Origin of the sequence: Nonomuraea sp. AD125B (genome assembly GCF_041402765.1) — a bacterium.
In the GTDB taxonomy this organism is placed as follows: Bacteria; Actinomycetota; Actinomycetes; order Streptosporangiales; family Streptosporangiaceae; genus Nonomuraea; species Nonomuraea bangladeshensis.
The window spans coordinates 54,108-111,778 of the sequence record NZ_JBGLOU010000005.1 but is presented as its reverse complement, the minus strand read 5'-3'; the positions used below and the strand labels follow the sequence as shown (position 1 = coordinate 111,778).

General features: G+C 69.4%; 44 protein-coding genes and 2 pseudogenes (2 of these 46 cut by a window edge). 32 read left to right on the top strand and 14 right to left on the bottom strand.

The genetic code is table 11. The annotated features are described in order from the left end of the window. Both ACBR40_RS15020 and ACBR40_RS15015 read right to left on the bottom strand, forming a co-directional pair. On the bottom strand, nt 1-1,011 hold the 5' portion of the coding sequence (locus tag ACBR40_RS15020) for a pectinesterase family protein (RefSeq protein WP_371249070.1). It extends 405 nt beyond the left edge of the window; 1,011 of the gene's 1,416 nt are visible here — the first part of the coding sequence; the start codon lies at nt 1,009-1,011; its stop codon lies off the left edge, out of view. Nucleotides 1,012-1,115: 104 nt separating this feature from the next. After that, nucleotides 1,116-2,123 (bottom strand): LacI family DNA-binding transcriptional regulator, encoded by a 1,008-nt coding sequence (locus ACBR40_RS15015; protein WP_371249068.1) that lies wholly within the window; start codon nt 2,121-2,123, stop codon nt 1,116-1,118. A gap of 184 nt (nt 2,124-2,307) precedes the next feature. On the opposite strand from ACBR40_RS15015, the gene ACBR40_RS15010 reads away from it, so the two are divergent. From ACBR40_RS15010 to ACBR40_RS14985, 6 genes are read left to right on the top strand one after another with little or no spacing between them, the layout of a single operon-like run. After that, nucleotides 2,308-3,222, top strand: coding sequence for a carbohydrate ABC transporter permease (locus ACBR40_RS15010; protein WP_371249067.1), 915 nt, complete (start codon nt 2,308-2,310; stop codon nt 3,220-3,222). Next, complete coding sequence (locus ACBR40_RS15005; RefSeq protein ID WP_344219600.1) at nt 3,219-4,091, top strand: carbohydrate ABC transporter permease; 873 nt, start codon at nt 3,219-3,221, stop codon at nt 4,089-4,091. The genes ACBR40_RS15010 and ACBR40_RS15005 overlap by 4 nt, the downstream gene beginning before the upstream one ends. After that, nucleotides 4,088-5,506, top strand: a complete 1,419-nt coding sequence (locus ACBR40_RS15000) for a glycoside hydrolase 43 family protein (RefSeq protein ID WP_371249066.1) — start codon at nt 4,088-4,090, stop codon at nt 5,504-5,506. Before ACBR40_RS15005 ends, ACBR40_RS15000 begins: the two co-directional genes overlap by 4 nt. Nucleotides 5,507-5,513: 7 nt before the next feature. Beyond that, the gene (locus ACBR40_RS14995) at nt 5,514-6,803 is read left to right on the top strand and encodes a sugar ABC transporter substrate-binding protein (protein WP_371249065.1); all 1,290 of its coding nucleotides are present in this window, start codon (nt 5,514-5,516) and stop codon (nt 6,801-6,803) included. Then, a complete protein-coding gene (locus ACBR40_RS14990) occupies nt 6,803-7,066 on the top strand; it encodes a hypothetical protein (RefSeq protein WP_371249064.1) in 264 nt (87 codons plus the stop codon). The genes ACBR40_RS14995 and ACBR40_RS14990 overlap by 1 nt, the downstream gene beginning before the upstream one ends. Beyond that, on the top strand, nt 7,063-8,841 hold the full coding sequence (locus tag ACBR40_RS14985; protein WP_371249063.1) for a pectinesterase family protein: 1,779 nt from the start codon (nt 7,063-7,065) through the stop codon (nt 8,839-8,841). Before ACBR40_RS14990 ends, ACBR40_RS14985 begins: the two co-directional genes overlap by 4 nt. Nucleotides 8,842-9,061: 220 nt before the next feature. Here the strand turns inward: ACBR40_RS14985 and ACBR40_RS14980 are convergent, their stop codons facing one another. Then, nucleotides 9,062-9,268: a hypothetical protein gene (locus tag ACBR40_RS14980; protein ID WP_371249062.1), complete on the bottom strand. Its 207-nt coding sequence runs from the start codon at nt 9,266-9,268 to the stop codon at nt 9,062-9,064. Nucleotides 9,269-9,409: 141 nt separating this feature from the next. Between ACBR40_RS14980 and ACBR40_RS14975 the strand changes: the two genes are divergently transcribed. The 4 genes from ACBR40_RS14975 (at nt 9,410) to ACBR40_RS14960 (ending at nt 13,448) form a co-directional block, all read left to right on the top strand. Next, a complete protein-coding gene (locus ACBR40_RS14975; RefSeq protein WP_371249061.1) occupies nt 9,410-10,444 on the top strand; it encodes a hypothetical protein in 1,035 nt (344 codons plus the stop codon). Between the two features lie 849 nt (nt 10,445-11,293). Further along, nucleotides 11,294-11,683, top strand: coding sequence for a group 1 truncated hemoglobin (locus ACBR40_RS14970; protein ID WP_371249060.1), 390 nt, complete (start codon nt 11,294-11,296; stop codon nt 11,681-11,683). Next, a complete protein-coding gene (locus tag ACBR40_RS14965; protein ID WP_371249059.1) occupies nt 11,680-12,801 on the top strand; it encodes a globin domain-containing protein in 1,122 nt (373 codons plus the stop codon). The genes ACBR40_RS14970 and ACBR40_RS14965 overlap by 4 nt, the downstream gene beginning before the upstream one ends. A gap of 8 nt (nt 12,802-12,809) precedes the next feature. Beyond that, entirely contained in the window at nt 12,810-13,448 is a 639-nt protein-coding gene (locus ACBR40_RS14960; RefSeq protein ID WP_371249058.1) for a DivIVA domain-containing protein, read from the top strand. A gap of 1,053 nt (nt 13,449-14,501) precedes the next feature. Here ACBR40_RS14960 and ACBR40_RS14955 read toward each other — a convergent pair. Next, a complete protein-coding gene (locus ACBR40_RS14955; protein WP_371249057.1) occupies nt 14,502-18,059 on the bottom strand; it encodes a tetratricopeptide repeat protein in 3,558 nt (1,185 codons plus the stop codon). Further along, nucleotides 18,056-18,421, bottom strand: coding sequence for a hypothetical protein (locus ACBR40_RS14950; protein WP_371249056.1), 366 nt, complete (start codon nt 18,419-18,421; stop codon nt 18,056-18,058). Before ACBR40_RS14950 ends, ACBR40_RS14955 begins: the two co-directional genes overlap by 4 nt. 137 nt (nt 18,422-18,558) lie before the next feature. Here ACBR40_RS14950 and ACBR40_RS14945 point away from each other — a divergent pair. Then, nucleotides 18,559-18,827, top strand: a pseudogene (locus ACBR40_RS14945) (transposase family protein); the annotation flags it as partial. Nucleotides 18,828-18,931: 104 nt separating this feature from the next. Here the strand turns inward: ACBR40_RS14945 and ACBR40_RS14940 are convergent. Together ACBR40_RS14940 and ACBR40_RS14935 are read right to left on the bottom strand one after the other, a co-directional pair. Beyond that, nucleotides 18,932-22,237 (bottom strand): type ISP restriction/modification enzyme, encoded by a 3,306-nt coding sequence (locus tag ACBR40_RS14940; RefSeq protein WP_371249055.1) that lies wholly within the window; start codon nt 22,235-22,237, stop codon nt 18,932-18,934. Nucleotides 22,238-22,946: 709 nt separating this feature from the next. Further along, nucleotides 22,947-23,468: a hypothetical protein gene (locus tag ACBR40_RS14935; protein WP_371249054.1), complete on the bottom strand. Its 522-nt coding sequence runs from the start codon at nt 23,466-23,468 to the stop codon at nt 22,947-22,949. Nucleotides 23,469-24,539: 1,071 nt separating this feature from the next. Here ACBR40_RS14935 and ACBR40_RS14930 point away from each other — a divergent pair. From ACBR40_RS14930 to ACBR40_RS14920, 3 genes are read left to right on the top strand one after another with little or no spacing between them, the layout of a single operon-like run. After that, nucleotides 24,540-25,670 (top strand): acyl-CoA dehydrogenase family protein, encoded by a 1,131-nt coding sequence (locus ACBR40_RS14930; RefSeq protein WP_371249053.1) that lies wholly within the window; start codon nt 24,540-24,542, stop codon nt 25,668-25,670. Nucleotides 25,671-25,679: 9 nt separating this feature from the next. Then, on the top strand, nt 25,680-26,531 hold the full coding sequence (locus ACBR40_RS14925; protein WP_371249052.1) for a phosphate/phosphite/phosphonate ABC transporter substrate-binding protein: 852 nt from the start codon (nt 25,680-25,682) through the stop codon (nt 26,529-26,531). Beyond that, nucleotides 26,528-27,736 carry a hypothetical protein gene (locus ACBR40_RS14920; RefSeq protein ID WP_371249051.1) on the top strand — a complete coding sequence of 403 codons (1,209 nt, stop codon included), beginning with the start codon at nt 26,528-26,530 and terminating at the stop codon, nt 27,734-27,736. The genes ACBR40_RS14925 and ACBR40_RS14920 overlap by 4 nt, the downstream gene beginning before the upstream one ends. Here ACBR40_RS14920 and ACBR40_RS14915 read toward each other — a convergent pair. The 5 genes from ACBR40_RS14915 to ACBR40_RS14895 all read right to left on the bottom strand — a co-directional run bounded on the left by ACBR40_RS14915 (nt 27,729) and on the right by ACBR40_RS14895 (nt 33,703). Further along, nucleotides 27,729-28,934 (bottom strand): RNA polymerase sigma factor, encoded by a 1,206-nt coding sequence (locus ACBR40_RS14915; protein WP_371249050.1) that lies wholly within the window; start codon nt 28,932-28,934, stop codon nt 27,729-27,731. The genes ACBR40_RS14920 and ACBR40_RS14915 overlap by 8 nt on opposite strands. A 243-nt stretch (nt 28,935-29,177) precedes the next feature. Then, on the bottom strand, nt 29,178-30,290 hold the full coding sequence (locus ACBR40_RS14910; protein WP_371249049.1) for a cysteine desulfurase family protein: 1,113 nt from the start codon (nt 30,288-30,290) through the stop codon (nt 29,178-29,180). Next, nucleotides 30,287-31,513, bottom strand: coding sequence for an MFS transporter (locus ACBR40_RS14905; RefSeq protein WP_371249048.1), 1,227 nt, complete (start codon nt 31,511-31,513; stop codon nt 30,287-30,289). Before ACBR40_RS14905 ends, ACBR40_RS14910 begins: the two co-directional genes overlap by 4 nt. Continuing rightward, entirely contained in the window at nt 31,510-32,829 is a 1,320-nt protein-coding gene (locus ACBR40_RS14900; protein ID WP_371249047.1) for a rhodanese-like domain-containing protein, read from the bottom strand. Before ACBR40_RS14900 ends, ACBR40_RS14905 begins: the two co-directional genes overlap by 4 nt. A gap of 199 nt (nt 32,830-33,028) precedes the next feature. After that, complete coding sequence (locus tag ACBR40_RS14895; protein WP_091088557.1) at nt 33,029-33,703, bottom strand: metalloregulator ArsR/SmtB family transcription factor; 675 nt, start codon at nt 33,701-33,703, stop codon at nt 33,029-33,031. A gap of 190 nt (nt 33,704-33,893) precedes the next feature. On the opposite strand from ACBR40_RS14895, the gene ACBR40_RS14890 reads away from it, so the two are divergent. The 11 genes from ACBR40_RS14890 to ACBR40_RS14840 all read left to right on the top strand — a co-directional run bounded on the left by ACBR40_RS14890 (nt 33,894) and on the right by ACBR40_RS14840 (nt 48,413). Beyond that, complete coding sequence (locus ACBR40_RS14890) at nt 33,894-35,063, top strand: NAD(P)/FAD-dependent oxidoreductase (RefSeq protein WP_091088990.1); 1,170 nt, start codon at nt 33,894-33,896, stop codon at nt 35,061-35,063. 44 nt (nt 35,064-35,107) lie between these two features. Then, nucleotides 35,108-35,836, top strand: a complete 729-nt coding sequence (locus ACBR40_RS14885; protein WP_091088554.1) for a metalloregulator ArsR/SmtB family transcription factor — start codon at nt 35,108-35,110, stop codon at nt 35,834-35,836. A 119-nt stretch (nt 35,837-35,955) separates the two neighbouring features. Further along, on the top strand, nt 35,956-36,294 hold the full coding sequence (locus tag ACBR40_RS14880; protein ID WP_091088552.1) for a helix-turn-helix transcriptional regulator: 339 nt from the start codon (nt 35,956-35,958) through the stop codon (nt 36,292-36,294). A 52-nt stretch (nt 36,295-36,346) separates the two neighbouring features. Further along, entirely contained in the window at nt 36,347-36,808 is a 462-nt protein-coding gene (locus ACBR40_RS14875) for an SRPBCC domain-containing protein (protein ID WP_091088549.1), read from the top strand. A gap of 238 nt (nt 36,809-37,046) precedes the next feature. Continuing rightward, nucleotides 37,047-37,976 carry a DUF1702 family protein gene (locus ACBR40_RS14870; RefSeq protein WP_371249046.1) on the top strand — a complete coding sequence of 310 codons (930 nt, stop codon included), beginning with the start codon at nt 37,047-37,049 and terminating at the stop codon, nt 37,974-37,976. Then, nucleotides 37,973-39,874 carry a CRTAC1 family protein gene (locus ACBR40_RS14865; protein WP_371249045.1) on the top strand — a complete coding sequence of 634 codons (1,902 nt, stop codon included), beginning with the start codon at nt 37,973-37,975 and terminating at the stop codon, nt 39,872-39,874. The genes ACBR40_RS14870 and ACBR40_RS14865 overlap by 4 nt, the downstream gene beginning before the upstream one ends. Next, complete coding sequence (locus ACBR40_RS14860) at nt 39,871-40,803, top strand: enediyne biosynthesis protein UnbU (protein WP_091088542.1); 933 nt, start codon at nt 39,871-39,873, stop codon at nt 40,801-40,803. The genes ACBR40_RS14865 and ACBR40_RS14860 overlap by 4 nt, the downstream gene beginning before the upstream one ends. A gap of 6 nt (nt 40,804-40,809) precedes the next feature. Beyond that, entirely contained in the window at nt 40,810-46,389 is a 5,580-nt protein-coding gene (locus ACBR40_RS14855) for an SDR family NAD(P)-dependent oxidoreductase (RefSeq protein ID WP_371249044.1), read from the top strand. Further along, nucleotides 46,386-46,826 (top strand): thioesterase family protein, encoded by a 441-nt coding sequence (locus ACBR40_RS14850; protein ID WP_091088537.1) that lies wholly within the window; start codon nt 46,386-46,388, stop codon nt 46,824-46,826. The genes ACBR40_RS14855 and ACBR40_RS14850 overlap by 4 nt, the downstream gene beginning before the upstream one ends. A 1-nt stretch (nt 46,827) precedes the next feature. Next, nucleotides 46,828-47,493: an NADPH-dependent F420 reductase gene (locus ACBR40_RS14845; protein WP_371249043.1), complete on the top strand. Its 666-nt coding sequence runs from the start codon at nt 46,828-46,830 to the stop codon at nt 47,491-47,493. Beyond that, complete coding sequence (locus ACBR40_RS14840) at nt 47,490-48,413, top strand: hypothetical protein (protein WP_371249042.1); 924 nt, start codon at nt 47,490-47,492, stop codon at nt 48,411-48,413. The genes ACBR40_RS14845 and ACBR40_RS14840 overlap by 4 nt, the downstream gene beginning before the upstream one ends. Before the next feature lie 157 nt (nt 48,414-48,570). On the opposite strand, the gene ACBR40_RS14835 is transcribed toward ACBR40_RS14840, so the two are convergent. Then, entirely contained in the window at nt 48,571-49,941 is a 1,371-nt protein-coding gene (locus tag ACBR40_RS14835) for an LVIVD repeat-containing protein (protein ID WP_371249041.1), read from the bottom strand. Between the two features lie 147 nt (nt 49,942-50,088). On the opposite strand from ACBR40_RS14835, the gene ACBR40_RS14830 reads away from it, so the two are divergent. From ACBR40_RS14830 to ACBR40_RS14815, 4 genes and pseudogenes are all read left to right on the top strand, one after another. Then, nucleotides 50,089-51,531 carry a DHA2 family efflux MFS transporter permease subunit gene (locus ACBR40_RS14830; protein WP_371249040.1) on the top strand — a complete coding sequence of 481 codons (1,443 nt, stop codon included), beginning with the start codon at nt 50,089-50,091 and terminating at the stop codon, nt 51,529-51,531. Nucleotides 51,532-51,649: 118 nt separating this feature from the next. Beyond that, on the top strand, nt 51,650-51,991 hold the full coding sequence (locus ACBR40_RS14825; RefSeq protein WP_091088525.1) for a VOC family protein: 342 nt from the start codon (nt 51,650-51,652) through the stop codon (nt 51,989-51,991). A gap of 12 nt (nt 51,992-52,003) precedes the next feature. Further along, a pseudogene (locus tag ACBR40_RS14820) lies at nt 52,004-52,255 on the top strand (ArsR/SmtB family transcription factor); the annotation flags it as partial. 230 nt (nt 52,256-52,485) lie between these two features. Continuing rightward, on the top strand, nt 52,486-54,708 hold the full coding sequence (locus ACBR40_RS14815; protein ID WP_371249039.1) for an AAA family ATPase: 2,223 nt from the start codon (nt 52,486-52,488) through the stop codon (nt 54,706-54,708). A 27-nt stretch (nt 54,709-54,735) separates the two neighbouring features. Here the strand turns inward: ACBR40_RS14815 and ACBR40_RS14810 are convergent, their stop codons facing one another. After that, nucleotides 54,736-55,323 carry a carboxymuconolactone decarboxylase family protein gene (locus tag ACBR40_RS14810; protein WP_371249038.1) on the bottom strand — a complete coding sequence of 196 codons (588 nt, stop codon included), beginning with the start codon at nt 55,321-55,323 and terminating at the stop codon, nt 54,736-54,738. A gap of 78 nt (nt 55,324-55,401) precedes the next feature. On the opposite strand from ACBR40_RS14810, the gene ACBR40_RS14805 reads away from it, so the two are divergent. From ACBR40_RS14805 to selD, 3 genes are all read left to right on the top strand, one after another. Further along, nucleotides 55,402-56,067 (top strand): helix-turn-helix domain-containing protein, encoded by a 666-nt coding sequence (locus ACBR40_RS14805; protein WP_364446175.1) that lies wholly within the window; start codon nt 55,402-55,404, stop codon nt 56,065-56,067. A 149-nt stretch (nt 56,068-56,216) separates the two neighbouring features. Beyond that, nucleotides 56,217-56,768, top strand: a complete 552-nt coding sequence (locus tag ACBR40_RS14800) for a carboxymuconolactone decarboxylase family protein (protein WP_091088988.1) — start codon at nt 56,217-56,219, stop codon at nt 56,766-56,768. Between the two features lie 86 nt (nt 56,769-56,854). Beyond that, nucleotides 56,855-57,671, top strand: partial view of a selenide, water dikinase SelD gene (selD, locus tag ACBR40_RS14795; protein ID WP_371249037.1) — the 5' portion only. The gene runs 254 nt beyond the window's last position; the window shows 817 of its 1,071 coding nt (coding positions 1-817); the start codon lies at nt 56,855-56,857; its stop codon lies beyond the right edge, outside the window.

Below are 57,671 nucleotides of genomic sequence, written 5' to 3'. Positions count from 1 at the left end.
GCCGAAGATGAAGTCCACCGTGCCCTCGACGTACGAGCCGGACATGTAGGCCCTGGTCGCGTCGTTGACCAGGAAGGTGTCCTGGTCGCCGAGCAGGCGCACGTTGGTGAAGCGGGCGCGGTCGGCGTTCAGGTTGAGCGCGACCGCCTGGTGGCCGTCGGGGGTCGAGGTCTCGTCGAAGTCGTTGGAGATCGTCAGGTTCGTGGCGGCGAAGTCGTGGCCGTCCACGAACGCGGTGGCGCTGCCCGATGTCCCGTATGCGCCAGCATGGTGGTTGTTAACGATAACAGTCTGGCTCGCCGAAGAACCGAGTCCCTGGAGCGTGACGTACGGCTTGTTGGCGGGCACCCGGACGATCTCCCGGTACGTCCCCGGCGCGATCGTGATCGTCACGCGGCTCGCGTTCCCCGCCGGCACGGCGTCGATCGCGGCCTGCACGGTGCGGTACGTGCCGCTCCCGTCGGCCGCCACCGTGGGCTTGCCCAGAGGCTCGAACGCCCACTGCTTGTTGCTGTTGGCGGTGCAGGTCTCCTGGATGATCGCGGCGCCGGAGGCGGTGGAGGCGCCCTCGTCGCTCATGCACAGGCCGGTGGCGTCGCTGACCACCTGGTACGTCCCGCTGCCCGAGGCCACGAACCGCCAGAGCTGGTTGCTCTTCAGCCCGTCGCCGCAGCCCCACTGCTGCAGCCGCAGCCCGGAGGTGGCCGCGCCGTTCGGCACGTCGAGACAACGGCCGCTGTTGACATTGCGCAGGGTGAAAACCCCCGACGAGTTGGCCGAAACCACGGTGAACTGTTGCCAGGCGTCCCCGGAACAGCTCCACTGCTGCATCAGCGCGCCGTTGTCCTTGGAGCCGCCCACCACGTCCAGGCACTTGCCGCTCTTGGTCACCTTGAGCTGGTACACACCGCCCGCCACCGGCGTAGCGGCTCTGGCCTGCGGCGATGGCGAGAAAACCACTGCCGCGGCGGCCGCGAGCAGGGCGACGCCTGCTGATCTGAGCTTGGGCATCCGCGCTCTCCTTCCTCTCGGGCCAGAGGAAGCACCAGCCTCTTTACGTCTGTCAAGCAAACAAATTCACAGCGGCCGAAAAGCCGTGGTGACGCATGAAACTTTCAGCGCGGCGCGGTGCTGGAGCGCAGCACGAGCGTGGTCGGCAGCTCGACCCGCTGCGGCGCCTCGCCCGACAGCAGCGAGCCCAGCGCGACGGAGCCCAGGTCAGGCCAGGGTTGGCGGACCGTCGTGAGCGCCGGCGCGACGTGCGCGGCGGCCCACGAGTCGTCGAAGCCCACCACGCTCACGTCGTCGGGCACCCGCAGGCCGCGCTCGCTCAGCGCCTGGTAGACCCCGACCGCCATCGCGTCCGAGCAGGTGAAGATCGCCGTGGGCGGTTCGGCGGTGAGCAGTTCGCGGGTGGCCTCCAGGGCGCTCTCCCGCTGGAAGTAGCCGCACACCTCCCAGCGCGGGTCGATCGCCAGCCCGGCCGCGGCCATCGCCTCCCGGTAGCCGGCCAGCCGCTCGATCGCGCACGGCACGCCGGGGCGGCCGGCCACGATCGCGATGCGCTCGTGGCCGAGGGCGATCAGGTGCTCGGTGGCGTCGCGGGCGCCGTCGCGGTTGGCGGCGGCCACGACCGAGAGCCCGGCGGGCGGCTTGCGGCGCGGGTCGACGATCACCGCGGGGATGCCGTGGTCGGTCAGCCAGGCGCGCTGCGTGGCGGTCGGTGACGTACGCACGAGCAGCACGCCGGCGCTGTCCCGCGCGCCGATCCGGTCGAGCCAGGCGGGCGGGGGCTGGCCGTTCTTGGTACGGCCGACCACGGCGGAGACGATCAGGTCCACGCCGAGCCGCCAGGCGGCGTCCTCCACGCCGCCGAGGATGGCCAGCGCGTACGGCGAGTCGAGCCCCTGCAGCATGACGTCCACCATGCTGCCCCGCGTGGGCCGCAGCCGCTGGCGGGGGTAGCCGCGCCGCTCCAGCACCTCGGCGATCAGGCGCCTGGTCTGCTGCGAGACGTCGGATCGGCCGTTCAGCGCCTTGGAAACGGTTGCAACCGAAACCCCTGCCTCACGGGCGATCACCGCCAGTTTCGGTAGCGGGGCGGGGGTGTCGGGGGCCGTCATGCCCCCCACTCTGCTCCGGAGGGCGGGGACAAGGCCAGGCCGAGCCAGCGAAAATTTCGAGATTTCGGCGTTTGCCCTGGTAGTGGCCCTTGGCGGGTACGCATGCCATTGACGTTGCCAGCGTGCTGACGCAACGTTTCCTGCAACCGCTTGCAGGCCGGCACCACGCGAAGGAGTCAGCTACGTGGCCGTCGTCCCGGCGCCCCCGCCCCGCACCAGACCCCGCCGAGCAGGCGCGTCGACCCCGTACTGGCTCATCGCCCCGTCGGTCGTGGCGATGCTGGGGTTCCTCGTCTACCCGATGCTCAGCGTCCTGTACTACAGCCTGCAGCACTACAACGTGACCCAGCCCTGGGACAACGGCTTCGCCGGGCTGGACAACTTCCGCAGGCTGCTGTTCGAGGACCCGATCTTCTGGCAGAGCCTCGGGTTCAGCCTCAAGTGGGTGGCCGTCGAGGTGGTGCTGCAGTTCCTGCTCGGCCTGGCGCTGGCGCTGATCGTCAACGAGAGCTTCATCGGCCGCGCGATCTCGCGGGCGCTGGTCTTCTCGCCGTGGGCGGTCTCCGGCGTGCTGACCACCGCGATCTGGGTGCTGCTCTACAACCCGTTCACCGGCATGTCCCGCTACCTCGCCGACCTCGGCCTGATGGAGTACGGGGCGGCGCCGCTGGCCAACCCGGACACCGTGTTCTGGGCCGCGGTGGTGGCCGAGTTGTGGCGCGGGGTGCCGTTCTTCGCGATCTTGCTGCTGGCCGACCTGCAGTCGGTGTCGAAGGAGTTGTACGAGGCCGCCTCCGTGGACGGCGCCGGCCGGACGCGCCGCTTCGTCCACATCACGCTGCCGCACCTGCGCGACGCGATCATCCTGTCCACGCTGCTGCGCTGCGTGTGGGAGTTCAACAACGTGGATCTGCTCTACACGCTGACCGGCGGCGGCCCCGCCCACCAGACCACCACGCTGCCGCTGTACGTGGCCTCGCTGGCCGCCCAGTCGCACGACTTCGGCTACGCCACCGCGCTGACCACCGTGGCGTTCCTCATCCTGACCTTCTTCTCGATCGCGTACCTGCGCCTGAGCAAGTTCGGAGCGAAGTCATGACCGCGGTCGCCGAACGGCCGGTGGCGGCCCCGCGGCGCCAGAGCCCGCGGACGGCGCCGGGCAACCGGGTGCCGCGCTGGCAGATCTACCTGCCGCTCGCCCTGTACCTGCTGTTCACGCTGGTGCCGTTCTACTGGATGCTGGTCTTCGCCTTCCGCCCGGCCGGTTCGACGGCGATCTTCCCGTGGCCGATCACGCTCCAGCACTTCGACACGGTCTGGAACGGCATGGGGTTCGCCGTCTTCTTCCAGAACAGCCTGATGGTCGGCGTCGCCTCACTGATCGCCACCACGGTGGTGGCGCTGGCCGGCGGCTACGCGCTGGCGCGCTACACCTTCCGCGGCAAGGGCGCGTTCATGGTCGGGATGCTCTGCACGCAGTTCATCCCCGGCGCCCTGATGATCGTCCCGCTGTTCGAGATCTTCCGCACGCTGGACCTGACGAACTCGCTGTGGAGCCTCGTCATCGCCGAGACGGTCTTCCAGCTCCCGCTCTCGCTCATCCTGATCAGCGGCTTCATCCGCAACATCCCGTACGAGCTGGAGCAGGCCGCCTGGGTGGACGGCTGCTCCCGGCTGCGCGGCTTCCTGGCCATCGTGCTGCCCCTGCTGCGGCCCGCGCTGGTCGCGGTCGGCTCGTTCGCCTTCATCCACAGCTGGAACAACTTCCTTTTCGCCCTCATGTTCATCAACGACCAGGAGAAGTTCACCGTGCCCGTGGGCCTGGCCTACAACCTCGGCGAGAACAGCGTCGACTTCGGCGCCCTCGCCGCCGGCGGCGTCGTCGCCGCACTGCCCGTCGTCATCGTCTTCGCCTTCATCCAGCGTTACCTCGTCCAGGGGATGTCCGCCGGGGCGGTGAAGGGATGACCGACCGGACCTACCGCAACCCGGTGCTCAACGCCGACTGGTCCGACCCCGACGTGATCCGCGTCGGCGACGACTTCTACCTGACGGCCTCCACCTTCACCAAGGTGCCCGGGCTGCCGATCCTGCACTCGCGCGACCTGGTCAACTGGACGATCATCGGCCACGCCTACACCCGGGGCCACGACGACGTGCGGCCCGGCTGCGGGGTGTGGGCGCCCTCGCTGCGCCACCACGACGGCCGCTTCTGGATCTTCTGGGGCGACCCCGACGTGGGCGTCTGCTGGGTGAGCGCCGAGGACCCGCGCGGCCCGTGGACCGAGCCGCACATCGTCAAACCGGGCCTCGGGCTCATCGACCCGTGCCCGCTGTGGGACGAGGACGGGCAGGCGTACCTGGTGCACGGCTGGGCCAAGAGCCGCGCCGGCGTCAACAACCGGCTCACCCTGCACCGCATGGCGCCCGACGGCAGCACGGTGCTGGACGAGGGCACGCTGGTCATCGACGCCGACCTGCTGCCGGGCTACCGGACGCTGGAGGGGCCCAAGCTCTACAAGCGCGACGGCATGTACTGGATCTTCGCGCCCGCCGGGGGTGTGGAGCAGGGCTGGCAGTCGGTGTTCAGGGCCGAGTCGATCTTCGGTCCGTACGAGGACCGCATCGTGCTGGAGCAGGGCGGCACCGACGTCAATGGCCCGCACCAGGGCGGCTGGGTGGACACCCCGTCCGGCGAGCACTGGTTCATGCACTTCCAGGACCGCGGTCCCTATGGCCGGGTCGTGCACCTGCAGCCCATGGTCTGGGGCGAGGACGACTGGCCGGTCATGGGCAACGACGGCGAGCCCGTGGCCGAGTACCGGGTTCCGGTGCCCGTCGGTGAGCTGGCCACGCCCGCGACGTCCGACGACTTCGCCGGCCCCGGCCTGGGCCTGCAGTGGAGCTGGCAGGCCAACCCGGACCCCTCCTGGTGGGCGCTGCGGGACGGCACACTGCGGCTGGCCTGCGTGCCGGGGCCCGACGACCTGCGCGCGCGGCCGTCCGTGCTGGGGCAGCGGCTGCCCGGCGTGCCCTGCACGGTCACCGTCACGCTCACGCTGGCGGGCGAGGGCAGGGCGGGGCTGGCCGTGGTCGGCGACACCGCGGCCTTCGTCGGCCTGGAGCGGGGCGCGGAGGGCAAGCTGACCCTGGTCCGCGGCGACACGCAGCCGGTCCCGGTCGAGCAGGACGGCGCCGTCACGATCGGCGCGCGGATCGGCGCGGGCGCCCTGGTCACGTTCCTGGCCGACGGCAGGGAAGTGGGCGCGCCCTTCCAGGCCACCCAGGGCCGCTGGGTGGGGGCGGTGCTCGGCCTGTTCGCCGCGGGGGACGGCACCGGCGAAGCGATCTTCGAGGCGTTCACCGTGGACATCGAAAGGTAGAGGGCACATGAGACGACACGCGCCGCTGGCCGCCATCGTGCTGGCGGCCGTCCTGGCCGGTTGCGGCTCGGGCGGCGGCTCCGAGGACGGCACCACCGAGATCACCTTCTGGGACACCAACGCCGGGCCCGCCCGCACGCCGGTCTGGCAGCACGCCATCGCCCAGTTCGAGAAGGCCAACCCGACCATCAGGGTCAACTATGTGGGCGTGCCGATCGCGCAGGCGTCGCAGAAGCTCGACACGGCCATCGCCGGCGGCGGAACTCCCGACGTGGCCGACATCTCGACCTCCGGGCTCGGCAGCCTGGTGGCACAGAAGGCGCTCGAACCCGTGGACGAGCGCATCGCCAAGAACCCCGCGCTGAACGGCAAGTTCAACGAGGCGCTGCTGACGACGGTCAAGAACGTCGTGCCCGACGGGAAGATGTACATCTACCCGATCTCCACCAACTCCGGCGCGTTCTGGTACCGCAAGGACTGGTTCAAGGAGGCGGGGGTGGAGCCCCCGCGAACCTGGTCGGAGTTCTTCACGGTCGTCGACACGTTCACCGAGCCCGGCAAGAACCGCTTCGGCTTCACCATCCGCGGCGGCGCCGGCTCCGTCGCCCAGATGCTGGAGGTCGTCTACGGCCAGTCGGGCGTCACCGAGTTCTTCGACGCCGCGGGCAAGGCCACGCTGAACGACCCGCGCAACGTGACAGCGCTGGAGAAGTACGCGGGCCTGTACAAGAAGAACACGCCCGAGGGCGACCTGCAGAACGACTACGTCAAGATGGTCGCCCAATTCGACACCGCGGGCAGCATCGCGATCATGCAGCACAACCTGGGCTCCTACCAGGACCACAAGAAGGCACTCGGCGACGAGAAGGTGGGCTCCTTCTCCGTGCCCAAGTCCGACACCGGCCCCCAGACCGTGCTGTCGAACCCGGTCGGCGGCGTCGCCGTCTTCTCCGCCAGTGAGAACAAGGACGCCGCGGCCAAGCTGGCCGAGTTCTTCGCGGCCAAGGAGATGGGCGGCTACCTCGCCGAGCAGACCGGCGTCATCCCGGCCAACACCGACGTGCCGCCCTCGAAGGCCGCGCACATCACCGAGGCGCAGCGGGTGCTGAACGACCCGGCCACCAAGGTCGTGCAGATGCCCTACCACCTGCCGGAGTTCAACCAGATCACCAAGACGTGGGCGGAGCCGCAGTTCCAGAAGGTGCTGCTGGGCCAGACCAGCGCCAAGGCGTTCCTGGACGAGTTCGCCGGCAAGCTGACCGAGGCGCAGGCCGCGTACAAGAAGAGGAACGGCTGATGCACGCTGTCGTCGCACTCGCCGTCGCCGCGGTGACGGCCTCGCACCACGACGGGCTGCTCGACGTCGTCAGGGGCAGCGACCTGGTGACCGTCTCGTGGAGCGTGTTCTCCGAGCACGACGCGGGCCAGCTGCGCGTCACCCTGCACCACAACCTGCTGTCGGGGCTCAACCAGCGGGCGCCGCGCGTACGGCACGGGAAGGTGCACGTCTACAACAACGCGTACGTGGAGGCGCGCGCCGGCGCGGGGAGGATCTCGTGAGGGCGGCGGCGGTCCTGGCCCTGATGGCGGGGCTCCTGCTGGCCCCGGCGCCCGCGCAGGCCGAGCAGCAGCGGGCCGACGGGTTCGCCGGGCTGAGCGCCCTGGGGGTGGACGGCACCACCGGCGGCGCGGCAGGCGAGACCGTGACCGTGGACGACCTGGCCGACCTGGAGCGGTACGCCACGGCCGCCGAGCCGTACGTGATCAAGGTCAGGGGCTCGATCACGATGGAGCCGTACGGCAGGGAGATCGCGGTCGCCTCCGACAAGAGCATCGTCGGCGAGGGCGCGGGCGCCGAGCTGGTGCACGGCGGGTTCTTCCTCAACGGCGTGCACAACGTCATCATCCGCGATCTGACGATCCGCGACAGCTACGTGCCGGGCGACTGGGACGGCAAGACCAAGGACTACGACGGCATCCAGCTGGACGGCGCCCACCACGTCTGGATCGACCACAACCACTTCACCCGCACCGGCGACGGCCTGCTCGACATCCGCAAGGACAGCGACTACGTCACCGTCTCCTGGAACGTCTTCAGCGACCACAACAAGGCCGTCGGCGTCGGCTGGACCCCCAACGTCGTGACCAAGGTGACCTTCCACCACAACTGGATCCGCGGCACCCACCAGCGCAACGCCAGCATCGACAACACCGAGGCCGCGCACTGGTACAACAACTACGTCCAGGACACCGCCATGTACGGGACGATGATCCGCGGCGCCGGCCGGCTGGTCGTGGAGAACAGCTACTACCAGGGCGTCCCCGACCCCGTCGTGGCCAAGGACCCGGCCTCGCAGGTCGTGCAGCGGGGCAACGTGCTGCGCGACTCGCCGGGCCGCTCCGACAGCGCCGGCACCGCGTTCGACCCGTCGGCGTACTACGCCTACACGCTCGACCCCGCCGAGAAGGTGCCCGGCATCGTCAGCCGGGGCGCTGGGCCGGCCGGCGGGGAGCGGCGGGCGCCGCGCCGCATCACGGTGGCGCTCGACGGCACCGGCGACTTCGCCAGCATCCAGGCGGCGGTGGGCGCAGCGCCGCCCGGCGCGGAGATCATCGTCGGGCCCGGCGTCTACCGCGAGATGCCGCGCGTCTGGGCCGGGCGCCGCGACCTGACGATCAGGGGCGCGACCGGCAACGCCGAGGACGTGGTCATCACCTACGACCTGTCCGCCGGGGCGGCGAAGTTCTACGGCGGCACCTGGGGCACCGCCCGGAGCGCCACCCTCGCCGTGCTCGCCGACGGCGTCACCATCCGAGACGTCACGCTCCAGAACGCCACCGACGAGACGGTCAACCCGGGGCCCGCTCCCGCCGCGCGCTCGGCGGGGGACAGGACCGCCTTCGACGGTGCCAGGCTGATCGGCCACGCCGGCGTGCTCCAGGCCGACGGTCGCCGCGCCTACCTGCGCGACTGCTACGCCGAGGGCGACGCGGACATCGTACGCGGCCAGGGCACGACCGTCCTGGACGGCTGCACGATCAGGTCGGCCGGCCCCGGCAACGTGCTGGCCGGCGGCACCGTGCTCGTCAACGGCGGGCGGCTGACCGGCGAGATCGCCCGATCCGTCTCGCTCGGCAGCTCGGGCGCGGCCGTGGTCCGCGACGCCTACCTGGACGCGCACGTCCTGGACGACCCCTGGGCGGGCGAGGGCCGCTTCGCCGAGTACCGCAACACCGGCCCGGGCGCGGCCGTGACGGCCGACCGGCCGCAGCTCACCGACCGGCAGGCGGCCAGGCACACCGTCGAGCGGTATCTGGCGGGCTGGCGCCCCTGAGATGGACGGCCCGGGCCGCGGGAGCCCGCGCCGGTCTTTACCCGCGGCGATCCAGCCTTGTAGCAGTCGTATGATCGTTGGCCCATGGCGGCCTCGGCCGGTATCCCGCCGTCCGCGATCAGAGACCGCGTGGCGGAAGACCGCCGCCCGCATCTCGTCGCGCGGCGTCGGATGGGCCAGGGCGAGCACGTCGGCGAAACGCAGCGGGGCGGCGGGACTGTCATAAGAATGCCGCAGCAAGTAAGAATGACGGCTTCTTGGCGCCTTTCTCGGCAGCGAATATGTACGGTCGAGAACGAGAAATGCCCGGCAGCCGGCGACTGCCGGGCACCTCCACCTGCGGCGAGCGCGACGCCAGCGCGACCGCGATCGACCAGCACCAGCGTGCGCCCATAAGCACCCGCACCTGCGCCAGCGCGTGGCCCATGACCGCTCCACACAGGGTGAAGCGCGCCGGTGACCACACGCACGGTAACTCTATGTTCGGTTTTGAAGACGTTTCCGGCCCTGGCCGATATGGTGGCGCGTTGACGATCGGCCAAGTCCGTAAGCCTTCCGGAGCTTCTCCATGCGTACCGCAGCGGCAATTCTGTCCTTCGTACTCGCCATCACCATCCTGCCCGCACAATCCGCCACGGCGGCCGCGGTTTCCGCCGCGTCGTTGCCGGGCGGCAAGACCACCTTCGTCGTCTCACAGGGTCACCTGAAAGCCGCCTCCCAGCAGAACTGGCTACGCCTGGGCAACTACCGCTTCGCCGCGAACGGCACGGTGAGCGCCTCCATGTACCTGTGGTGGCAGCGTCATCCCCAGGCGAGGCAGCGCACCGGTACCGTCCCCGACTCGAGCTGCAGCACCAAGGCGGGTGGCAAGCAGTCGCGGCCTCGCACCTGCCAGGTGCTGACCGCCGGGGGCTTCACCGGGGCCCCCGACGAGAGCCGCACCGGGACGTACACCATGTCAGGAGACGTGCTCACCATCCGGTGGAAGATCGCCCAGAAGTGGACGGAGCAGTGGTACGTGCGGACCTCGCCTGACGGCAAGCTGGCCCGCCTGGACCTCAAGCAGAGCACCTTGGCCACGAACGGGTACGGCTACGGCAGCAACGCCGCGATCAGCACGCGCCGCGCGATGAGCTCGGTGAAGGCGTTCCCCGGCTCGCTCAGGCAGGACCTGAGGAGCTGGGCGAGCGGTAAGCTCGTCACCTCCGACAACCAGCCGTTCGGCCTGTCCTCCTTCCGCGCCTGCTCCGCCACCACCTCGTGCCTGACCTACCTGCAGCCCTCCTCGAACAGCGCCTGCAAGAAGGAGGGCGGCTGCCCCAAGTACGGTGGCGGAACGAGCGCCGACATCACCTCCATCCAGTACTACCTGACGATGATCTCCAAGTCCGACCGCCGCGACACGCTGTGGCACTGGTGCACCTGCCTGGCGATGGAGCGGGACGAGTTCTGCTACACCGGCAACTCCCATGTCAAACCGCTCATGCAGATCATCGACGACACCGGAGCCTTCCGCGGCTGGGTCGGTGCTGAGGCATCCTTCTCGACCGGCTCCCGAGCGACGGACATGCTGGCGGTCCTGCGCATCTCCGACTTCCGCTGACCGGCCTTGTCCCCGGGTACCAGGGCGATGCCACGTGAAGCGTCCTGGTACACACCTTCGCCCGTGTGGCCCAGCAGGTGGACGAACTGGTCCGTCCACCTCTCCCGGCCGTTGACCGGCTCGCCGGCGTTGTACTCCACCTCCGTGGCGTCGGTGTTGAAGAAGCCGCTCATCGACGGATGCCCGCCCCGGTCCGCGTGGACGAGCTCGCCGTCGCGCAGGACGCTGCACCGGCCCAGATCCGCGCCGTCGTTGTCGATGCTCATGCGGTACACGGCGTCGGGCGCCTGGAAGGCGTACCGGTCGCACAGATCGAGCCGCTGGTCGCCGAGTTGTGGCGCAAGGCTGAGGCCGGTGAAGTGGTTCGACATGTCAGACCCTTCCATCGCTCGCCCGCCGGGTGTTTCTGCAGGTCAAGCGGTGAGTGGGTGCGGGATGGGGGTTCTGTCGCGGTGTGTCGCGGGAGCGGAGTCCGCCAGAGTCGAGATGCCCATCGGCACTTCCATGGTCGGACAGGAGAGGTTGCCTGTTCGTGAGACACATGGGTCAAAAAAGCGTGGGAGGGGGTTCATGGGGCATAGGGGGCATGGTTAGATAGGCGAGGCACCTGAGGCGTGACCGACCGTTACCCTGCGTAACGAAATCCGGCTCGGTGCCTTTGCTCTGGCATGAAGGAAGGGTGACGGCAGGAAACCCACGACCATCACTCACCGCATCTCTCGCGGGCGCCCGGGCTTTCGGCGTCCGGAGCGCCAGGGTGCGTCCATTCGCCATTCCTCGCGTCGTGACCGCGGCGAACCCCGAACACCGTCAGCCGGTCCTGCGACGCATGGCCCACTTGGAGGATTTGTGACAATCTCGCCGTCCCACTATGACCAGGTCGGCGGCGCGCCGGCTGTTCGCGACGTCGTCGACCTTTTCTACGTGCGAGTCCTCGACGACGCCGCCCTCAAGCCCTACTTCGCCGGCATCGACATGCCGAGGCTGAAGCGGCACATGGTGATGCTGCTCTGCTCCGTCCTCGGCGGCCCCGAGCCGTACGAGGGCCGCGACCTGGCAGAGGCGCACCGCGGCATGGGCATCACCGCCGACCACTACGCGAAGGTCGGCGAGATCCTGCTCTCCGTGTTGCAGGGGGCCGGTGTGGGGGACGAGATCCTGCGGCACGTCGAGCTGACCTTGAACAAGGTGGAGTCGTCCATTGTGGCCGGGCCAGTAGAGAGACGGCCGACTGAGTGAACGCGCAAGCTCTCAAGGACAGCTGGCGCCTCGTCGCCCGGTCGGGCGACCAGGTGCCGCTGTTCTTCTACTCAGCCCTGTTCTTGATGAACCCGGAGACGAGGGACCTGTTCCCGGTGGCGATGGCGAGCCAGCGCGACCGGCTCGTCGGCGCGCTCGGGCACATCGTCAGCAACGTCGACCGGGTGGAGGAGCTGGTCCCGTACCTGCAGCAGCTCGGCCGGGACCACCGCAAGTTCGCCGTCGTGACGGAGCACTACCCGGCCGTCGGCAGGGCGCTGCTCGCCACCCTGGAGCACTTCCTGGGCGACCGCTGGACGCCTGCCCTCGCCGAGGACTGGACGAAGGCGTACAGCCTGGTGGCCCAGGTGATGTCGGAAGCGGCCGTGGACGCGTCCAAGACCACCCCGCCCTGGTGGGAAGGCGAGATCATCAGCCACGAGACCCCCGCCCTCGGCATCGCGGTGATCCGGGCCCGGCTGAACTACCAGTACGTCTTCCGTCCCGGCCAGTCGGCGTCGATCTCGCACTCCAGGCGGCCGCGCGTCTGGCGTTTCTACTCCTTCGCCAACGCGCCGCGCCAGGACAACACGATCGACCTGCACGTACGCATGGTCGACGGCGGTGTGCTGAGCGCCGCCCTGGTCATGGGCGCGCGGCGCGGCGACGTACTGCGCGTGGGAGCGCCGGTCGGCGACAAGCTGAAGCTCTCCCCCGACATGCCCGGCGATTTGCTCCTCATCGCGGGCGGCACGGGTCTCGCGCCGCTGAAGGCACTGGTGGAACAGGTGATGTACGAGGGCCCGTCGCGGAAGGTCGACGTCGTCGTCGGCGCCCGGACGTCCCGGGAGCTGTACGACCTCGAGGCGCTGTCCAAGATGGCCGCGGAGCACCCCTGGCTGACCGTCGTCCCAGCCGTCTCCAACGACCCCTACTACCGTGGCGCCCGCGGCAACGCCGTGGACGTCGCGCTGCAGGCATGGCGTGGCCAGCAGGTGTTTGTCTGCGGCTCCACGGAGATGGCTCAGAGCACCGTCGGACGACTGCTGGACGCGGGCGTGCCCTCCGAGCAGATCCACTTCGACGAGTTCACGAGCGACAAAGGCGGGGAGTCATGACGGCAGAGATGTCTTGGGGAGATCACCCGGACCGCGAACGCCAGCCCCTCACCCCGGATCGGATACGCAAGCAGGAGTTCTCGCGCTCACCACTCGGGCGCCGCGGCTACAGCGAGGACGAGGTGCGCTCGTTCCTGTACCGGGTCGCGGAAGACGTGGCGGCCGGCGACAAGGAGAAGGCGGACCTGCGGGCGTACATCGACCGGTTGAAGCAGTGGTACAAGGAGCACGGCATCAGCGCCGAGCCCGCCGCTCCCCAGCAGCAGGCCCTGAGCGTCGATGCGATCAACATCCTCTCCCGCGCCCAGCAGACCGCCGACGTCCAGATCGCGGAGGCTGAGGACTACGCCCGGCGGATCCTCGGGGAGGCCCGCCAGCAGTACGAGATGATCCTGACGGAAGCGCAGCGGCAGGCGGAGGAGGCCGCCGACCAGGCGGTCGGCGCCTACCGCTCGCGCGGCGGCGAGCACGGTGCCGAGGCCGAGGAACTGGAGCGGCAGATCGCCTACCTGCGAACCTTCGCCGACGTCACCCGGGTGCAGCTCCGCGCGGTGCTGGCAGGGCTGGCTGAAGAGGTCGACAAGCTCGGCCATATCCCTGACCAGGACAACCAGGTCCTTCAGAGCTTCTCACACGCCCACCGCTGACCGGCTTACGACAGACTCCGGACGTGCCCTGGCGCGGTTGGCCGACCACCTTCCCGCTGACATCACCGCGGCGCCGGCCAGAAGACACGTTCGGAGAGCATGAAGCGCTACACGGACTCGGGGGAGAGGCACGACGAGCGGGGCCTGAAGCACCGCGACGTGAAGACGACCCGCATCGTGCCGATCCCTCCCGAACTGGTGTCCATCCTCAGGGAGCACATCGAACAGCACGGCGCGGCGTCCATGCCCCGGAAGCCGCCGAGCGCGCCGGGCGCGGGGCGGATGTGCTGCTCAAGGTGTACGCCAAGTGCATCGACGGACAGCGGGAGGTCGCCAACGGCCGGATCTTGGAAGCCCTGTCGCAGTGAGCACGCGGAACGCAGTGGACCCCGGACCCCGACCGGGGTCTTTTGCTATGTGTGACCTGGGAAAACACCCCAAGATCCATTCTGCGTATGTTCCGCGAGGGGCGGCACACGGCTGCTTCCTGCTGCCTGTCCGCGTAACCCAGGTTCCCGCGAAACCCCTGCTCAAGCCAGGGACGCGGTGGTGAGAAGAGTAGGGCGGGTGGGACTTGAACCCACGACCCACGGATTATGAGAATCCTCGTTTGATGTCGCTCAGTGTCGCGGAGTGCTGTTTCGTATTGTCGTGGCCGGAATTATCCCCGTCGTCGTGCCGGCCTGTGCTGACGCGTGCCGTGTTGTATCGCGTACACGCGAGCAACCACCGAGCAACCATACGTTTTTGACCATCGCCATTATGTCCATTCTTCCCCTATCTCGACACCGCTGTGCAGGGTCAGGATTGCGTGACGAGGTCCCAGCTCCACGGCAGATCGAAGGCGTACGAGAAACCACGGAGCAGCCATCGGTAGGTGATGTGCGTCTGCTTGGCAGCAGAACTTGTAGTCGCTTCGAAAGTGATGCAGAGCCTGATTGACGTGCATGGATGTGGTTTTTAGCAGGCGCAGTCATGACCGGCCACACGTGGCGATCGGAGCTCAAACCGTGAGCAAGGCACGCATCCGTCCAGCCGACTCGCTGAATACCGTCAGTCCTCGGCAGCGGGTGATTGTCTCATCCAATCGGGAACGTCCTGGCCGGTGATCTCGCAGAATTTCGCCGCCACCACGGCTGCGTCCCCTGCATGACAGCGACGCAGCAAATCGACGATCATGCCGATGATGCGTTGGGCGTATTCGGGCAACTGCTGTGCAGTGGCAAACGCCGCCGCCAGGGGTGCGACCGCTTCACCGAACCGTGCACATTGCACCAGGGCAAGCCCAAGAACCGTAAGACTTCGGGTGTAATCTGGCAGATGAGCCTCCCGATTTCGCTCGACCAGCTTGCCCATCAAGCGGACGGCTTCCTGGCTGGCGGGGACCGCCTCCGCGCACTGACCTACCTGCGCCAACTGAGCGGCGTATGTGGTCAGCGATCCCGCTAGGTCAGCCAGGTAGGCATGGGGGTTGGCCTGGGCCAACGCCAGGCTGAGGTCGAAGGCCTCCCGGCTGGCCAGGAGGCCTTCCTCACACCGCCTAACCTGCGCCAACCGGTTCGCGTAGTTGGTCAGCGATTTCACAAGGTCAGGCACATAGACGTCCGGATTGGTCCGAGCCAACTCCCGGTAGAAGGTAAGTGCCTGTTCTGATGCTGAAACCGCCGCCTCGCGCCGCCCGATCTCCGCCAGGACGCCTGCATTGTTGACCAACGACATCGCCAGGTTGGGCAGGTAGGCTTCCCGGTTGAGCTTGACCAGGTCGCTGTGTAGGCCGACTGTCTCCTGACTGACTGACACTGCCTCCTCGCAATGGCCTATCTCTGTCAGCAGCCTGGCGTGGTTGTTCAGCGACATTGCCAGGTCAGGTAGGTAGGCGTCGGGGTTTGCCTGGACCAACTCGCGACGCAAATGAACGGCCTCCTGGCTGGTTTGGACCGCCGCCTCACGCCGCCCGATCTGCGAAAGCAGGACAGCGTGATTGTTCAACGCTCCCGCCAGACCAGGCCGGTGGGCCTCCCGATTGAGCTCGACGAGTTTTTCGTAGAGGTCGACGGCCTCCTGGCTGACCGGCAACGCCTCCTCGCACCGCCCGATCTGCGCCAAAAGACCGGCGTGGTTGTTCAGTAACAGCGCCAGTTGGGGCAGGGAAAGGTCGGGGCCGGCCGGAACCAATTCCCGGTAGAGGACGAGCGCCCGCTCCGATACCGACACTGCTTCCCCGCGCCGTCCAACCTGCCCCAGTCGAACGGCGTGCGTGTCCAACGCTGTCGCCAGGCCGGGCAGATACGCCTCCCGGTTGAGTTCGACGAGTTTTTCGTAGAGGTCGACGGCCTCCTGGCTGACCGGCAACGCCTCCTCGCGCCGCCCGACCTCTGCCAGTAGACCCGCGTGATTCTTAAGCGACATGGCCAGGTTTGGCAGGCGGGCATTAGCGTTTATCTGAACCAATTCCCGGTAGAGGATGAGCGCCCGCTCTGATACCGACACCGCTTCCTCGCGCTGCCCAGCATATGTCAATTGGATGGCATGGTTGGCCAGTGCCCTTGCCAGGTCGGGCAGATGCATTTCACGGTTGAGCTCGAGAAGTTTTTCGTAGAGGTCGACGGCCTCCTGACTGACCAGCAACGCCTCCTCGCGCCGCCCAATATCTTTCAACCGATTTGCATGGTTGTTCAGTGACATCGCTAGGTTAGGCAGGTGGATGTCGGGGTTGGCCTGGACCAACTCCTGGTAGAGAGTGAGCGTCTGCTCCGATACCAGCGCCGCCTTCTCTCGCCGCCCGGCCTCGGCCAACCGGTTCGCGTAGTTGCCCATCGATGCCGCCAGGTTGGGCAGGTAGGCATCCCGGTTGGCTTCGACCAGGCGGTGCCAGACTTCGGTGGAGTGCTCATTGGCAGTCAGAGCGCTGGCGCGCAGGCCAGCGTAGCTGAGCCGAACCGCCAGGGCGTCGTAGATGACGGCGCGCTCGGCAGGATCGGTGGTGGTGGCCAGCCGGTGCTTGGACAGCCGAGTGGCAACCGCCGCAATGCCGATGTCCAGATCGACATGCTGACGGGTCGGCAGCACCGACTCGATCTTCTCCAGCAACTCTGGATTGATGCCCTCCATGTTGGCGAGGGTGGCCAGGGCGGCACCTCCGGCATGTAGGGCCAGATGAGGGTAGGTGGCCACCAGTCGATATAGGCGGTGGGCCAGGTGAGGCCAGCGATCGGCGGCCTCGATCAGAGTGATCATTCCGTGGCGGACCCAGCCAGGCATGCTGTCGTGCTCCCCGAACCGATCGTCAGCATGATCGCCAGGTGAGCGAGGCGGGGCCAGCAGGCGTGCGGGGGCGTCATCGGCCCAAGGGTCAACAGGATAATCGTAAGAGTGGCCGGGGGTGGCCAAGGCTAGGAAGTCCTCGCCTAGCCGGTCGGGATACAGCGGCTCCAGCACCATGGCCTGACCCACATCATGTGCCGGCGCGGCATCCTGCCGAATGTGCCCCGGCTTGCCAGAGCCCAGGGGTGGATAGCACCTCGCGTGATCTTTCAGGAGTTGCCCGGGATGTTCGGAAGATTCGATCTTGGCTCGCGTCAGGGCTGCCAGTCCGTCGTCATAGCGGAGCCGGCCGGTCACCGTGGCGGTATAGACGAGCTGCCCCATCGCATCGGGAGAGGTCAGCAGCCGATCTTCGGCCGAAAGGACGAACATCGTCCTCCAGCGATCGCGTTCCCGGTCCAGCAACAACTTCGACACTGCCACTGGGTCGACCGGCCCCGTCTGGCCCTCACCGCAGGCCAGCACCGCGGCGAGAGCGGCCATGTGCACGGTCAACACCAGCTGGTAGGACTCGTGCCGCTCCAACGCCGCCGGCGGGTCAACGCGCTTGGCACCGGGTATCTCCAGCAGCTCGGCGAATCTGTCACGAGCAGCGGCGAACAAGGTGCCTCGGTCGATGCCCGTCTCTTGCTCCAACGGTTTCAGCTCGTACCGAGTGGCCGTTAGATTCAACTCGCGGTCGATGCGATACTTCAGGCCTTGCCACCAAGTGCCGGCCGAGCGGGCCAGCAGCAGTACCCGCACCGGCAGCGCGGCACGGATCCGGGTGTCGGCCAGCAGTGACAACAGGTCAACGGTGTCCCACCGCTCAGCGTAATCCACAACCACCAACAGCCCAGTCGCCTCGTCGAGGGCGGGAATCTGGAATATCTCAGGTGCAGAGCGGTCCCGGCGCTGGTGGGCAGCCAGCGCCACCCAGCCCTGGTGCTGCCACAAGTCGGCCAGGTGACCAGCCAGCCTGGTCTTGCCCTGCCCGCCCGGCCCATGAACGAGCCGGATCGCGACCCTGCCGTGAGCAGGTCCATCCCGCCATTCCCGGAAATCGGCCAAGGCACCCGGTCGGTCGACAAAGTCGGTCAACCCGTTCGCTGCCCGCAGCAGCACACTGGGCCGCGCCCGCGCCTCCCGCGCGACCAGCGGCTGCGCCTGCAGCGGCCATGCCGTCAGCTGGTAGGACTCTGCCCCCTGGTACACGACTTGGTTACCAGCGGCCTGGTAGATGCGCGCAAACCCGGATGCGTCCGCGCGCTGCCTCACCTTTCGGCGGCCGCCGCTCAGACGACTCACCGCTCGTTGATAATTTGATCGCGGCCAGCCTGATAAACCCGGCCTGTCCCCTCAGCCGAAGCCCGTTGATGAACGTTGTGCGCCCCATCCGTGTCAGAGCTGCCTTTGGCTCCGTCATCAGTGGCCTTCGCGGGCTGCTCGGGATGTGTCGAGGACCGTGATTGCATTCCCCCACCGCCTCGTTTGTCGGCGACCAGACCATACCCTGACATCGTCAGCCCAGCCACCGCGACGAACAGCCCGATCACACTGGCCAGCTTGTCAGCATCATCCAATCCCACCCGGTTGAAGTAGATACCCAGCCCTACCAGGGCCGCCATCGCGAGCACGGCCCCACCCCCTATCAACACACGTCTACGCATGGTGGCCATCCTCGATAATTCGGCAAGATCGCGCGGAGCTAGTACACCCGAACGCATGGAGTACGTAATATCCTCCCGGAGCTGACCGGACCTTGTCCCCAGGAGTGTGGATTTGCCACGCTATAATCGACAATCGCCTGGCGCAGGCCGGCGTGCTGACCCTGGCCGGCAAGAGCTACCAAAGCGCCGAAGGCCCGATCGCCACGCCGTACAAGGACCGTAACAAACCCGCCTCCCAGAAAGCGGCCAATCGCTCCCGAGCCCGGCTCCGCGGACCAGGCGAACGCGCCAACGGCCTGTTCAAAAGCTGGCGCATCCTCCGCAAACTCCGCTGCTGCCCGCACAAGGCGGGCCAGCTCTGCGAGCGATCGCTGTCCTGCAGAACTACGAGCTCACCCGAGGATGAAAAGGGCTCAGTGAACAGTCCTACGAGCGGGAACAGCATCGTCTCCCTGAGTCACGCGATCAGCTTAGGCAGCTGCCAGGATAAGCGCGTTCGGGTGGACGTGATTACAACAAGGTTGGGGCTTCCGGGGATTCGCCAGCCGGGGCTTTGCGAGCGCTGGCGGGAACCGGCAAGACGCCCGCTCGCTCGAGGTCGGTGATGGGAATGAGGGGACTGTTGCAGATCTTCTCCAGCAGGGTGGTTTGGTCGGGTTCCAGCTCCACGCACAGCGTGAGTACGTGGAGGAGTTGCAGCAGCTCTGTGGTGAACTCAGCGGGCCATTCTTCGCTGCGGATGTTGTCGAGGGGAGAGGACTTTCGGCCTGCCGGGTTCTTCTTGCGGTAGCCGAACCACTTCTTGACGATCTTCATCCCGGACACCTCGTACGCCCACACTTCAGGGCGGACAGGGGAGATGCGGCCGGCGCCGACGTGCAGGGTCGTAGTTTCGGGGTCGTAGGAGATGTCATCGGGCATCTCTTCAGCCGTTCCGGGGATAGCTACTTGTGACTTTGCACGGTGGGCCGGATCCGGTCTTGGGGGTCCTGCGGGACGGCCCTCGGCCGAGTCCACGAAGCGCTCGCCGTAGGTGTGCAGCCAGATGACGCGTTTCCCTAGGTGTACGGCGCGGTTCCACAACTCTGGGTCAGCTGTGAGCGGTACCCGAACACCCGGGGTGCGGAGTTCCTGGGCGAAGCGAGTCGTATATCCGCTGTGGGCGGTCACCGCCGCGACGTATGCCAGCACGTCGGGCGCCGTGACAGATAGGCCGAGACGGTGGGAAAGTAGGCGTGTCAGGCCGGGAGCGAGGTTGGGCGAGCCGGCAGCGCGATCACGGTAGAGCGGAAGTACTCGCCCACCCCGGCCGTTGGTGTGGTGCATGTCCGGCACGTAGGCGGTGAATACCAGACCGGGACCAGTTTCGATGGCATGTGCATGCTGTTCTGTCGCGAATACCTGGGTGTCACTCGCCACCTGCCAGAGTTCAGGGCGGGGGCGTTCCTGAACCCGATTATCCGGGATCACCCATTGACGGTCGAAGGACCGATAGCCGACACGCACCGGGACGGGGCAGGGGCCGGACTCATCCTTGATCGTTCCGACGTGGAGAGGGAAACTGCTGATCGGCTGGATCCGGCTGTCCAGCCTACGGGCGTCGCTTTCCTTGAACAGGGTGGCTTTGTCGCCGGCAGACGCTGCGATCAGGCGTTCCCAACGGTCTCGCAAGATCTCCGGGTTCGGGTCGTACACCCAAGTCCGATTTGGCTTGACTCCAGGAGCTTGCCAGGGCATCAGATCTCCGAGCGCCGGGTAGCTACGCCAATCTTTCCCTCCGGCGGGCTGGAGTCGATCCGACCAGCCGGTTGCACAGTCGGCCCAGCCGGATCCGCCGATATCTAGCTCTGCCAGGCGAGCGAACTTCTCGGAGCGGCGCCCTGCCAGGCTCATGTGATGGATTAGCGCGGGTGTCTCCCGGTTGCCCGTGCCGTATCGGGCGAAGATTCCGATGCAGAGCGGCTGCTGAACGCCAGGGAAGACGCGAGTCGACGCGTCGGGTTGGTGTCCCTCCGGTGAGAGGTCGATGATCCATCCCTCGTCGGCTGTCCGGCGGAGGTACTCGCGCATTCCAGCGAAGCCAGGGCCGGTTGTGTAGCCCGAGGTCGTGATGAACGCCACGATGCCCGCGGGCTGGTCCGGGTGGGCGTCGAAGACCTTCCACGTCGCCCACCGCCAGAAGTAGACATACATGTTGGACAGCACATACTCGTATCGGCCGAGCCCGGTGGCCTTGAAGTCCAGCAGCGGCGTGCCGACGCCGGAGTTTCTGGCGCCCTGCTCGATCCAGCCGCCCAGCCCTTTGGCGCGTTCCCGGTACGGCGGGTTGCCGATGACGACTTGGACCCGGGTCTCGCGCTTGACCCGGTTGGCCTCGCGGCGAGACCGCACGATCGGCTCGTACATCGAGCCCAGGTCAAGGTGCGTGTCGTCGAAGGGGCTGTCGAGAGTGTCGGCGACGTAGAGCTTCTGGTCCTTCTCGGCGACCTCGGCTCCATGCTCCGTTTTGAGGGCCTGATTCAGCCGGAGTTCGGCGACGGCGTAGGGGCCGGCCTGTCGCTCCAGTCCGATCAGGCGTCCGAAGAGCTTCTTCAGCTGGGCGGGAACCGCGCCCTTGCCTTCCTCCTTCTCCACAGTCCGAGCCACGCTGTTGACGATGTTGAGCAGGTAGGTTCCCGTGCCCATCGCCGGGTCCACGGCTACGACGTCGTCTGCTGCGAAGCCGCCTTCCCGCCTGAACCGGTTGCGCAGGATGTCATCGACGAAGCGGACCATGAACGAGACGACCTCGTTCGGTGTGTAGTACGAGCCGCTTTCCTTACGGAGGTCGGAGTCGTAGGCCTCAAGGAAGTGCTCATATAGATGAAGGTAGGAGTCCGCCGAGCCGTCGCTGATTCGATCCCAGTCCACCGCTCCGATGACCCGCTTGAGCGTCTCGGCGACGACGCTGCGGCCCTCCACAGCGTCATGGGTCAGTACGGCTAGCGCCTTGCCCATGAGCGAGTGGTTCTTGCCGAGGTGTGCGGCGATCTGGCCGAGGCTGCGGCCCTCGAAGGCGATGCCGTCCACCCGCGCTAGCAACATGGCGAACGTCACCGTCTGCGCGTATGCGTCGGCGAACTCCTCGTGGGTGAGGCCGGGGAACAGCAGTTTGCGCCAGTCCGTGGTGAGCTCGGTGAAGATCTTCTGCTTCTCCTCGCCCCGCAGTTCACGGCCAATGGTTTCGAGCACTTCCGTCCGCAGTAGCTTGCACAATCCGGCCACAGCGCGAACGAGTTGGCGGATGTTGCGCGGAGGATTCGGCTTCCACAGAAGGAAATCGGAAACGACGCGGGCGAACTCCCCGTCACTGGGAACGAGCTTGCTACCTGCCGTACGGACGTCACCGTTAAACCGGGCCACCTGCCCGATCAACTCGCCATCGCGATAGAGCGCCCAAAGAGCGCCGTCGGTATAGAGGACGTTCGGCAGCAGACGCAGCTTCTCCCATTGCGTCTTCTCGTGTTTGTTCGGGGTCCAGGTCGTCGGCACGCCGCGTCCAGGAGCTTTGAGTTCGACATAGCCCACCCGGGCACCGGCCACGTCCACGGCATAATCCGGACGTACACCGAGTGTGGCCAGGGACATCTCACCGATCATGGCCACGTCGACACCGAGAGCTGCGGCTATGTCCTCGAACAGCCGCTCTAACGGCGCACGGAGTTGATCCTCGGGCTGCCCACCGCCGTTCAACTTGATGGCGGCGGATTTGCCGAAGCGCGTCACCGCTTCAGCGGCCTTGTCCAGCAGCGGCTTAGGGGGATTCGTCGCGGCCATGTACACCCGTTCGATGTGAATTTGTTGCGCCAGACCGGTCTCTTGAGTATCGCGTGATTGGGTCTGACAGTTTCACACGTTCCAGACCCTATTTACGGAAAGCGGTGACCCTAAAAGCCGATCTCTGCTGTATACGATCCCGAAGCCCCTGCCGCAGCCTGGCGGCAGGGCTTCGTTCTACCTTGCCCGAACCGACTAGCCGCACAGCTCTATTCGGTATCATGTTCGACTGTCAGGCGGATCTTCGGGGCTCCGTCGCGAACAAGGTGGATCTATGGACATCCTCAGTCACGTCATCACGCCGTACACCCATCCCGAGCGATGGACAGAGGATGAGAAGGCGCTCTTCGACGAAGGAAGATGCTGCTGGGTCATTGCGAGCGGACGTGGGCGAATCGAGTACTGTTGCGAGCCCAGTGAGGAGGGGGCGTCCTTCGGCTACTGCCTAGAGCACACTGATCGTCTTTTCGAGAACCACCACTGCACTGGCACCTCACCTGCCGATGACGTCATCCGGCTCGATCGTAGTCGTGTTGGGGCTCGCCTTACGTAGACGATCCCCAGTCGCTCAGAGTGCGGCACGATGATCATTCGTGGTTTTGGCGTCACGAATGCTCCGCGGCGCTGCGACGGGCTTTCGATGGGCGATCGAGCCGAGAACGCCGTAACCTTCGCCTTCGCCATCGGATCACCGTTCTCGAACGGCAGCTCAGCGTCGGCGCAGGGTGGGATTCGCTCCTGACTGACCGAGCCTTCCTCGCCGACTGCCGATGTCGCCTGTCTTGAGGCGTATTTCGAGATCGCCTTGGTCACACCCTCTGAGGGTGAGGTGGTATCCATCAGGGATCAAACCGCCCCGACGGGTGGCCTGGGCCACCTCCCGCCGCAGGCGGCGGGTTACCTCGTCCGGGTCGCTGATCCGCAAGATGCCGCCTGCGTTAATGAGCTGACTGAGAAAGTCTTTGGGGTCAATGGCCGATTCATTCGTATCCGGCTGGTTGGCTTTCGTCGCTGGGAGGTGGTTCCCGCTCTCCAGGTAGAGCCGGCCGGATTCCGTCAGGGCGGCGCTCCAGAAGCCCTTCCTTCGGGTTATGACAGCAAGCTTCCGGTCCTGCAGAGCGTTGGCGATCGGCGCCAAGCGTGTTTCTCGTGATGTCACGGGCTTCACGTTCAATCCGATGCGGACGAGGATCGACAGCTCACGCTCGTCAAGTGCACTCGGAGGCTGCATGCTGCACACCTGAGACGGGTGGTTCCACAACAGAATCTGCGGATTCGCGGAATGAGGGGTTCGATCGCTTCCGGTGTTCGAACTGTGGGAACGCTGGCTGGAGATGGGGGTCGCTCGGTCAGGAACGCGCTCGCCTGCTCGAGGTGAGCAGAGAAGGCGACCGTTGGGCGCCACTCCGTCCCCTCGCCCATCTGGGCGGTGATATCCAACACCGGAGGGCCCGGAGTCCGGCCCTCAAGCAGGATGACCGGTATCTGCTGAGCTACGCGAGACCACGCAACGGGCTACCGGGCTTTGCGAATGGTCCGCAGATCACGGCGGCTTGCGCAGGTGTGAGCAGACCAGGAATCGCGTCCTGGTAGAGGTCCATCAATCGGGCATGGGCCCATCGCTCAAGTTCGTCATCGGGTTGCCCAGGCGGAGCCAGCTGCAGTGCGTTGAGCTGGTGGGCGGCGACCCGGGTGTGGACACCGGCGCGGATCCATGCGAGCGACTCAGGTGTGTTCGCGCCTGAACGCAACGGCGAGTGGGAGCAGGTCCAGCGTTCTGATGGCTTCGGCCGGCAGTGCCCAGGGCCCCTCGGGCTCATGTTCCTGGCCGAGCATGATGATGGGCTTGAGCGCTCCAGCGATGAGTGAAGCCCGAAGTGGAAAGCGTCACTAGTGACGGTGATTGTGCGGCGGAAGCGGGTCTTGCTGCGCGCCGCGCTTGACGCCTGGGCCATCGCGGGGGTGGGGAGGACGCCGTCGTCGGTGAGCGCGGCGACCTGCTGCGGACATGAACTGGGGTAGGCGGATTTTCCAATCACGCGCCAGTTTGGATGGTCGATGTCTGGGACCCCAGGTTGCTATGCGAATTTTATTCGCATTGGCCTGCCAAGCTGGCTCTATTCATCTGACAGTTGACGCTAACGGAACGCCTACGTACGATCGGTTGTGATGTTCACCTCGGGCGATGTCTCCTCGTGCGCTGCAATGCGCGAGCTGAAATGACGATTGTCGTCCATTGGTGTATGCGCATCCGACGACGTCCAGCTATCGACCACGACCCCCTCGAAAGTGGTGATTAGCCATGTCTCCTGAGGCCTCAGAGCATTTCGCCGCCCTCGATTCCGTCATCGAATCCACCATCGCCCCCCAGGCCGCCGAAATCGACCGGACCGGTGCGTTCCCCCGAGCGAGTATCGACGCCTTGGCCAAGGCGGGCCTGCTCGGCCTGATCAGTGCCGAGGAGGTGGGCGGTAAGGGAGCCGGGATGGCCGAGGCCGCTCACGTCGTCGAGCGACTCGCCGGCGCCTGCGGTTCGACGGCGATGATCGTCCTGATGCACTACGCGGCGACCGCCTTGGTGGAGGCTCATGGAAGCCCGCGAGCGCGCCAGGAGATCGCCCGCAACGAGCACCTGACAACGCTGGCCTTCTCGGAAGCCGGGTCGCGCAGTCACTTCTGGGCTCCGCTCGGCACGGCGACGCGTGACGGCGGGCGGGTGCGACTCGACTCCGACAAGAGTTGGGTGACGGCCGCTGGCGAGGCCGACAGTTACGTGTGGTCGAGCCGGCCCATCGACGCCGAGGGGCCGATGAGCATCTGGCTGGTGCCCAGCCGTACCGAGGGGCTCGAGGTGCGCGGGCCGTTCGACGGGTTCGGGTTGCGGGGCAACGCGTCCAACCCGATCAAGGGCCAGGGCATCACCGTCGAGACGGAGGCGCTGCTCGGCGCGGACGGCAAGGGGCTCGACCAGGCTCTGCAGACGGGACTGCCGTACTTCCTGGTGCTCAACGCGTCGTTCTCCATCGGGCTCATGGAGGCCCTCCTCGGGGCGGCGCGCGAGCATCTGCTGCGCACGCGACTGGAGCATCTCGACCAGACGCTCGCCGATCAGCCGTTGCAGCGGGCGAGGTTCGCGCGAGTGCGGACGCTGGCCGACACGGCCCGGGCCTTCCGCGACGACACCCTGGCCGCGCTGGGCACGGGACGGGAGGACGCGACGCTGCGCGTGCTGCAGGTCAAGGCCGTGGCGGGCGAGGCGGCGGCCGAGGTGGCCGACGAGGTGATGCGGCTCTGCGGCGGCTCGGCCTTCCGCAAGTCGACCGGCGTCGAGCGGCTGTTCCGCGACGCCCTGGCTGCCCGTGTCATGGCGCCAACCACTGAGGCGCTCCACGACTTCGTCGGCCGGGCCACTCTCGGCCTGCCGCTCTTCTAGGAGGCCACCATGACTCTGCTGATGGGCGCCGTCGCCTATGACCCGAAGGTGGTCACCATATGGGGAGGCTTCCGTTCCTGGCTGAACGAGCACGGCTGTCCCTTCGACTTCGTCCTCTATTCCAACTACGAACGGCAGGCGGAAGACCTCGCCTCAGGCCGGATCGACGCGGCGTGGAACTCGCCGCTGTCCTGGATCCGCAGCCGCAGGCTGGCCGAGGCGAACGGCCGCACGCTGACCCCGCTGGTGATGCGGGACACCGACCGTGATCTCACCTCGGTCATCGTGGTCCTGGCCGACTCGCCGTACAAAGACCTGGCCGACCTCAGAGGAGAGACGATCGCGGTGGGCGCCGTGGACTCGCCGCAGGCGACGCTGCTGCCCGGGTCCTTCCTCGCCGAGCACGGGCTGCGGGAAGGCGCCGAGGTCGAGTTGCGGCGTTTCGACGTGGGCGTCGGCCTGCACGGTGACCACATCGGCGGCGAACGCGACGCCGCCAGGGCGCTCGCCGCGGGGAAGGTCGCCGCCGCCTGCATGATCGACAGCAACCATCTGCTGTTCGGCAAGGAGGGCACGCTCAGCGCGGGCAGCACGCGCGTCCTCGCCCAGACGCCGCCGTACGACCACTGCAACATGAGCGTCGGCGACACCGTCCCCGAGCAGACCAAGCGGAACTTCGGCGAGTTGCTGCTGTCGATGTCCTATGTCGATCCCCAGGTGCGACCGCTGTTCGACCTGGAGGGACTGACGAGCTGGCGGCCAGGCCGCGTCAGCGGATACGGCGCGCTGGAGCGAGCCGTCGACGAGACGGGCTTCTACAGCGCGGAAGGCGCCGTCACCGCGCAGGGATACCGACCGTGACCGGGACCGCGCGGTCGCTGCTCGACCTCGGGGATCTCGGGTTCGAGCAGGGAGCGCATCTGCTGGTGCAACGGGCGCTGGAAACGCTGCCGCCGGGTGCCGAACTGGCCGTCGCCGGTCTCGATCCCGCGCTGGTCGTGCACCTGGAGGCGTGGTGCCGGGGCAAGGGCCACCGGGCGCTGCGGGCGGAGGAGAACGACGAGGGCGTCAGAGCGACGGTGACGCGCGGGCGGACCGACCTCGACCGCTGGGCTCGCGCGGAGCGGGCGGGGCGGCCGGAGCCCGGGGGCATCGTCGCCAGCCCCGACCCGAGCTGGGGGCTGGCCGCCCGAGGCGCGCTCGTGGAGCCCGGCGGCCCTCCGCTCAACGCCGATCTCGTGGAACGCGACCTGGTGTGGGCGGAGCTGGCGCCCAGCCTGTACGCGCACGCCGCCTCAGCCCAGTGGGATCCGGCGACCGCGATCGGATGGGACGCGGAGGTCGCGCTCGCGCCCGAGATCGAGCGCGCGGTCGTGCAGATCATGACCTTCCTGGTCGAGAACGAGCAGGCGGCTCTGGTGGTGCCGGCGCGGCTGCTGGCCCGCATCCATCCGCATTTCCGCGAGGTGCTGCAACTGCTCGCCGTACAGGCGGCCGACGAGGCCAGGCACGTCGAGATCTTCACCCGCCGGGCGCTGCTCAGCGGCGGGGAGATGGGGACCTCGTCGGTCAGCGGGCGGGAGTCGCTGGCGACGCTGCTGACGGAGCCGGACTTCTCTCTGGCTTCGTTCCTGCTGTCCGTGCTCGGCGAGGGGAGCTTCCTCAACCTGCTGACCTTCATCGACAGGAACGCGCCCGACCCGGTCACCCGCCAGGTCGCCAGGATGGCCAGGCAGGACGAGGCCAGGCACGTGGCGTTCGGCGTGGCGCATCTGCAGCACCAGGGGAAGGTGGATCCGACGCTGCTGGGGCGGCTGCGTGGCGCGGTCGAGCAGCGGCACCAGACGCTCGTCTCCAGCGCAGGACTGAACCAGGACGTGTTCGACGCCCTGGTGCTGCTGGCGGCGGGGGAGTGGAGCCCGTCGGGGATCAGGCGCGGCTACGCCGCCGTCCAGGAGTTGCAGGAGGAGATGGACCAGGGACGCCAGCATCGGCTCGTGCGGCTGGGCTTCCCCGCCGACGAGGCGGCGGAGCTGTCGGCCCTGCACACCCGCAACTTCATGTGATCGGCGGCAGCCGCTCTTCCAGCAGGGCGTACTGGGCGGGGTTGGTGGTGAGGGCGAGGGCCCGTTCGTCGCTCTCCCGCGCCTCGTCCGTACGGCCCAGCGCCCGGAGCGCTTCGGCGCGCGTGGCATGGAGGAGCGGATAGCGCCGCAACGCGTCGGTGAGCGCGTCGAGCTCCGCCAGCGCGGCCTCCGGCCCCAGGACGTAGCGCACGGCGATCGCGCGGTGGAGCCGGGTGACCGGTGACGGTGCGGTGCGGAGCAGCAGGTCGTACAGGACAAGGATCTGCGCCCAGTCGGTCTCCTCGAAGCTCGGCGCCTCGGTGTGACAGGCGACGATCGCGGCCTGGAGCTGGTAGGGCCCCGGGCTGTGGTGAGCGCGGGCGGCGTGCCTCAGCAGGGCGGCGGCGTCGTCGATGGCGTCGCGATCCCAGCGGGTGCGGTCCTGGCGCTGGAGGAGGACGAGACGTCCCTGCTCGTCGAAGCGGGCGGCGGCGCGGGCCCGGTGCAGGCGGATGAGGGCGAGCAGCCCGGCCACTTCCGGCTCTTTGGGGAGGAGTCCGTGCAGGAGCGTGGCGAGCCATTCCGCGTCGTCGACGAGGTCGCGGGCGTGGGCGCGCTCGGGCGTACTGGACAGGTAGCCCTCGTTGAAGAGCAGGTAGATGACGGCGAGGACGGCGTCGAGCCGCTCGGGGAGCTCGTGGTCGGGCGGGACGCGGTAGGGGATGCCGGCCGCGCCGATCTTGCGTTTGGCGCGGGTGAGGCGCTGGGCGACGGTGGTCTCGGGGACGACGAAGGCGGCGGCGATCTGCGCGGTGCTGAGGCCGCACACCACCCTCAGGGTGAGGGCGATCTGGGCTTCGCGGGCGAGGGCGGGGTGGCAGCAGGTGAAGATGAGCCGCAGCCGCCCGTCGGGTTCGTGGAATCCGGGGCCACGCACCTGCTGGAGCTTGTGGCGGTAGGTCGACTCGCGGCGGAGCAGGTCGAGCCCGCGCCGCCGGGCGACGGTGAACAACCAGGCGTCGGGACGGCAGGGCACTCCCTCCTCCGGCCAGCGGCGCAGGGCGGTCTCGACGGCGTCCTGTACGAGGTCTTCCGCCGTGGCGAAGTCGCCGAGCAGGGACACGAGCGCGGCCGCGAGCCGTCCGCCGTGCTCGCGCACGGCGCGGTCGAGCGCATCCCTGCTCAGCTGCTCGTTCAAGCCCCCGACTCCTCTGTGTGACCGGCCGGTCACTCACTTTACGCGGTCGGTACGGCGGAGCCGGAGTACGGCAGGCGCCTCATGGCGCGCAAGCGCGCCGTACCGGCCGACGACTCCATCTCCAGGCTCCGAGCTCGTCCCGTGCTTTCCCGGGATGCGGCTCGCCGTACCCGTGGAGTCACCGCGCAGGTACGAGGGCAGGCTCACCGGCGGCCTGGCGGAGCCGCCGGTGGAATGGTGAGATCAGGGTCTCCGCATCGCCGCGACCTGGGTAGCCAGCAGACGGGCCGCATGCCGTACGTCCGCCTCGGTCGTCGAGCGGCCGAGTGACAGCCGCACCGCCGAGCGCGCCCGCTCGTCCGGCAGGCCCATCGCGGTCAGCACTGCCGACGGCGCGTCGACGCCCTCGTGACAGGCCGAACCCGTGGAGGCGGCGAGCTCCGGGATCGCGGCGAGCAGCTCGCGCGACCTGACGCCGGGAAAGCTGACGTTGAGCGTGCCGGGCAGTCGGTGCGCAGGATCGCCGTTGAGCAGCACCCCGCCGGGCACGAGCGCGTCGAGCTCGCGGTGGAGCAGGTCGCGCAGCTCCGCCAGCCTGGCCATGTCGGCGGCCAGCTCCGTACGGGCGATCTCCGCGGCCATGCCGAGCGCCGCGATGAAGGCGACGTTCTCGGTGCCCGCGCGCAGGCCGCCCTCTTGGCCGCCGCCGACGACGAGCGGGCGCAACCGCAGGCCGGACCGTACGTAGAGCGCGCCGACGCCCTTGGGCGCGTAGAACTTGTGGCCGACGACCGTCAGCAGGTCGACGCCGAGCCGGCGCACGTCCACCGGAACCTTGCCCACCGTCTGCGCGGCGTCGGTGTGGAAGGGCACGCCGCGCCGCCGCGCGGCGGCGGCCAGGTCAGCTATCGGCTGGAGGGTGCCGGTCTCGCTGTTGGCGTGCGCGATCGACACCAGCGCCGTGCGGTCGGTGAGCGCCGCGTCGAGGGCGGAGGGCGCGACGCGCCCGAGCCCGTCCACCGGCAGTGACACCACGTCATAGCCTCGGCAGGCCTCCAGGATCGCGGGATGCTCCGTCGGCTGCGTCACCACCTGACCGCCGCCGGGCACGAGCCCGCGCACGGCGAGGGTGTCGGCCTCCGAGCCGCCGCCGGTGAAGACGATCTCCTCGGGCTCGGCGCCGATCAGCGCGGCGACCTGCGCGCGGCCGGCGGCCACCGCCTCGCGCGGGCGCCTGCCGTACGCGTGCGTGCTGGACGGGTTCCCGAAGTGCTCGCCGAGGTACGGCAGAGCTGCCTCCAGCACGCGCGGGTCGACGGGTGTGGTGGCGTTGTGGTCGAGGTAGACGGGCGTCACGCGCTTCTTCTCCGATGTGTCTCGTCCATGCGCAGGGCCACGATCAGTCCGGAGGCGGCGGTGAGGGCCGCGACCGTCCAGATGGCCTGGGGGATGCCGAACAGGTCGGCGACCACCCCGGCGACGAGCGCCCCGACCGCGAAGCCGCTGTCGCGCCACAGCCGGTAGACGCCGACCGCGCGGGCGCGCCAGGAGGGGTGGGCGACGTCGCCGATGGCGGCCAGCAGTGTGGGGTAGACCATCGCCGTTCCGGCTCCCAGCAGGGCGAGCGCGGCGGCCCACCAGAGGAAGCCGCCCGCGAAGGCAATGACCGCGAGGGCCAGGCCTTGAGCGAGCATGCCCCAGACGATCAGCCCCTTGCGCCCCCACCGATCCGACAGAGCCCCGGTGGCGAGCTGGCCGAGGCCCCAGACGGCGAGGTACAGGGCGGACAGGAAGCCGATCTGCCCGAGCGGCAGCCCGCGCGTCACGAACATGATCGGCAGCAGCCCCCAGGCGAGCCCGTCGTTGAGGTTGTTGACCATCCCGGCCTGGCTGACCGACGACAGGGTGCGGTCCTTGAAGCTGGTCAGCAGGAAGATCTGCCGGGTGCTGGACAGGTTGACCGTCGATCCGGCTTCGAGCCGGGCGTGGTCGTGCGTCTCCTTCACGACCGCCGCGGACAGCCCGAGTCCGAGTGCGGCGTACGCGGCTCCGAGCAGGAACGGGGCCGGGCGCAGGCCGTACCTCTCAGCCAGGTAGCCGGTGGCGACGGTGGTGAGCGCGACGGCGAGGTAGCCTGCGGCCTCGTTGAGCCCCATGGCCAGGCCGCGGCGTTCGGGGCCGGCCAGGTCGATCTTCATGATGACCGTGGTGGACCAGGTCAGCCCCTGGTTGACGCCGAGCAGCACGTTGGCGGCGATGACCCAGCCCCAGTTCGGCGCCCAGATGAGCAGGAGCGGGACAGGCAGCCCTGCCAGCCACCCCGCAATGAGCACGGGCTTGCGTCCGTAGCGGTCGGACAGCGTTCCGGCGAAGAAGTTGGTGGCCGCCTTGACCAGGCCGAACGTCAGGATGAAGGTCAGCGTGCCGGTCGCGGCGGTCAGGCCGAACGCTTGCTCGGCCAGCAGTGGCAGCGTCACCCGCTCCTGGCCGAGCATGCCGCCGACCAGGGCGTTGACGGCGACGAGCAGCGTGAACTGAGCGAGGTTGGCGCGCAGGCCCAGCCGCGGCGTCTGGGTCATCGCCCGGCTTCCAGGGCGCGGCCGGTGGCGGCGCTCCAGTCGGCGGGACCTCCGTCGAGCACGCCGACCTGCCGGTGCCCGGCGCGGGCGAGCAGGCTCGCGCCCGTCATAGCCCGCTCGCCGTGCCCGCACATGACGACGGTCGGCTCGTCGGACAGCATCGGCTCGGCGAGCGCGCCGAGCTCGATGTTCAGCGCGCCGGGTAGGTGGCCGGAGCCGAACTCGCCCGCCTGCCGGACGTCAAGGATCCTGCCGCGCGCCGCGCCGGGAGCGACCAGCGGAATGCTCGCCAGAGGGCCGTCCCACGCCTCGGCGAGCTCACCGGCGAGCTTTTCCTGGCCGATCTTGAGCGCCTGCCAGAGGATCTCGGCGGCGTCCTGGCCGGGATCGCGCACGATGACATACGGCGTCGCCGCGTCGACCAGCCAGCCGAGCCAGGTGGCGAACTGGCCGCGCAACGGGATCGACAGCGCGCCGGGGATGTGGCCGCGCGCGAACTCCTCTTTGGGCCGTACGTCGACCACGACGGCTCCGCCGTCCAGCAGAGATCTGGTCCGCGCGGCGGTGAGCGGGGTGAGCCCGGGGGCGGCGAGCGGGGCCGGGCCGCGCCGGTTGGCCTCGGCCAGCCGCAGGAAGTACGGCGGGCAGCTGCCGAGCCCGGCGAGCAGTTCCTTGACGAAGGACTCCTCGTCGGGGGCCTGAAGGAGCGGGTTGGCCGCCTTCTCCGCGCCGATGGTGGACACCCGTTCGGCTCGGGCCCCGGCCAGGCAGAACGAGCCGGCCCCATGCGTGGGCAAGACCGGGGTCGCGTCCGGCAGGGCGGCCAGGCGGCGCAGTGAGGCGTACTGGGCGCGGGCCAGCGGTTCCGTCCGGTCGGCTCCGAAGAGGTCGGTGCGGGCGGCGCCGCCGACGATCAGCGATCCGCCGGTGAACACGCCCAGCACCTTCGCGCCTTCCAGCAGGAGGAAGGCCAGGTGTTCGCCGGTGTGACCGGGAGTGGCCCAGGCGCGCAGCGTAAGCCCGCCGAGGTCGATCTCGTCGCCGTCGTGCAGCCCTTGGTGGTCGAAGAGCCGCTCTCCTGCGGCGGAGGCGAGGACGCGGGCCCCCTCGTCGTGCGCGAGCTGGAGCGAACCGGACAGGAAGTCGGCGTGCAGGTGGGTGTCGGCCGCGAACACGACCCGCAGGCCGCGCCGGTGCGCCTGAGCGCGCAGCGCCCGCAGGTCGCGGGTGGCGTCGACAGCCAGAGCCCGCCCGTTGCCGAGGTCGACGAGGTAGGAGCTGTTGCCGAGCCCTTCATCCGGGAGGGTGATGATCATGTCGCTCTGCACCTAAGTACAATATTCCATAAATTTATGGAATACAAGAGGCATCGGCTGGCCGGCCTCCAGCAAGGAACGGGGAACCATGGTGGACGGCGTCGCGGGCGTCCGCCGAGGCGCTGGTGGCCGGACTCCGTTCTGCCGGGCCTGGCGATTCGCCTCGCCACCAGGGATGGCCTCGCTGTAACCGCTGACGCTACTGCCCTTCTTGGCCGCCTTCCACGGGCAGTCCGTCGACGTACCACTCGAGCATGCCGTCGGCCAGGCGCTTGGCTGGGATTCCGTCGTGCTTGAGCATCCTGACGGCCTCAGGCGCGAAGACGCAGTAGGCCCCTCTGCAGTAAGCCACGACCTCGCGGCCCGGAGGGAGTTCGCCGAGGCGGTCGGGGAGTTCGTCGATCGGGATGCAGACGGCGCCGGGGATGTGTCCGGCGTCGTACTCCTCCTGGGGGCGCACGTCCAGGATGGTGACGACCTGCCCGGCGGCGACGCGTTCGAGGAGCTCCTCGCGGGTGACCTCTTCGGTGTGCTCGCCGAGGTAGGCGGCGACGGCCGCCTGGACGTCGGCCAGGTGCCCGGTGGCGACGTTGCGCAGGCGGGCGTAGAGCTCGATGACGTCTCGACCGGCCAGGCGGTAGAGAACCCTGGTGCCGTCCCGCCGGGTGACCACGAGCCCGCCGTGCTTGAGGGTCTGGAGGTGGGCCGAGGTGCTCGTCAGTCCAAGTCCGGCCGCTTGCGACAGTTGTTCGACGCTGCGCTCGCCCTGAGCCAGCAGGTCAACCAGCTCCAGGCGCTTGCCGTGACCGAGAGCCTTCCCTACTCGGGCAATCTGGTCGAAAAGGGAGGCTTTTCTGACAGGATTTCTGGCCATATACTCCTCCATGGAGCAATGGAATAATGGATCTGTGGAGGATTGTAGCGTCCTAGGCCCCTTCTGTCTTCGCCCGTGCTGATCTTCCTGTGGAACTGAGCGAACAGCGTGCCGACCAGGCGCGCCATGTCTGGGCCTCACGAGCGCCTGACTCGCGAGGCAGGTGTCCGAGCTGACGGGAGTGCTGCCCATGGCCAAGACCGTGATCATTCTGGGAGCCGGAGTCGGCGGCCTGAGCGTCGCCGCAAAGCTCCGCGAGTCCCTGCCAGAACAGGACAGGATCATCCTCATCGACGAGCGGTTCGAGGGCGTGCTCGGCCTGTCGCTGCTGTGGGTCCTCCGCGGCTGGCGGACTCCTGACGAGGTGGTCTACCGGCCCGCCCCTGCGGTCCTGCCGGGAGTGGACCTGGTGAAGGCCACGGTCAAGCTCGTCGACCCCGAACGGAAACGTGTGGTCACCACCGAAGAAGAGTTCGCCGGGGACGCGCTGGTGATCGCCCTGGGCGCGGAGCTCGCTCCGTCGGCTACGCCCGGACTGGAGGAGGCGCTCGACGGGGCGTGGGCGGGAGAGTTTTTCACCCTCCATGGCGCGGCAGCCCTGGGCGAGCGGGCGCGCAAGCTCGGAGAGGGACGGCTCGGCGTCGTCGTCGCCGGGACGCCGTTCAAGTGCCCCGCCGCGCCCTTCGAGGGAGCGCTGCTGCTGGCCGACCTGCTCGGCGAGACCGGAGCACGTGAACGCGTCCGCGTGGACGCCTACACCCCCGACCCGCTCCCCATGCCGGTCGCGGGCCCCGCGATCGGTGAGGCCCTGGTCGGCATGCTGACGGCCTACGGCATCGGCTTCCACGGTGGGCGGGTCACCGAGGCGTTCGACGGGTCTACCGGCGAGATCGTCTTCGCCGACGGCGGCCGTGAGCGGTTCGACCTGGTCGCCGTGGTGCCTCCGCACCGTCCTCCCGCGGCGGTGCGTGCCGCCGGGCTCGGCCCGTCCGGCTGGATCGCGGTCGACAGGAGAACGCTGGCGACCTCCGCTCCCGGCGTGTGGGCCATCGGCGACGTGACGCTGCTGACACTCCCCAACGGCAAGCCGCTGCCCAAGGCCGCCGTCTTCGCCGAGGGCGCCGCCGACGTCGTGGCACACGGCGTGCTGCGCCACCTCGGGCTTCCCGCGCCCGAGCCGTGGTTCGACGGGCTCGGCTCCTGCTACATCGAGGTCGGCGGCCGGATGTCGGCGAAGGGAGAGGGACGCTTCTTCGACGAGCCCGCTCCCACGGTCACGCTCCACGAACCCTCCCTGGCCTTTCATGACGAGAAGGCCGCCCAGGAGGCCGTCTGGCTCAAGCGCTGGAACGAACGGTGACGGAATGGTGACGGACAAGTACGGAGAAGGAAGGCACAGCCCGGATGTCCGCTGACAGCGCGAACGCAGTTCTGGCCGAATTCGCCCGGGTGGCCAAGGCGATGGCCAACCCCGCGCGGCTCCACCTGCTCGACCTGCTCTCCCAGGCGGAACGCAGTGTCGACGACCTGGCCGGCACCGCGAAGATGCCCATCGGCAACACCTCCGCCCAGCTCAAGGTGTTACGCGACGCGGGCCTGGTGTGCAGCAGGAGGGAAGGCACCCGGATCTTCTACCGGCTGGCGGGTGAGGACGTGGCGCTGCTCTACGCGAACCTGCGCAGAGTGTCCAAGAAGCGCGCCCTCGAACCGGACACGGTGCGCGCCTGGTCGCTCATGGACACCCCCGAGGCGGTGATGACCAGAGAGGAACTCCTGCGTCGCAGGGGCGACGGCCGGACGATGCTGATCGACGTGCGGCCGGTCGTCGAGTACGGCACGGCGCACATCCCCGGCGCTGTGTCGATCCCCTTGGAGGACCTGCGCGAACGGATGGCCGAGATCCCGGTCGGGGTCGAGGTGGTCACCTACTGCCGCAGCTCTCACTGCCTGCTCGCGATGGAGGCCGTGTGGCTGCTGCGCTCGCACGGCAGGTGCGCGCGGCCGCTGGAAGAGGGCATGCTGGAGTGGCGCCTCCAACGGCTGCCCTGCGAGGCCGGGAGACCGCCGATCAGGAGGCCGCGTCCGGTGCGTCACGCCGAACACAGGGAGGAACTCGTGCGCGCGGCCAGGTAGGACGCGATCACCGCGGCTTCCGACAGTTGACGCTTACGCAAGGCGCGCATACGCTCCCCATATCGCGATCTGCGGCGCTCAGGCCTTGACCGGGCGCGCCGCTAACTAGGATGAGCGCCATGAGCGGAGACGTTGACGAGGTGCTGCGGGCGATCGCCGAGCCCCGGCGGCGTGCGATCCTGCGCCTCGTCGCCGCGGAGGAGCTCCCCGCCGGCCGGATCGCGGAGCACTTCGAGGTGACGAGGTCGGCCGTCTCCCAGCATCTCCAGGTGCTCAAGGACGCCGGTCTGATCATCGAGCGCCGCGACGGCACCAAACGAATCTATCGGGCCAGCGAAGACGCCCTGCAGCAGCTTCGCGAGGTCGTCGAGTCGCTGTGGCAGGAGAGCATGACCAGGGTCCGTGCGTCCATCGAGGGCGACGAGGCGGGAACACGCGATGAGAAGGCGGCCGGGTGACCGATCTGGCACACTTGGTGAGGTAATTTCGCCGCCTGCAGGGATCACGTCGATGAATACCCCCATTGAGGCCGGAATTGAACCCATCCGGCACGCGGTCATTGTTGAAGCCGATCAAAGTCGCACTTTCGGAACTTTCACCAAGAAGCTCGCCACCTGGTGGCCGATCGACTCGTTTTCGATGGAGCCGGGAAAGGTGCGGGACGTTTGCCTGGAAGAATGGGTGGGCGGCCGGATCTATGAAGTGCTCGACGACGGCAGGGAAAACGACTGGGGCCATATCCTCACCTGGGAACCGCCCCGCCTGGTCGTCTTCACGTGGGAGGTCATAGAAGGCCCGGTCTTCACCGAGGTCGAACTGCTCTTCAAGGAGCTCGGCCCGGCGCTGACGCGTGTCGAGATGACGCATCGGGGCTGGGAGAACCTCGCCCCCCTGCTGAGCGACGCCTACCTGGCCCATCGGAGCGGCTGGCCGCTCATCCTGGGCAGGTTGGAGGCCGCGCTGCGCGCCTGACGTGACCTCGGCTCCGCCCCCGGCAGAACTGCCGGGGGCGGAGCCTTTTGTGCGCATGGTAATGCGGCCGTCACGGCGCATTATTCAAAAGATCCTTTCAGGATTGGTATCCCCTGGATGGCTGCCATTCCGAGGAAAACGCCGGTTGACACCTTTTGAACGCTGTTGTTTGGTGCCCTTTGTAACGCTCTTTCTCGCGTAAAAGAGGCACCTGCAGATGCGGACTATCGGTTCATGGATGCGGCGTCCCCTGCTTCTCGGCCCGGGCGATCTCGACATGGCCAAGCGGGGCTTCCACCAGGGGGCGGCGGACGTGCGCCCGAAGCTCGAAGCGGTCGTGCGCGCCTTCGCCACCGGGTACAACGCGGTGGTCCAGGGCGGCCCGGAACGGCTCAGCCCCGCCGACACCGACCCCGTCTTGTACGGCTTCGCCGTCGAAGGCGCCGCGATGAGCTCCGCCCTCCTCGACCTCCTCACCCTCAGCGGCGGACGGCGGGTGGCGCGTCTGCACCGTTGCACCGATGACCGCTACACGCACCTCATCCACGTCGGCGTCGGCTGGGCCTACGCCCGCCTGCGCCTGACCCCCTGGACCGGCGTACGCGCGCACACCCGGATCCTGCGCTGGCTCGCCTGGGACGGCTGGGGCTTCCACGAGGCGTTCTTCCGTCCCGGCGCCGTCTTCCACGGAGCGGTGGAACGTGCCGCCCGCACGGCGGCCCGGCCGATTCGCGACCAGGGCGTCGGCCGGGCGCTGTGGTTCTACGCCGGCGCCGACCCCGCCCGCGTCAGCGAGGTGATCGACGGCTTCGCCTCCTCCCGCCGCGCCGATCTGTGGGCAGGCATCGGGCTTGCCGCCTGCTACACGGGCGCGCAGTCGTCTGCAGGCTTGGAACGGCTGGTCCAGGCTTGCGGACACCACCGGCCCCACCTGGCCCAGGGCGCCGCCTTCGCCGCCAAAGCCCGTCACCTGTCCGGTCATGTCCCGCAGAGCTGCGCCGACGCGGTGACCCACCTGACCGGAGCCACCGTCGCGCAGGCCGCCGCCTGGACCGATGACGCGCTCGCGAAACTCGCGGACAAACCGGACACCCCGGCCATCTACGAGCGCTGGCGCGAGCAGATCCGCCGTTCCTGGTCCCTTCACCCGGGAGGTGTCGCACGATGACCAGACGTCTCCGCTCCCGCGTGGCCCAGCTCGTGGCCCTCGCGCTCGTCGTCGTCGGCTGGCAGCTCAGCCGGCTCCCCGAGGTCTCCTCCGCCACCGCGTCGGCGCTCGCAAAGGAGTTCTCCTTCCAGCGCAGCCCGCTCAACACCGATGTCACCACGCGCTCCATCCGGGAGGTCGCCCCCGTCTACCGGAAGATCGACCACTGGATCTCCTCGCTCGGCGCCGCCGTGGCGCTGGCCGACCTCGACGCCAACGGCCGCGCCGACGACCTGTGCCTGGTCGACCCGCGCGACGAGTCGGTGCGGCTCATGGCCGTCCCGGGCACGGGGGAGCGCTTCTCCGGCTTCGAGCTGCGGCCGGGCGGCCTGCCGTACGACAGGACCATGGCCCCTATGGGCTGCGTGCCGGGGGACTACGACGAGGACGGCCGCCAGGACCTGCTCGTCTACTTCTGGGGCCGCTCACCGGTGCTCTACCTCAGGCAGGGGCCGGAGCTCGCGGCGTCGTCCTTCGCCGTCGAGGAGCTCGTCCAGCCGTACCAGGTCTGGAACACCAACGCCGTCACCCTCGGGGACTTCGACGGCGACGGCCACACCGACATCGCGCTCGGCAACTACTTCCCCGACCGGGCCAGGGTCCTCGACCCTACCGCGATCCAGGACGAGCTCCAGATGCAGGACTCCATGTCGGCCGCCTACAACGGCGGCAAGAACCGGCTCCTGCTGTGGCGCGGCGGCACCGCCCCCGGCACCCGGTACGGCGACGCCGCCTCCGCCTTCACCCCCGACATGGCCGACGGCTGGACCCTCGCACTCGGCGCCCAGGACCTCGACGGAGACGGCCTTCCAGAGCTGTACGTCGCCAACGACTTCGGCCCCGACCGGCTGCTGCGCAACCTCTCGACCGCGGGCAAGCCGCGCTTCCAGATCGTCGAAGGCGTCCGCCACTTCGACACGCCCAAGTCGAAGACACTCGGCCGCGACTCCTTCAAGGGCATGGGCATCGCCTTCTCCGACCTCAACCACGACGGCGCCCCCGACATGGTCGTCAGCAACATCACCGAGAACTTCGCGCTCCACGAGAGCAACTTCGCCTGGATCAGCCGCGGCCGCGCGGTCTTCGACGGCGCCACCGCGCGCTACGACGATCGCAGCGAGCCCATGGGGATCTCCAGATCCGGCTGGGGCTGGGACATGAAGATCGGCGACTTCGCGGGCGACGGCCGCACCCAGATCCTCCAGGCCACCGGCTTCATCAAGGGCGAGACCAACCGCTGGCCCGAACTGCAGGAACTTGCCATGACCAACGACGAGCTCCTCTGGAACCCGTCGATGTGGCCCCGCTTCGGCCGGACCGACGACCTGTCGGGGGACAACCCCAACCGCTTCTTCGTCCAGGGACCCGGCGGACGCCATACCGACCTGTCCGCAGAGCTCGGCGTCGACGAACGCGGACCCAGCCGCGGCTTCGCCCTCGGCGACACCGACCGCGACGGCCGCCTCGACTTCGCCGTCGCCAACCAGTGGCGGCAGTCCGCCTACTTCCACAACACTCGGGCCGCCGACCGCCCGTACCTGGGTCTCGCCCTCGTACGGCCGGCGGGCTCGTGCGCCGCCCCGTCCACGGCCACCACGCCCGCCATCGGTGCGAGCGTCCAGGTGCGCTCCGGCGCGGCCGGGCTCGCCACCACCCAGCTCTACCCGGCGGGCGGCCACGCCGGCGTCTCCGCACCGGAAGTCCTGCTGAGCCTGGCGGCCGGCAGCACGACCGCCGAGATCACCGTGCGCTGGCGCGACACCTGCGGCAAGCAGCGCAGCGCCGACGTGCGGCTCGCGCCCGGCTGGTACACCCTGCAGCTCAACTCCGACGGATCAGCACGGGAGATCACCCGATGACAGGCAAGCCCGACCCGCGCACCAGCGCCCTGCGCAGGTTCGCCGTCTCCATCACCGCGTTCAACATCCTCGGACACACCGTCCTCGGGTTCGAGCAGGCCTTCGCCACCCCGATCGCCGCCCTCGCCGTCGCCTACCTCGCCGAACTGGCGCTGGAGAAGATCGACGCGACCGCCACGGGCCGGCCGGTCAAGTACGCGGGCGGCGGGTTCCGCGGCCTCGTCGACTTCCTCCTGCCCGCGCACATCAGCGGCCTGGCCTGCGCGATGCTCCTCTACGCCAACGACCGGCTCGTGCCCGTGATGTTCGCGGTCGTCGTGGCGATCGCCAGCAAGTACCTCATCAGGGTGCGGCTGCGCGGCGCTTACAAGCACGTGCTCAACCCGTCGAACTTCGGGATCGTCGTCGTCCTGCTGGCCTTCCCCTGGGTGGGGATCGCCCCGCCGTACCACTTCACCGAGTGGGTGAGCGGGCCGGTCGACTGGGGGCTGCCCCTCGTCATCCTCGCCTCGGGGACGATGCTCAATGCGATGCTGACCAAGAAGGTGCCGCTCATCCTCGGCTGGGCCGGCGCGTTCGCGGCGCAGGCGGTGATCCGCACCGCGATCGACGGCACGGCCACGGTCACCGCCCTCACCGTCATGACCGGAACCGCCTTCATCCTCTTCACCAACTACATGATCACCGACCCGGGGACGACACCGATGAAGCCGGGACGCCAGGTGCTCTTCGGCGTCGCCGCCGCGGCCACCTACGGCCTCCTGGTCCACCTGCACATCTCCTTCGGATTGTTCTTCGCCCTGGTCATCGTCTGCGCCGTCCGCGGCGTGGCCCTGGCCACGCTCTCGCTGCGGCAGCAGCGGCAGACCACCGCCTCCGAGCCCGAGCCCGCGCTGAGCGGCGGACCGCTCGCCGCGAACAGGACGTGATCCACCATGCTCCACCCCATCGCCATCGTGGGCGCCTCGTGCCGGTATCCGGACGCGGATGACCTCGACCGCCTGTGGGAACTGGTGATGTCCGGGCGACGCGCCTTCAGGCCGCTGCCTCCGGGGCGGCTCAACCTCGACGACTACCGCGCTCCGTCCGTGCCGGAGACCGACAGCACCTACGCGCGCCACGCCGCCGTCCTAGAAGGCTGGGCGTTCGACCGGGCCAGGTTCAGGGTTCCTGGCCCCGTACACCGCGTCACCGACACCGCCCACTGGCTGGCGCTGGAGGTCGCGGCCGACGCACTCGCCTCGGCGGGGTTCGCCGACGGCAAGGGACTCGACCGCGACCGGGTCGGCGTCGTCATCGGCAACACCATGAACGGCGAGTTCGCCAGGGCGGGCGGGCTCCGGCTGCGCTGGCCGTACGTCCGCAGGCTGCTCCAGCAGGCGCTGGGGGAGGAGGGGTGGGAGGCGGAACGGCAGGCCGCGTTCGTGGCCGCGTTCGAGCGGGCTTTCAAAGCGCCCTTTCCAGAGCCGAACGACGAGAGCCTGGCGGGCGGCCTCGCCAACACCATCGCCGGGCGCATCTGCAACCACTACGACTTCCACGGCGGCGGCTACACCGTCGACGGCGCCTGCTCCTCCTCGCTGCTCGCGGTGGTCACCGCGGCCCGCGCGCTGCGGGCGGGGGAGATCGATGTCGCGGTCGCCGGTGGAGTCGACCTGAGCCTCGACCCCTTCGAGCTCGTCGGCTTCGCCCGCACCGGCGCGCTCGCCCGTGACGCGATGCGCGTCTACGACGCCGACCCCACAGGCTTCTGGCCGGGAGAGGGCTGCGGGATGGTCATCCTGATGCGGGCCGACGACGCGCTCGCCTCGGGCCGCCACCCGCTCGCGCTGATCAACGGCTGGGGCGTGTCGTCGGACGGCATGGGCGGCATCACCAGGCCCGAGCGCGCGGGCCAGCTCCTGGCGATACGGCGGGCCTACGAGCAGGCCGGTTACGGCGCGGAGACCGTCGCCTGCTTCGAGGGCCACGGCACCGGGACCGCCGTCGGCGACGCCGTCGAGATTGCCGCGCTGATCGAGGCCCAGCGCGGCAGGCGTACCACGGGCCCCGCCGCGCTGGGGTCGATCAAGGCCAACATCGGCCACACCAAAGCTGCCGCCGGAGTGGCCGGGCTGCTCAAGGCCGTCCTGGCGCTCCAGCGGCAGGTGATCCCGCCGACGACCGGCTGCGACACGCCGCACGGTCTGCTCGGCGAGCCCGGCGCGCCGCTGCGGATCGTGCGCACCGCCGAGCCCTGGCCCGAAGACCAGCCGTTGCGGGCCGGGGTCAGCGCCATGGGGTTCGGCGGGATCAACACCCACCTCACGCTGGAGAGCGCCGCGCCCAGAAGGCGACGGAGCCTCACCGCCGTGGAACGGGTGCTCGCGGCTCCGGCGCCTGACGCCGAGGTGTTCGTGTTCGCCTCCGACGACCGCGACGAGCTGGCCGCCGAGCTGGCGCGGATCGAGCGGCTGGCCGGGCAGATCTCCTTTGCCGAGCACGCCGACCTCGCCGCTGAGCTGGCCGAGCGTGCGGCGGGACCGTTCAGGCGCTTCCGCGTCGCCCTCGTGGCCGCCGACGCGGGCCAGCTCGCGCGCCGCGCGGCGACAGCAGGACGGCTGCTGGCGGGCGACGAACGGGTCGACTTCCGCATCGCCTCCGGCATCGCCCTCGGCATCGGCACCCCCGGCCGCGTGGGCCTGCTCTTCCCCGGCCAGGGCGCGCCCCTGCCAAGCCGGGTCCCCCGCGTCCCCGGCCAGGGCGCCGCCCATTCCGGGCAGCTCGCCGTTCTCATGGCCGAGCTTCCCGATCCTGCCGCTCGGGTGCCGGATACGGCGGTGGCGCAGCCGCTGATCGTTGCCGCTGCTCTCGCCGGGCTGCGCTGGCTCGACGCGCTCGGGGTCGTCGCCGGTGGCGCCGCCGGGCACAGCCTCGGTGAGATCGCCGCGCTCGCCTGGGCGGGGGTGCTCGGCCACGACGCCGCCGTGGACCTCGCCTCCGCCCGTGGCCGCATCATGTCCGAGTACGGCGCGCCCGGCACCGGCATGCTCTCCCTGCTCGCCTCGCACGAGGCCGCGAGCGCGCTGGTCACCGGCACGAGCCTCGTGGTGGCCGCCGACCACGGGCACGCCTCGGTCGTCGCCGGACCCCTGGAAGAGCTCGACCGCCTGGCCGGCCGCTGCGACGAGGCGGGCATCCGGCATCGCCGCCTCGACGTGAGCCACGCCTTCCACTCGCCCGCCTTCGCCGCCGCCGAGCCGGTGTTCCGCGGGCACCTCGCGGACGTCCCGTTCGCGGAGCCGAGAGGCACCGTCCACTCGACGATCACCGGAGCCCCGCTCAAGCCGGGCGACGACGTCGCGGCCATGCTCACCGCCCAGCTCACCGCGCCGGTCCTCTACCGGCAGGCGGTCGAGTCCCTCGCCGGATCCGTCGACCTGCTCCTAGAGGTCGGGCCCGGCCACACCCTGTCCGGCCTCACCGGCGAAATGACCGGCAAGCCCGTCCTGTCCATGGAGATCGGCGGGGAGTCGGACGTGCCGTTGTGCGGAGTGGCCGCCGCCCTGCACGCGCTCGGTGCCGCCACCGACCTGCGCCCGCTGTTCGAAGGCCGCTTCCATCGTCCCTTCGACCTCCAGCGCGAGCGGGTCTTCCTGGAGAGCCCGTGCGAGCAGGCGCCGGTGCTGCCCGCCGTACCGCGGCAGCTTCCCGAGGAGGAGTCCCAAACCGCCGTGACCCATGGGCATCCGGCGTCCGCAGTACGAGATCTCGTCGCGGTCGCATTGGAACTCCCGGCCGAGGCAATCGACGACGGTGACCGGCTGCTGAGCGACCTGCACCTCAACTCGCTGCGGGTGGTTCAGCTCGCCGCGCAGGCCGCCGCCTCGTGCGGGCGGGCCGTCCCGGTCGAGCCGCTCGTCCTGGCCGACGTGACGGTCACGGACCTCATCGCCTACATCGAGGCGCTGCCCGAGGCGGACGCCGACGCCGACGCGGGCTTCCCCGGCGTCGCCCCCTGGCACCGGCTGCTGCGCAGGCGGCTCAGCCCTGCCGCCGTGGCGGGCGAGACCGTCGACCTCACCTGGCGGGTCGGCGGCGGCGGCCCGCTGCGCGCGGAGATCGAGCCGTCGCTCCACCTGGGCGAGGCCGAGGCCGAGGCCGAGCTGTACTTCCTGCCCGAGGACCCGGACGACGACGCCGTCGCTGGGCTCGTCGCCGCCGCGCGGAGCGCCGTGGATCTGCACCGTCCACTCACCGTTGTCGACCACGGTGACACCGCCTCCGGCTTCCTCGCCGGCATCTGCCAGGAGCATCCGGGGCAGGCCATGCGCTGGATCGGCGTCTCCGGGGCCGGCGCGGCGCCTGCCGTACGGGGGCTCCTGCGCCGCCCCGCCTCGGGCTTCAGCGAACTCGTGGTCGCCACCGGCGAGGTGAACGACGTCTCCTACGAGCCCTTGCCCACCCCCGCCGCCGGCTCGCCGATCGGGCCCGACGACGTCGTCCTCGTCACCGGCGGTGGCAAGGGCATCGGCTTTCAGACCGCCCTGTCACTCGGCCGCGCCACCGGAGCCTTCCTCGTGCTGCTCGGCAGGAGCGACCCCGCCGCCGACGAGGAGCTCGCCGCCAACTTGGCGGCGCTCGACGGGGTACGGCACGCCTACGCCCGCGCCGACGTCACCGACCGCGCGGCCCTGCGCGCGGCGCTGGCACGGGCGACCGCCGTCTCGGGACCGGTCACCGTCGTCGTGCACAGCAGCGGGATCAACGAGCCGCGGCGCTTCCTCGACCTGGGCGACGACGACTACGCCCGGCACAGCGCGCCCAAACACGAGGCCCTGCGTCACCTGCTCGACCTCCTCGACCTCGGCTGCCTGCGCGTGCTGGTGACTTACGGGTCGGTGATCGGCCGGTTCGGCCTTCCGGGCGAGGCCCACTACGCGCTCGCCAACGGCCGCCTGCGCGAGCTCGCCCGCGTGCTGGCCGCCCGGCTCCCCGACTGCGTGGTGCGCAACATCGACTGGACCGCCTGGTCCGGCGCGGGCATGGGCGAGCGGCTCGACGTGCTCGACGGCCTCATGCGCGCCGGCGTCGTGCCGCTCCCCGTCGAGCGCGGCCTCGACCTGCTCCACGAGGCACTCAGCGGACCGCCCGGCACCTGGAACGTGCTGGCCACCGGCCGGCTGCCTCAGCTCCAGTCGGCCCCGGGGCCCGGACCGGAGTCGGGTTTCGCCAGGATCCCGGTCTTCGTCCCCGGCGTCGAGGCCGTCGCGGAGGTCGACCTCGACCCGGTCCGCGACGGCTACCTGGCCGACCACCTGATCGACGGGCTGCGCGTCCTGCCCGCCGTCGTCGCGATGGAACTGATGGCGCGCACGGCCGAACTGCTCACCGGCGAGCGCCCCGCCCATCTCGCCGACTGCGCCTTCGACCGCCCCGTGATCGTGCCCGAGGAGGGGCGGACCCTGCGCGTCTGCGCCCTGGCCCGGGGAGAGGACGCCGTCGAGGTGGTCGTCCGCAGTGACGAGACCGGATATGCGGTCGACCACTTCTCGGCGCGGGTCATGCGCACCCCGGGCGGCCCCGGCCTCACCGTTCCGAGCGGGCCGAGGGCCGAACAGCCCCTGCACGGGGGACGGCAGCTCTACGGCCCGACCTTCTTCCACGGGCCGCTGTTCCAGCGCCTGCGGCACTACGAGCACTTGGAGGCCACGGCGTGCGTCGCCGTCCTCGACACCGACCGGCGATGGGACCCCGCCGAACGGCTCGTGCTCGGCGACCCCACCGTCAACGACGCGGCCATCCACGTCCTGCAGGCATGCGTCCCCAACCGGCGGCTGCTCCCGGTGGCCTGCGAGGCGTTCGCCCTGCACTCCTCCGCCGAGACACCCGAGCTCGTGCTCTCCGCGGCCGAACGGCACAGGCGCGGCACCGACCATGTCTACGACGTGATCGTCCGCGACCGGCGCGGATGGCCGGTGATGAGCTGGCGCGGCCTGTGCCTGCGCGACATCGGGCCACTGGAGCCGCCCGCGTGGCCCGCCGTCCTCGTCGGGCCCTACCTGCAGCGCAGCATCGAGGCGCTGCTGCCGGACAGCCCCGTGCAGGTCGGCGTCACCCCCAAGACCGGTGGCCGCACCGCGGGCCGCGGCTCCGAGACCGACCGGGGCGTACGGCGGAGCCACCTCGACCGGTGGGTCCTGCGCGTTACCGGCCCCGCCGCCCTCGCCTGCGACTGGGAGTGGGTGGAGCCCGGCATCGAGATCCATCCGCAGGCGCTCGCGGCGGCCAGGCAGATCGCCGAGCTGACCGGCGAGCCGTCCGAGCACACCGCCGCCCGCCTCTGGACGGTCAGGGAATGCCTGTCCAAGCACGGCCACGCCCTGTCGCAGGCCCCGCTGACCGTCCAGGGCGCCTACGAACAGGGCTGGCTGCTCCTCAGAAGCGGGTTCACGCAGCTCGCCTGCAGCGTCCTGCAGGTCGAAGGGGAATCCAGGCCGATCGCCGTCTCCGTCATGGTGAAGGGAGGATCATGAGGCGGACCTTCGCCTACGAGCACACGGTGACTTTCGTCGACACGAATCTCGTCGGCAATGTGTACTTCGCCAACTACCTGATCTGGCAGGGCGCGTGCCGTGAGCGCTTCCTGGCCGAGCACGCGCCGGGCGTCATCGAGCGACTGGCCGCCGACCTCGCGCTGGTGACGGTGTCGTGCTCGTGCGAGTTCTTCGCCGAACTGGTGGCCTTCGACCGCGTGTCGGTCAGGATGAGCCTGCGCGGTGTCGAGTTCAACCGGATCGCGATGGGCTTCGACTACGTGCGGCTCAACACCGGGCCGGGCCAGCTCGTCGCCCGCGGCGCGCAGACGGTCGCCTGCATGAAGCGGGTCGACGGCGAACTGGTCTCCGTCGACGTGCCGGACGACCTGCTCAGGGCGCTCGACGCCTACGCCGTCCACCCAGGCCGGCGCTGATATGGGACGCTTCGCCGTGGGTGTGGTGGGCTGCGGCTCCATGGGGTCGGCGCTCGCCGAGGCGCTCATTCTCGGCGGGCAGCGGGTCCTGCTCGCCGGAGGGCTGGGGCGCACGGCCGCCGCGCTCGCCGCGACGCTGCCCGGCGCGCACGCCGTCCCGCCCGAGGTCCTGGCCCGCGACAGCGCGATCGTCTTCCTCGCGACCAGGCTCCCGGTCAGTCGCCGCGAGGTGGCGCCGCTCCTGCGCGGTCCTCTCGAAGGCACCGTCGTCGTCGACCTGTCCAACCCCGAGCCCGCCGACCTGCGCGACCCGGAGTACGACTCGGCGGGGGAACTGGTCGCCGAGCTGTTCCCCCGCAGTTCCGTCGTCAAGGCGCTCAACTGCGTGTCCGCCAGACGCCTGCGCGCGCTCGCCCACGGAGCCCCCGCGCCGACCGTCCCCATCGCCGGGAACGACCCCGCGGCCAAGCAATGCGTCTCCTACCTCCTCGAACGCCTCGGATTCGACGTCGCCGACGCCGGACCGCTGCACACCAGCAAGTGGATCGAAGGCCTGGCCGCACTGCTGCGCACGTTGGCCGAGCAGGAAGGGCTGGGCGACGCGGTGGGGTTCCGCCTCCTCCGCGCCGACATGACCGCCAATGATCAGACAGGAGTGAGACGGTGACCGATCTCCACGCACCCCCCATCGCGCCGGGCCGTACCGCACGTGGCAGGCGGGTCCTGGCCTTCAGCGCGCTCGCCGGATTCGCGTTGACGGTGATCTGGTCGGCGCCCTTCGTCGACAAGGTCATCGGCGACAATGTCACCGGAGCCGTGATCGGGCATGACCCGAAGGCCGCCATCGCCGGGCCTCTCGCGGGCGTGCTGTTCGCCTTCGCCAGCGGCCTGGGCGGCACGTTCACCGCCTGCAACATCGCCGCGCTCGGCGCGGTCGCCCCGCTGCTCGGCGAGCCGCGGCCGCTCAGGAGCAGGCTCATGCTGGCGCTGCCGCCGCTCGCGTGGCTGGTCGCCGGGATGGCCGTGGTGTCGGCGCTCTACGGCGTGATCGTCGCGCTGTTCGGCACGAACATGCCCCAGTACTCGACGGCAAGCGCCGCCGCGGGCGCTCTGCCCCCGCGTCTCGTGCAGTCGATGGTGGTGTTCGGGATCATCGGGCTCGTGCTGATCTACCTCGGGCTGGCGGCGCTCGGCATCGTCAAGGACCCGCTGGAGGCGGCTGAGCGGCGCTTCCCGTACGCGCGCACCGCCTTCATGGGGGTGATCATCGGCGCCTTCCTGGTCGGCCGTCCCTTCGGGCTCTACCGGCAACTCTTCCGGGACGTCGCGGACAGCGGCCATCCGATGTACGGGGCGGTGGCCTTCGTGCTGCAGTCGCTCGGGAACATCGTGGTGCTCTCGCTGATCTTCCTGGTGCTGACGGCGGCGCTGGGCAGCCGGGTGCAGCGCTGGCTGGCGGCCGAGCCGGGACGCGCCGCGCTGCTGACCGCCTCGGCCTTCCTGGTCGCCGGTGTCTTCACCTTCCTCTACTGGGACGTCCGGCTGTTGGCCAGGACAGGCGTGATCTGGTATCCGACCCTGTGGTAGACCGCTTCATGACCGTCAAATTGCCCTCGCCGTGCCCGGTCGTCCTCGTGGGACTGGGCGCGGCCGGGAAGTCCACCTGGACGGAGGCGCACGGCCGCTCGCCGGCCCCCGGCACGTCGCCGAGCTCGTCAAGACGTGGCGGGGGCCGGGGCGGTCCTCAGCCGAAGAGGCCCGCGGGCTGGGTCTGGGGGTTGAATTCCCTATAGCGCGTCAGCCCCGCGCTCCGGGTGCGCGGGTCCCCGAGCTCCAGGACGTCGAGCCCAAGCTGGGTGTCGGCCACGTAGATGAAGCCGTTGTAGTAGTAGGCCGACCAGGCGCCGCCGAGGATGAGCTGAGTGGGGGAGAGCGGCCCGCGGTCGAAGTGGGCGATCTCGCGCGGTCGCCGCGGATCGGTGAACTCCCACACCGACACGCCGCCCTGGTACCACGCCTGGACCATGATGTCCCGGCCGAGCACGGGCATGATCGATCCGTAGTGGGCGACGCAGTTCTCGGTCTGGCCTTGCTCGCGCGGAAGCTTGTAGTAACCCCGTTTGACCAGCGTGCGCTGGTCGCCGTACCCCGTGATCGAGTAGATCGCGTTCGCGCCCCTGGTGGCTCCCGTCGCGGCGGTGCAGGTGGGGGCGAAGCCCCCGCCGAGCTCGTCGCCGAACACCACCGTGTCGCCGCGCTGGTTGAAGACGGCCGAGTGCCAGAAGGCGAAGTTCTCGGTGTCCTGGACGCGGGTGATGACGCGCGGGCGGAGCGGGTCGGCGATGTCCATGAGCAGGCCGTCGCCCATGCAGGCGCCCGCCATGAGGTTCTTGGCCGGGTAGGCGGTCAGGTCGTGGCAGCCCGTGGTGGGATACCAGGTGCTGCCGGTGCCGCCCGGGTTGCCGCCGTCGGGGAAGAGCACGGGCTCGGCGACGATCGCGGCCTGCTCCGGCCGGCCGAGCGGCACCTCGATGATCGAGATCTTGTCGTGGGGCGCGGCACACCCGTTGGTCTCCTGGCCGATCAGGTAGGAGGAGACGTAGAGGAAGACGCTGCCGCGATGGCGGCCCCTGCCGGGGACGAGCGTGTTGGTATGGGAGCCGCAGGGCGTCGCGATCGACCGCACGTAGCGCGGGTTCGCGGGATCGCCGATGTCGAAGATCTTGATGCCCTCCCATCCGCCGGCGGGGGAGGGCGTGCTGGCGCAGGAGTCGTCGCTACGCGGCTCGTCGGTCGACAGGAAGAGCAGCGAGCCGGAGACCGACACGTCGTTCTGCGCGCCCGGGCACAGGACCCGCGCCGCGGTCTTCGGCCGGCGCGGGTCGCCGATGTCGTAGACGGTGAAGCCGGCGAAGTTGCCCGCGATCGCGTGACGGCCGGTGAAGGCCAGGTCGGTGGTCGGAGTGGACATGCCGTCGAACGGCGGCTGTTTGGGCACGTTCGCGAGGTGGCGGATGTTGGCGCTCATCGAGGGCGGCTCCGGCGGCGCGGTCGCCATGGCGGTGGTCAGTGCCAGGAGTACGGCGGCTGACAGGGCGATGGGTCTTCTCGACATGACTCCAGTGGATTACTTTATAAATATATAGTCAATGCTCTCGCCCTGAAATGACAGTTGACGCTTTCGAAAGCTTTGGCTTACGTTTAGAGCGCGCAGCGGCCCGGAGCGCTGCCGTCCTCACCATCTGTCTGGTCTGGAGTCGCCATGACGGTCAATGACAGTTCTTCCTCGGGGTTCTCGCCGGAACGGCAACGCTGGACCCTGATCCTCGCCTCTTTCGCCTCCTTCATGGTCGGCCTGGACGTGCTCGTGGTCACGACCGCCCTGCCGACGCTCCACGAGGAGCTCGCTGCCGGTGTGGCGGGTCTCGGCTGGACCGTGAGCGCCTACGAGCTGGGCTTCGCCGCCTTCATCCTCACCGGCGCGGCGCTCGGCGACCGGTTCGGGCGGCGCACGCTGTTCGTCATCGGCATCGGGCTCTTCACCCTCAGCTCGGCGCTGTGCGCGCTCAGCACCTCCATCGACGTTCTGATCGCCGCCCGATCGCTGCAGGGCATCGGCGGCGGCATCGCGATCGCGCTCGCTCTCGCCGTCATCACCGACGCCACTCCGCCCGAGGCGCGCGGCGCCGCCTTCGGCGTCTGGGGCGCCATCTCCGGTGTGGCCGTGGCCGCGGGACCGCTCGTGGGCGGCCTCGTCATCCAGGGCCTGGCCTGGCAGTGGATCTTCTGGCTGAACGTCCCCGTCGGCGTGATCCTCATCGTGCTGAGCCTGATGAAGATCAGTGAGACGCACGGTGTGCGGCGCTCGATCGACCTGCTCGGGCTGGTGCTGGCCACGCTCGGCGTCTTCGGCGTCGCCCAGTCGCTCATCCGCGGCGGCGAGGCCGGCTGGACCTCGCCCACCATCCTCGCCGGCTTCATCGGCGGCGCCATCGCGCTGATCCTCTTCGTCGTCTGGCAGGCCAAAGCCTCCAGTCCGATGATGCCGCTCGCCATCTTCCGCAACCGCGGCTTCACCGGCGGCTGCCTGTCCGGCTTCGTCCTCGCCGCCGCCCTGTACGGCAACGGCTTCGTCTTCGCCCAGTACCTCCAGCTCGTGGAGGGCAACGACCCGCTCGGGGTCGGCATCAGGCTGCTGCCCTGGGTGGCGCTTGCGCTGTTCATCTCGCCCATCGCGGGCAAGCTCGCCGACAGCATGGGCGAGCGCCCGCTGGTCATCCTCGGACTGCTCCTGCACGGCGGCGGCTTCCTCGCCATCGCGCTGATGGCCTCGGCCGGAACCGGCTACGGTCCGATGATCGCCCCGCTGCTCGCCGCGGGCGTGGGCGTCGCCATCGCCTTCCCCACGGTCGCCTCGGCCGTCATGCGCTCGGTCAGCCCCATGGAGGCCGGTGTGGCGGCTGGCGTGAGCAACACGATCCGGCAGGTCGGCGCCGTCTTCGGCGTGGCCATGGTGGCGGCGATCTTCACCGCGCAGGGCGGATACGGATCCAACGCGACCTTCGTGGCGGGCTTCACCCCCGCCACGATCGCGCTTGCCGTCCTCACCCTCGCCGGCGTGCTGGCCGCGGCCGTCATCCGCAAGCCCGCACCGCACGCCATGCCCGCCTCCCCCGACATGCAGCCGGGCGGCGCGGCCTCCTGACCGGAGTGCCCCCAGGAGCCGCTACGCCCCCGTCCCGGCTCCCGGGACGCTCCCCGAGACGTCCGGTCCCCCGTGGGCCGGACCCACCGAAGAACCCGTCACGCAGGAAGGAATCATCATGGGCAAGCCCATCGCCTGGTTCGACCTCACCTCCAAGAACGCCGCCACCTCGCGCGCGTTCTACTCCGAGATCTTCGGCTGGAAGATCGACGTCGACCCGCAGATGAACTACGGCATGGTCGACACAGGAGCGGGAGAGGGCATCCCCGGCGGCATCGGCGAGGGTGACAGTGCCTCGCTGGTCATGTACATCGTCGTCGACGACGCCGAGGCGACCCTGAAGGCCATCGAGGCGCAGGGCGGCGAGCGCGTCACCCCGCCATACGAGATCCCGGGCATCGGCACGATGGCCACCTTCAAGGACCCGGACGGCCTGCAGGTCGGCCTGTGGCAGCGCTGAACCGCCACCGGCATGCACCGGGGTGAGACGGACGGGGAACCGGGCGGAGCGGAACTCGACGTCGTCCTCCGGGCGATAGCCGAGCCGACCCGCCGGGCGATCCTCCATCTCATCGCCGCCACCGAACGGCCGGCCGGGGAGATCGCGGAGCACTTCGCGGTCACCCGGTCGGCGGTGTCGCAACATCTCAAGGTCCTGCGGGAGGCCCACCTCGTCACCGAGCGCCGACAGGGCACCCGGCGGCTCTACCGCGCCAGCCCGGCGACGATCTCCAAACTGCGCGAGTTCGTCGAAGACATCTGGCAGGCAGGCTTCGACCTGGCGAAACAGGCGGCGGAAGGACCGCATGACAGCGGACGACCGGCATCGCCCTCGCGGGTTCTCCCTCCCGGCGGCCCCCCGTCGTACGGCGGAGCCGGCGTGAGCGGCGATGCCGGCCCCGGCGACCAGGACCCCGGCGCGGGACGCGGCCGGGGTCCGAACAAGGAGCGAGCATGGTGGAGCGTCTGGGCGCCCGCGCCAGGCAGGTCCTCGTCCTGGCCGAGGAAGAGGCCAGGATGTTCAACCACAACACGATCGGGACGGAGCACATCCTCCTCGGCCTGGTGCAGGCGGGCGGGATCGCCGGAGACCTGCTCACCGATCTGGACATCGACCTTGAGGCCGTCCACAGCGAGGTGGAGAAGGTCGTGGGCCGCGGCCAGGTTTTCTCCGCCGGGAGCATGAACCTGAGCTCCCGCGCCGCCGCCCTTCTCGGCCGTTCCAGCGAGGAAGCCGCCCGGCTGGGGCAGGACGAGATCGACGGCGAGCACATCCTGCTCGGCATGCTGAGCGATGAGGAGGATCCTGGCACGCTCGCCCTGAAAGGGCTGGGCGTGGAGACGGACCTGCTCAGAGGCAGGATCCTGGCGGCGCTCGACCGGTCGGCGCGGCCCGGGGGAAGGCCGGACCGGCCCGTGCGCCCCGTGGACGTCCTGCTGGGACGCTTCGGCCGCGACCTGACCGACGCGGCGCGGGCGGGCGAGTTCGACCCGGTGCTCGGCCGGGAGTCCGAACTCGACCGGCTGGTCCAGGTGCTCCTGCGCAGGACGAAGAACAGCCCGCTGCTCCTGGGCGGGCCAGGCGTGGGCAAGACCGCGCTGGTGGAGGCGCTGGCCTGCCGGATCGCCGAGGGCCAGGTGCCCGACGGGCTCCGTGAGGTGCGCCTGTACGCGCTCGACCTCGGCTCCCTGCTGGCCGGAGCGAGCCGCCGGGGCGTCTTCGAGGAACGGTTGAAGACGGTGCTCACCGAGGCGCGCGACGACGGTGAGATCGTCCTGTTCCTGGACGAGGTGCACGCCCTGGTCGGAGCGGGCGACAGCAGCGGCGGCCTCGACGCGTCCGCCCTGGTGAAGCCGCTCCTGGAGCGAGGCGAGCTGAGGCTCATCGGCGCGACGACCCCGGAGGAGTATCGCTCCCGGATCGCGGGCGACGCCGCGCTCGGCCGCCGCTTCCAGGTGGTGGCGATCGAGCCCCCGACCGTCGCGGGCACGATCGAGATGCTCGAAGGACTGCGACCGCGCTACGAGAGCCACCACGGCGTGACGATCACGGACGCCGCGCTGGTCGCCGCCACCCGCCTGACCGACCGGCACGTGCGCGGCCGCCTGCTGCCCGACAAGGCCGTGGACGCCGTCGACGAGGCCTGCGCGCTGGCCCGCATCAGAGGGACCGCGCGGGAGGTGACCGAGGATCTCGTGCGCGAGGTCGTGGCCGCGACCGCGGGTGTCCCGCTCGAACGCCTCGGCGAGGACGACCTGCGCAGGCTGCGCGACCTGGAGACCGAGCTGCGCCGCCGCGTCGTCGGCCAGGATGCCGCGATCGCCTCGGTCAGCGCGGCCATCCGGCGTTCCCGCGCCGGAGTCGCCGACCCCGACCGGCCGATCGGCTCGTTCCTGTTCGCCGGTCCCTCAGGAGTCGGGAAGTCGCTGCTGGCCAAGGCGCTCGCGGAGGTGCTGTCCGGCAGTGAGGACGCGCTCGTCCAGATCGACATGGGCGAATACGCCGAGAGCCACGCCGTCTCCAGCCTCGTCGGCGCGCCGCCCGGATACGAGGGCTTCGAAGCGGGCGGGCTGCTCACCCGCGCCGTGGAGCGCTCGTCCGGCGTGGTGCTCTTCGACGAGATCGAGAAGGCCCACCCGGCCGTCCTCGACATCCTCCTCCAGATCCTCGAAGAGGGCAGGATCGGCTCGGGCGACGGGCGGACGACGAGCTTCACCGGCTCCGTCGTCATCATGACCACCAACCTCGGTACGGCGGAGGCCGGCGCCCCCCGCGGTTTCGCCTCGGAGCGGCACGAGGACAGGCGGGCCGCGATCACCGGTGAGCTGAGGCGGAGTCTGCGACCCGAGCTGCTCAACCGCGTCGACGAGGTCGTGGTGTTTTCCGCCCTCGGCGCCGCCGAACTGCTCGCCGTACTGGATCTGGAGGTCAACGCGCTGGCCGACCGGTTCCTGCGCGGCGCGGGCGCGATCCTCGACGTCACGCCGCAGGCCAGGCGGTGCCTACTCGCGTCGTGCCACGATCCGGGTCTGGGGGCGCGTCCGTTGCGGCGCGTGGTGCAGCGGGAGCTGGACGACCTGCTGTCGTCCGTGCTGATCCAGAACGCCGTCCGCGCGGGACAGCGGGTGAGCGTCACCTCGGAGGACGGGGTGACGCTCAAGTTGACTATCACCTAGTGACGGGCACCCGGCGAACTCCGGTCGTCAGCCGGTGACGGGCGTCTCGCCGAGCTCCGCGAGCTGTCCCAGGGTGGTCAGCCCGAGCGCGCTCGCCATCCTGGTCACCCAGTTGAACTGGCAGGCGGTCCACACCGCCTCCAGGAGCTGGCCGTCGCTCCATCCGGCCGCACGCGCGTCGGCGAAGTCGTCGTCGGTGATCCGGTACGCCTGGTGGGTGACCTGGGCCGCCAGCCTGAGCAGGATCCTGGTGGCTTCGGGCAACGGCATGTCGTCGATCTCCGCGTGCCGGAGGCTGGCCTCCATCCGCTCGTCCGCTCCGACCAGCCGCAGGAACAGCACGTGCGCGTCCACGCAGTACGCGCACGAGACCTCGCGCGCGACGAAGGCCGCGATGAGCTCCTTGACGTCGCGCTCCAGCAGCCCGGCGCCGAAGACCGAGCGGTAGCCGTCCCAGAACACCTGGAGGAACTCCGGCCGGGTGCTCACCAGCTTGAACACGTCGGGGACGAGACCGAGGCCGAAGTGCTCGCGCATCTCGGCATACAGGGTGGCGGTCACACCTTCCGCCCGGCTCTCATTGATCACGGGCAGGCGGACGCTTTCAGGCTCCATGCGCTCTCCTCGTGGACCGAGTGGCTATTCTCATGGTCTATGTATAATTAAAGTACGGCATGGAGCGAGGAGGCTACCATGGGCCATGCGCGCCGGCTTTACGGGCAGTACTGCGGACTCGCGTCGGCGTTGGACGTCATCGGTGAACGCTGGACGCTCCTCATCATCAGAGAGCTGCTGCTCGGCCCGAAGCGCTACGGCGAGTTCCTCGCCGAGCTCCCCGGCATCGGCACCAACCTGCTCGCCGAGCGGCTCAAGACGCTGACCGAACTGGGCGTCATCGCCAAGCCCGAGTCGCGCGACCAGGGCTACGAGCTGACCGAGCTGGGCCGCGAGCTGCGCGAGCCGGTCCTGCGGCTGGCCCGCTGGGGCATGGCCTTCCTGGGGTCGCCCGAGGAGAACCTGGAGGTCCGGCCGCACTGGGGCTTCCTCGCGGTGCAGGCGATGATCGACCCCGCTCTCGCCTCCGACATCGACGAGGCTTACGAGTTCCACGTCGACGACATCGTCTTCCACATCGACGTCGTCGGCAGGCGGCCGATCGCCATGGAGGGGCCGTATCCGGGCGTCGCCGCGGTCGTGGCCCGCACCGACGCGCAGACGTTCGTGGAGATCGGGGCCAAGCGGCTGACTCCCTTCGAGGCGCTCGCCTCCGGCCGGCTCTCCCTCACGGGGGACACCGACGCGGTGATCAGGTCCAGCGTGCTGCTCGGGCTGATGCCGGCTCCTGCGCCTGTTCGCTGAGGACTACTTTTTTCTTCAGCAATTAATGCCCTTGCGGTGAAGAATCGCCAGGCAATACGCGCTTCGCCACGCCTTTCCCGGCATTGACTATATATCTCTAAAGTTGTCTACTTTGAGGAGATGGTGCACATCCGCTTCGAGGAGTGAACATGCCTCACATCGCCATGCCCCCCGAGCTCGCACCCGGCACTCCCGGTCTTTTCCAGTACCGGCCCGAGACCGGCCGTCACCTGGGCGAGCTGGCCGAGACGCTGCTGCGCAACCCCCACTCCATGAGCCGGGGCGACCGCGAGCTCATCGCGGCCTACGTCTCGGCGCAGAACGACTGCCGCTTCTGTAGCTCCGCCCACGCGGAGATCAGCGCCGCCCAGATCAGCGGCGGGCGCGCGCTCGTCGACAAGGTGCTCGACGACCTGGATAGCGCCCCCATCCCGCCCAAGCTCAAGACGCTCATCGTGATCGCCGGAGCGGTCACGAAGGGCGGCCACGAGGTCACCGACGCTATGGTCGACGCCGCCCGCCAGGCCGGGGCGACCGACACCGAGATCCACGACACCGTGCTCATCGCGGCGGCCTTCGCCATGTTCAACCGCTACTGCGACGGCCTGGCAGCCATCGTGCCCGACGATCCCGCCGCCTACGTCGGGATGGCGCAGATGATCATCAATGACGGCTATCGCATGTGCGCCACCGGCCACTAGGAGATCCACCCCGCGGTCGCCCGGCGTGCCCGCCGCGGCGACCGTCCTCCTTCCAGCGTTCGGACGCCCACCAGGAAAGGGCCGCCATGAGCCACACCACCTCCTCAAGCATCCGGCTGACCTCCCTCTCGCCGGGGGCCGGGTGCGCGTGCAAGCTGCCCCAGGCCTCACTCGAACAGCTCATGGGCTCCTTCAACGGCCACCAGAGCGGCGGCCCCCTGCCCGGCCTCCTCGTCGGGCTGGCCGAAGGCGACGACGCCGCCGTCATCAGGATCGGCCAGGGACAGGCGCTGATTCTCACCACCGACTTCTTCACCCCCATCGTCGACGACCCCTACGACTGGGGGCGCATCGCCGCCGCCAACGCCCTCTCCGACGTCTACGCGATGGGCGGCAAGCCTGTCGTCGCGCTCAACCTGGCCGCCTGGCCGGGGGACGACCTGCCGCTCAGCATGCTGGCCGGCGTGATGAGCGGCGCCGCGGCGACCGCCGCGGCCGCCGGATGCGCGGTCGTGGGCGGTCACACCATCAGCGACCCCGTGCCCAAGTACGGCATGGCCGTCCTCGGCATGGCCGACCCGGCGAGGCTGCTGACCATCGACCGCGCCATGCCGGGCGACGAGCTCGTCCTGACCAAACCCGTCGGCACGGGCGTCGTCGTCACCGCGCTCAAGCGGGGCGCCGCCGACCAGGCCGCCGTGGACGAGGCGGTCGCCTGCATGGTGACGCTCAACGACGTGGCCGCCGAGGTGGCCGTCTCGATGGGCGTGCGCGCGGCCACCGACGTGACCGGCTTCGGACTCCTCGGCCACCTGCGCCGGATGGCACGGGCCAGCGGTGTGGCGGCGGAGATCGACGCCGACCGGGTGCCCCTGCTTCCCGAGGCGCGCGAACTCGCCGCGA

Coding starts and splice junctions, on each gene's coding strand:
- ACBR40_RS15015 (WP_371249068.1), bottom strand. CDS start 2,123: ATGACGGCCCCCGACACCCCCGCCCCGCTACCGAAACTGGCGGTGATC.
- ACBR40_RS15005 (WP_344219600.1), top strand. CDS start 3,219: ATGACCGCGGTCGCCGAACGGCCGGTGGCGGCCCCGCGGCGCCAGAGC.
- ACBR40_RS15000 (WP_371249066.1), top strand. CDS start 4,088: ATGACCGACCGGACCTACCGCAACCCGGTGCTCAACGCCGACTGGTCC.
- ACBR40_RS14995 (WP_371249065.1), top strand. CDS start 5,514: ATGAGACGACACGCGCCGCTGGCCGCCATCGTGCTGGCGGCCGTCCTG.
- ACBR40_RS14990 (WP_371249064.1), top strand. CDS start 6,803: ATGCACGCTGTCGTCGCACTCGCCGTCGCCGCGGTGACGGCCTCGCAC.
- ACBR40_RS14980 (WP_371249062.1), bottom strand. CDS start 9,268: ATGGGCCACGCGCTGGCGCAGGTGCGGGTGCTTATGGGCGCACGCTGG.
- ACBR40_RS14975 (WP_371249061.1), top strand. CDS start 9,410: ATGCGTACCGCAGCGGCAATTCTGTCCTTCGTACTCGCCATCACCATC.
- ACBR40_RS14960 (WP_371249058.1), top strand. CDS start 12,810: ATGTCTTGGGGAGATCACCCGGACCGCGAACGCCAGCCCCTCACCCCG.
- ACBR40_RS14950 (WP_371249056.1), bottom strand. CDS start 18,421: ATGCGTAGACGTGTGTTGATAGGGGGTGGGGCCGTGCTCGCGATGGCG.
- ACBR40_RS14940 (WP_371249055.1), bottom strand. CDS start 22,237: ATGGCCGCGACGAATCCCCCTAAGCCGCTGCTGGACAAGGCCGCTGAA.
- ACBR40_RS14935 (WP_371249054.1), bottom strand. CDS start 23,468: ATGCAGCCTCCGAGTGCACTTGACGAGCGTGAGCTGTCGATCCTCGTC.
- ACBR40_RS14930 (WP_371249053.1), top strand. CDS start 24,540: ATGTCTCCTGAGGCCTCAGAGCATTTCGCCGCCCTCGATTCCGTCATC.
- ACBR40_RS14925 (WP_371249052.1), top strand. CDS start 25,680: ATGACTCTGCTGATGGGCGCCGTCGCCTATGACCCGAAGGTGGTCACC.
- ACBR40_RS14905 (WP_371249048.1), bottom strand. CDS start 31,513: ATGACCCAGACGCCGCGGCTGGGCCTGCGCGCCAACCTCGCTCAGTTC.
- ACBR40_RS14900 (WP_371249047.1), bottom strand. CDS start 32,829: ATGATCATCACCCTCCCGGATGAAGGGCTCGGCAACAGCTCCTACCTC.
- ACBR40_RS14895 (WP_091088557.1), bottom strand. CDS start 33,703: ATGGCCAGAAATCCTGTCAGAAAAGCCTCCCTTTTCGACCAGATTGCC.
- ACBR40_RS14890 (WP_091088990.1), top strand. CDS start 33,894: ATGGCCAAGACCGTGATCATTCTGGGAGCCGGAGTCGGCGGCCTGAGC.
- ACBR40_RS14885 (WP_091088554.1), top strand. CDS start 35,108: ATGTCCGCTGACAGCGCGAACGCAGTTCTGGCCGAATTCGCCCGGGTG.
- ACBR40_RS14880 (WP_091088552.1), top strand. CDS start 35,956: ATGAGCGGAGACGTTGACGAGGTGCTGCGGGCGATCGCCGAGCCCCGG.
- ACBR40_RS14875 (WP_091088549.1), top strand. CDS start 36,347: ATGAATACCCCCATTGAGGCCGGAATTGAACCCATCCGGCACGCGGTC.
- ACBR40_RS14870 (WP_371249046.1), top strand. CDS start 37,047: ATGCGGCGTCCCCTGCTTCTCGGCCCGGGCGATCTCGACATGGCCAAG.
- ACBR40_RS14865 (WP_371249045.1), top strand. CDS start 37,973: ATGACCAGACGTCTCCGCTCCCGCGTGGCCCAGCTCGTGGCCCTCGCG.
- ACBR40_RS14860 (WP_091088542.1), top strand. CDS start 39,871: ATGACAGGCAAGCCCGACCCGCGCACCAGCGCCCTGCGCAGGTTCGCC.
- ACBR40_RS14855 (WP_371249044.1), top strand. CDS start 40,810: ATGCTCCACCCCATCGCCATCGTGGGCGCCTCGTGCCGGTATCCGGAC.
- ACBR40_RS14850 (WP_091088537.1), top strand. CDS start 46,386: ATGAGGCGGACCTTCGCCTACGAGCACACGGTGACTTTCGTCGACACG.
- ACBR40_RS14845 (WP_371249043.1), top strand. CDS start 46,828: ATGGGACGCTTCGCCGTGGGTGTGGTGGGCTGCGGCTCCATGGGGTCG.
- ACBR40_RS14835 (WP_371249041.1), bottom strand. CDS start 49,941: ATGTCGAGAAGACCCATCGCCCTGTCAGCCGCCGTACTCCTGGCACTG.
- ACBR40_RS14830 (WP_371249040.1), top strand. CDS start 50,089: ATGACGGTCAATGACAGTTCTTCCTCGGGGTTCTCGCCGGAACGGCAA.
- ACBR40_RS14825 (WP_091088525.1), top strand. CDS start 51,650: ATGGGCAAGCCCATCGCCTGGTTCGACCTCACCTCCAAGAACGCCGCC.
- ACBR40_RS14815 (WP_371249039.1), top strand. CDS start 52,486: ATGGTGGAGCGTCTGGGCGCCCGCGCCAGGCAGGTCCTCGTCCTGGCC.
- ACBR40_RS14810 (WP_371249038.1), bottom strand. CDS start 55,323: ATGGAGCCTGAAAGCGTCCGCCTGCCCGTGATCAATGAGAGCCGGGCG.
- ACBR40_RS14805 (WP_364446175.1), top strand. CDS start 55,402: ATGGGCCATGCGCGCCGGCTTTACGGGCAGTACTGCGGACTCGCGTCG.
- ACBR40_RS14800 (WP_091088988.1), top strand. CDS start 56,217: ATGCCTCACATCGCCATGCCCCCCGAGCTCGCACCCGGCACTCCCGGT.